Source organism: Monashia sp. NPDC004114, assembly GCF_053603855.1.
Window position 1 is genome coordinate 1 of record NZ_JBSGGK010000025.1, and the last position, 54,579, is coordinate 54,579.

Below are 54,579 nucleotides of genomic sequence, written 5' to 3' on the forward strand. Positions count from 1 at the left end.
AGCGCTCACGCAGCTCGTCCGTGTACTTCCTCGGAACAGGCATGACTCCACCCTTTCGTGGGATCAGACCCTCCACCAGACCCGGGGCGATTCAGCCGCTGCCGGAACAGGGCACCGGCCAGGCCGGTGCCGTCTCGGGTCGGGGCCAGCACGGCGCGGGCGACGGTGTCGGCGTGCTCGTGGTCGAGGTGGCCGGTGGCGTGGACGATCTGGGTGGCGCGTGCCATCGTGGTGACGCCCAGGGTGACCTGCTCGCGCAGGAACCCGGCCCGGGGCGCCGGGGCGATCGCCAGGTCCAGACGCAGCCCGACCTCGGACTCGCCGAGCCCGGTGGCGGCGACGACTTCCATGACGACCGCCTCGTGCACGGTCAGCGGAGTTCGGTCGGGCCAGGTCTGGGCGTGCCGGGCGTCCAGCTCGGCGGTGAATGCGGCGTGCATGCGGGCCAGCGCGTCGAGCTGACGAGCATCGGCCACGGCCTTCGCATGCTCCGTCAGCTCGAACGCGGCGAGCTCACCCGCGACGGCCGCCGCGAACGTCTCCGGCTCGTCGGTGGGCCCGAGGTCGTCCCGGACGTCCAGGTCGCGGCACTCGTCCATCAGCCAAGCCAGCGCCTGGTCGGCCCACGCCGCCGCCGAGCGCCGGCGCGCGTCCGGGGTGGTCAGCCCGGCCCCACGCATGACGAACTCGTGTCCGAACCGGGTCAGCAGGTCGTAGGTGAACGGTGGCATGCGCCCCTCCTTCCGCACCACCATTCGAACACGTGTTCGATCCAGAGGCAACCCACTCACGACAGCTGTGGATGACTTTCCCATCGGTCCACGTCGCGCCTCGGTGATCGGCGCCGGCTGCACGCCAGCGCTGCCCGGGCGATCCTGACCGTCTGTGCTGCAGGGCGTTCCGCGTGTGCCTCACACCACGCGCAGGAGGTTGACGACCTTCGTCACGCCGGGCACGGACCACGCGACATGGCAGGCCTGGTTCGACTCCGCCCAGGACCGCACCGTGCCTGTCAGGGTGATCTCGGTGCCCATAGACCCGACGTCGATGGTGTTGGCGTCGAGGTGGGCGTGACGCGCCAGGGCCTTTCGGACCTGTGTCGCGGCCTCGACGCATCCGGTCGAGCTCAGCTCCTCGGCGACAGGTGCCCCGAGGTCGTCGTAAAGGGTCTGACTCATACGTCCAGGCTCGACGTCGGCCCGGTGTCGTGCCAGGGTCCAAGGTCCCGCTCGTACGGCGGGACCTTCGACCCTGTCGGGCACACCGCAAGCCCGAAATCCTGAAGCATGGTCGACCAGATGCACCAGGGCGCTGCCGGGGAGGAAGCACACCCCGGCACACCCGCACTCACCGAGGTGCTCGACCAGCACGTCTGCTGGGACCTGCTGCGAAAGTGCCCGTTCGGGCGGCTCGCCGTGGTCGTCGACGGCGAGCCGGACATCTTTCCGGTGAACTACGTCGTCGACCACGGGACGATCGTGTTTCGGACCGACAGCGGGAGGAAGCTCTCGGCTGCCGCGGGGCGGCCCGTCGCCTTCGAGGTGGACGGCCACGACCCGGCGTATGCCGTCGTGTGGAGTGTCGTCGTGCGCGGAGTCGGTGCCGAGATCCGTGAGATGGACGAGGTGATCGAGGCGATGGAGCTGCCATTGACGCCGTGGCAGGAAGGCCGCAAAGCGCGCTTCATCAGGATCAGGCCGAGCGCCGTGACCGGCCGACGTATCCACAGCCAAGCCGGTCCGATCCAGTCGTCTCCGTGACGTGCCGGAGCATGTCCTTCGTTTGACAGCGCCGGACGCGCTCGTGCCCGTCAGATCGCGTACCCGATCGCGAGCCCGGCGCCGGCCGCCGCCACAGACCCGACAAGGGTCGCTGCGGCATACCCCAGTCCAGTGTTGCGACCTTCCGCGATCCACAGTCGAACGGTCTCTACGGAGGCCGTGCTGAACGTCGTGTACCCGCCGCAGAACCCGGTGCCGAGAACCGCCAGAACGGTGGCCTCGGTGGACTCCGGCGCTCTCAGCGTGAGCATGCCGGTCAGCAGGCCCAGCAGCAGCGACCCGGTGACGTTGATGAGCATGGTTCCCGACGGGACGCGGAACGGGTTGTGTCGCGCGATGAGGGCGTCGGCGAGGAACCTTGCCACAGCACCGAGTCCGCCGGCGAGGGCGAGCAGGAGCATCACCGGCGGGGCTCCGGTCGGACCCAGGAATGCCGTCCGACGCGACGTGCGACGACATACCCCGTGGCGGCCGCTCCGACGCCGAGGACAACGCTGCCGACCGCGTATGCAAGACCGATGAAATGCGTTGCAGGCGTGAGCCGTTGGACGGTCTCGACAGCGAACGTGCTGTAGGTCGTGAATCCGCCCAGCACGCCGGTTCCGATCGCGAGCCGCGCCCCGCGACGCCAGCCGGAGTCGGGACCGGTACGCGCGAGAGTCTCCAGCAGGAGCCCGAGCAGCAGCGACCCGGAGACGTTGATCGCCAGGGTCACCCATGGGACCCCGTCCGGAGCCGCGGGTGCGGCGTGCTCGAGGACGGCGCGGCACCAGGTGCCGAGCGTCCCGCCGACGAAGATGAGCGCGATCAGGCCCGGGTGTCGGTGCGGGGTCCGATGCCTGGCTGGCGCGTGCGCCTCCACCTGGTCGGGGTCGACACCACCGTCGTTCACTCCCACGGCGCCCGTCCCTCCCAGTCGACCACGCTGACGGGAACGACGAGCACCGGTCGGTGCTGCCGGTGCGACAGCTGCATCGACACGGACCCGTTGACGAAGTCGGCGACCCGGTGGTGACGTCCCACGTGAGTGCCGACGACGAATGCCGCGGCGTCGACCGCGCGTGCCAGGTGAGTCAGGGCGCGGTCGACCCGGCCCGCGAGATACCGGAAGTGCCAGGGGAACTCCTGTCCCGCCATCGACTCGGTGACCATCTGGACCAGCGCAGCCTCCCGTTCGGGCCACAGCTCGTCGTCGATGTCGGGGTCGATGGACAGGTGTCGGACGGTGCCATCCTCGAACTCGACGTCTGGATAGCGCGAGCCGTCGACATAGGCGAAGTAGAGCGCCGGCGCTCCGGTCGCGCGGGCCAGAGTGACGGCCGTCAGCGCGACGATCGGTGGCTGGTCGGGCACGACGCCTACGACGAGCGGGTGACCTGCGAAGTCGGTCAGTCGCGAGGGATGCGGCTGCGGTGGCACGCGCTCGTCGCCCATCGGTGAGTCTCCAGACACTCGGTGATGGGCACGGATGCCCTGCCCATCGTGCGCGACCACCGCTGGCCGCAGATGAACAGGAACCATCAGCCGGTCGGCGGTTCGGACACCACCGGTGTCCTGGCGGGATCCATCGCCGCGCACCACGATACCGGCGGGCCCGACGTAAGGCATTCGCCAGATGCGCGTGACCGTTCTTACGGCGACCGTCGAAGGTGTCACCACACCCCGGAAGCCACGGAGGCATCCATGCGCACGTCCACGCTGAGCCAGCCACACGGCATACGGCTTCTGTCTGCTCGAGGGAGGACTGCCCGCTCGGCCGGTCGAGCGGCAGCGCTCCTGCTCGGCGCCGACGTCGCCGGAGGTCTTCCTCTGGTGCGCCCGACGGCAACCTTCACCCGCGGCTCATGGGGCGGCGAGTACTTCCTCGGCGAGGCGACGGACCTGCCATGAGCCGCGACGCTCGCACAACGCACCACACTGGTCGCGCAGCTGCCACTGGAGCTGCTCTCGTCGTCTTCGGGTTGTCGGCATGCGCCGCGGCTCCCTCCCCGGGTGGATCGTCAGTGGCGCCCTCTTCGTCCAGGCGCACGTCACCGACGAGCCCGACGATGACCGGGTCGGGCTCCGTCGTGGAGCGGCTCGACACCAGCGGCCTCCCAGTCAGACAGGTGAAGCCCCTTGCCGTGGTCAAGACCGGATTCGACTTCGTGACGAGGCTTTCCGTGGCGGGCGACATGGTCTGGGCCTCGGCCGCGGAAGGCCTGGCGGTCATGGACCCGAAGACGAACAGGGCGGTCCGGATCAGCAGCCTGCCCGCCCAGACCAGCTACGGCCACGGACGCGTGCTCGTGACCAACTCGTTCGGCCGGAGTGTCGTTGCTCGCTACGACCCCGCGTCCCACAAGCAGCTCTGGGAGGTCCACGAGGAGGCGCCGTCAGGCGTGGCCATCCAGGGCGACCGTCTCTGGATCTCGAACTACACCAAGGGAACCGTCACGATTGCCGACGCCGCCACGGGCAAGACGGTCGGCACAGTGAAGGTCAGCGCGCCCAGCGGCACCGGTCCGTCCCAGCCGCTGCTCGTCGGGGACAAGGTGTGGGTCCGCGACTACTCGACCCACGAGATCATCGCGATCGACGTCAAGACACGCGCAGTGGGCCCCCGCGTCAAGGTGCCCGCCTCGATGAAGCTGTGTGTCAAGGCGATGGCCGCCTCGGGCTCGGTCCTCTGGGTGCCGGACTGCACGACCCTGCTCGCGCGCATCGACACCAGGACCGGCACGGCCTCGGTCGTGGACCTCGGGGCGGAGCCAGGGATGCCCCTGGTCACCGGCAAGGGGATCTGGGTGCCCCTCAGGAACCGGTTCATCCACTTCTCGGGTGCGGCACGTCCGGACCGCGCCGTAGAGGTGTGGGGCGCCGACTATGTCTTCGAGGCTGCGAGTGGCGGGGGAGCGCTGTGGGCCAACGAGGGTCACGGCACCCTCGCACGGCTTCCATCGCCGGACCAGTGGTGACTGCTGGCCGGGGGGCCCTGAGGGGGTAATGCAGCTCGGTGGGTAGGGGAGGGAGGACACACCCGAGACCGAGGAGTGGTTCCCTTGCAGGAGACGGTCAGCAGGTTCGTGGCCCTGGCCGTGTGGGCCGGGCTGGTGTGGCTCGTGCTCACGTGGTCGCTCGACCCGGAGCAGCTGGTCGCCGGTGGTCTGCTGGCCCTCGGCACCGCGCTCGCGATGACGCGCATCGGGCCGGTTGCCCGGCCGTGGCGCCTGATGCGGCCGCGTGTCCTCCTCGCGGCTGTGCGACTGGCGGGCGGCGTGACCGTCCGGATCGTCCGTGCGAACGTCTCACTCGCCCGGCGGATCTGGAAGCCCAGCCTGCCCCTCAGGTCCGGCATGATCGTCCTGCCAACAAGGCAGCGTGGTGATGCGGGGCTGGCAGGTGTGGGCCTGGTGACCTCGCTCATCGTCGACAACCAGATCGTCGACCTCGACCGCTCGGAGCACGTGCTGCAGTACCACGCCGTGGAAGTCCCCGAAGGGGACGAACAGACCCGCGTCGAGGCCGTCAACGGTCCGGTCGAGCGGTGGATCGACCGCCTGGAGCGCGGATGACTGCCCACATCGCTCTCGGGGTCTGTCTGGGTGAGCTCGTCGTCATCGCCCTGCTGCTCGTCCGTCTGGCGAAAGGCCCGTCGGTCGGAGACCGAATCGTGGCGGTGAACACCATCTCCACCCAAGCCGCGATCGCCGTTCTCTTCTACGCGGCATACGCCGACCGGACCATCTACCTCGACACGGCCATCTGGATGGTCTCGTTCAGCTATCTCGGTGCGCTCGTCTGGTCGAGGTACCTCGAGAGGGGCCTGCTGTGAAGGACATCGTCGTCCTCGCTCTCTGCGTTGTCGGTCTCTTCTTCTCGCTGAGCGGCGCGGTGGGAATCGTGCGGATGCCCGACGTGTACACGCGGCTGCAGTGCTCCACCAAGAACATCACGTTGGGCCTGCTGCCGATGCTGGTCGCGCTGGTCGTCATCGAAGGCGTCGACTCGGCCTACGCCAGCCGGGCCGTCCTCGTCACCGTGCTCGTGCTCGTGCTCAGCCCAGCGGCCAGCCACGCACTGGCGCGGGCGGCCTACAAGACCGGCGTGCCCATGTGGCGCGGCTCGGTCGTCGACGAACTGCGTGCCGGCACCGACGCAGCTGACCACGAGGGTCGACCATGACCGGGTTCTGGGCGCTCGACCTTCTTTGCCTCGCCGCCATCGTCGTGACTGCGGTCCTGGCCGTCTTCCAGCGCAACCTCAACGGCTCGGTCATGGCGCTGTCGGCGATGGGGACCGTGCTGGCGCTGCTCTTCGTGGTGCTCGCCGCGCCCGATGTGGCGCTGGCCGAGATCGTCGTCGGCACGGTCGCGATGCCAGTTCTCTACCTCATCGCGATCGGCAAGCTGCGCACCGTGGTGCGGGACAGTGGCGAGCTCGGTGACCCGCGGCCATCGTCGTCGAACCGGGAGGACCCCCGATGACCGAGCGAGAAGCCCGCGAACAGGCCGCGTCGGAGCCGCACACCCGTGCAGGCTGGCACCGGCCGGTGGTCGGAGGAGTCCTCGTGACGGCGGTTGCCGTGGTTCTCGTCATCGGCATGGTTGGACTACCCCCCGTGAATGCGCCGCTGCCACAGATCGCACGGCACGCCATCGACGTCGCACTCCCGCAGTGGGGACAGGTAGAGGTCGTCAGCGAGATCGTCTACGGGACAAGGGGGTTCGACACGTTCGGAGAGACCTTCCTCCTGCTGGCGGCCGTCGTAGCGGTCACGACCCTGACACGCCCACGTGAGCCGCGCGCGGAATATGTGGGCGAGGCGAGCGCCGGACGGCGCAGCCAGGAGGCACTCGACCCCAACGAGGCGACGGACTCGGCTGAGCAGCAAGCGCGTTCGGCCGAACGGGAGGAGGAGTCCGAGGACTCCAGACCCGCCGCTGAGAACGCCGACACCGAACCGCTCGGGACCCCGGCCCCCGAGCGGGCCGTCGCAATGACCGTGGTCGTGCGCGTGGCCGTCCGGGTGGCAGCGGTCCTGCTGGCGGTGGCCTCGGTGTACATGGCTGCTTGGGGCTACACGCCGGGCGGCGGGTTTCCCGCGGGTGCCGCGGTGATGGGTGTCGTCCTGCTGCTCTATACCGGCCTCGGGCACCGGGCGGTCCGGCGGGTCGTCAGGCCTTCGGTCATCGAGCCGGTCGAGCTCGCCGGGGCGGTCGCGATCGTCGTCATCGGAGTCTTGGGCCTGGTGCGGCAGGGGTCCTTGTTCGCAAACTTCCTCCCGCTTGCCGAACCGATGACGATCCGCGCCGGAGGAACCAACCAGCTGTACTCCGGCGCCGAGCTCGTCGAGGTGGCGACCGGGCTCACCATCGCCGTCTTCGGCCTCCTCGGCATGGGCCGGGACTGGCTCGTCCACGACAGCGACAACGGCGGCGCCTCGTGATCGTGGTCAACTACATCGGAGCAGCACTGCTCTTCTGTCTCGGCCTGTTCGCGGTGGTCACCCGACGGGACCTCGTCAAGATCGTGATGGGCCTGTCGATCATGGAGGCGTCCACCTACCTGCTCATCGTCTCCATGGCATACCGGAAAGGGTCGACGGCCCCGGTACTCGGCAACGGGCCGAACGGGATGACGCCGGAGCAGGTCGCAGCCCACGCGACGTTGGCGGACCCCGTCCTGCAGAACTTCTGCCTCACCGCGATCGTCATCGGCATCGCCGTGACTGCTGTGTTCCTCGCCGTCGCGGTCCGCGTCGCACAGCACCACCGCAGCGTGGACGCCGCCGACATGACCGCATTGCGCGGATGAGTGTCGACTCGCTCCTGCCGCTGCCCGTCGTCCTGCTGATCTGTGGGGCGATCGCCGCACCCCTGCTGTCGCGGGTCCACCGTCGGCTGCCGCTCGTCGTCGGCCTCGTGAGTCTGGCCGGTGCCGCCGCCGTGCTCGGCGTGATCGCGGCAACGGTGTATGCCGGCTCGGGCCAGGTCGTCTCGCACTTCCTCTCGGGGGAGGCACCCGTGAACGGGAACGCCCTCGGCATCTCCCTCGCCGCAGACCCGTTCGGAGTGACCTTCGCGCTGCTCACGGTGGGACTCGGTCTCGTCCTGCTGCTGTCAGCCCTGTCCGAGCTGGGTGACATCGGTCCTCGCGAGCTCGGTGGACTCACCTGCCTTCTGCTGCTGCTCCTCGCTGCCCTCGTCGGCGCCGCGCTCACGGCGGACAGCGTCAACCTCTTTGTGTGGTTCGAGGTCGCGGGCCTTGCGAGCTACGGCCTGACCGGCTTCTTCCTGGAACAGCCGACCGCGGTCGAGGCGGCCTTCAAGGTGGTGGTGCTGACGAGCATCGCCGGCTTCGTGATCTTTGTGGGCGTCGCGATGCTTTACACGACCGACCGCGCTTTGAACCTCGGTCAGCTCCATCGCGACCTGCCACCGGCCCTCCGGACGGTCGAGATCGTGGCCCTGGCCCTCGTGCTGTGCGGATTCGCCACGAAGGCAGGGGTGGTGCCGTTCCACACCTGGCTGCCAGACGCCCACGCCATGGTGCCGGGCGCGGTGTCAGCAGCGTTCTCGGGCCTCATGGTCTGCCTCGGCATCGTCGGGATCGTGCGGATGGCCCTGCTCGTCTTCGGTCCCGGCACGCCGCAGCTGCTCGGCCTGCTCACGGTCCTGGGCCTGACCACGGCGATCCTCGGCGCACTCATGGCGCTGGCACAGGACGACCTCAAGCGCCTCCTCGCGTGGGACACGGCGTCTCAGATGGGAATCCTGGTCGTCGGGTTCGCGAGTGCGACGCCGGAAGGCGTCACGGGCGCCGTCTATCACCTCGTCAACCACGGCCTCTTCAAGGCGCTGCTGTTCCTCTGTGCGGGTGCAGTGCTGCACTCCACGGGCCTGGTGAAACTCTCCGAGCTCGGTGGGCTGGCTCGTCGGCGGCCATTGCTGACAGCGGGGTTCACGGTTGGAGCGCTCGCCATCGCCGGCGTGCCGCCGCTCAACGGCTACGCCTCCCTCGGGCTCATCCACGCTGGACTCGACCACCAACCCGGCGTGCTCGTCCTCGCCCTCGTCGCGCAGGTGCTCACGGTGGCGGCGCTCGGGCGGGCGGCATACCTCGGCTTCTACCGTCGCAGGAGCGAGCCCTACGAGCACCTCGGACGTCAGCACCTCGGCATGAGGGTCAGCCTCATCGCGCTCGCGGTCGGCTGCGCCGCCTTCGGCCTCGTGCCCGGACTCGTCATCAGCCACGTCGCGTCGCCGGCGGCGTCGCTGCTGCTGCATCCCGAGGTGTATGCCGCCGGCGTCCTTTCCGGGTCAGCCGCCGTGCCGAACCTGGCTGCGGCGTTCGACTACGCCGGGACCCGCGACCTGGTCACCGCGGGCGTCGAGCTCGTCCTCGGTGTGGCAGTGGCAGCGGCATACGTCCGGTTCGGGGAGCCCCGGGCAGTCTCGTGGCTGCGCCGGGTCCACACCGGCTCCGTGAACGACTACGCCGCTGCGGCAGCCGCGGGAGTGGTTCTCGTGTCGGCCGTGCTCCTGCTCTGAGCGCGCCGACGAGGCGATGGCCTCTCCGGGCCTGCCGCGCTCCTGTCAGTTCTGGACGGCGGCGAAGGCCAGACAGGCGAGCACGAGAATCACGCTGGTGGCCAAGGCGATCCGGTTCAAGTAGACGTGGCGCACGCGCTCCTCCTCATTGCAGGCGGCAGGTTTCAGACCCAGTCGAAACGTTCGGTGTGGATGCGGTCGGGGGGCACGCCCAGACCGACAAGTGCGCTTTCGACGGCGGCGAGCATCGGGGTCGGGCCGCACGCGAAGAACTGGAATCGCCTGAAACCAGGGGGCAGGTGCCGGGCCAGGATGTCGGCGTCGAGGTATCCTGTCTCGCCCGTCCACTCGGGCGGCGGTTCCTCGAGGATGTGCACCACCGTCAGGTTGAGGCGGAAGGTAAGCGCGTCCACGCGGTCGCGGACGATCACGGTGTCCCAGGTGCGGTTGCCCGCGAACAACAGGACTGGCCGGACGTCGCCGCGGTCCGCCAGCGTCTCGAGCATGCTCAGGGCCGGCGCGATCCCGACCCCACCCGCGACGAGGCAGAAGCCGGCGCCTTCGTACTGGTCGATCGAGAACACGCCATGCGGGCCGTCGATATAGACCGCGGTCCCGGGCGTCACGGTTGCCACGCTCGCCGTGAAGTCGCCGGCGGCCTTGATGGCGACCTCGATGCTGCCCGGCGTCTCGGCGCTCGAGCAGAACGAGAACGGGTGCGACGTCACGGCGAACGGCGACCGGCCGACATTGATCCAGGCGAACTGGCCGGGCTCGAACCGCATCCCATCGTGGCCGTCCGGGCGCAGGGTGAGCACCGTCGTCTGGTCGCGTTCCGGCGTGACCCTGTCCACCGTCCAGGGGCGTCGACGGAGGCGCAGCGGACGAAGCACTCGCACCCACATGAGCAGCCCGACGAATGCCGCTGTCATGACCGCCCACAGCGCCCGCTTCCACACGGTGTCGACGTAGTAGTCGACGAGCAGGATGTGGACAAGAGCGGCCACCACGGCGACCACTGCCAGGACGGTGTGCAGGACCTGCCAGACCTCGTAGGACAGCCGGAGCCGACGGCGCCACACCGAGGTGGCGACGAGCACGACAAGAGCGCCCGCCGCGATGGCACCGACCACCACCAGGGCTGGCGTGTTGCTCGGCGTGAACGGGTTTGCCTGGCTCCAGTCGGCGGAGAGTGCGACATGGACGAGGACGAAGACCAGGCCCGTGTACCCGATCTGACGGTGAAAGTCGATCACCGCATCGGTGCCGAAGGGCTCCGCGACGGACCGGACCCTGGCCACGAGAGCGAACTCGATCCCCATCAGCGCCAGCCCGACGAATCCGAGCGCCACCGAGAAGTCGGTCCAGAAGCCCTGTCCGGGCCGGTCGGTGCTCATGAGCGCGAAGACGAGCGGCGCCACACAGATCCCGATGAACACACCCAGCCAGGCGATCCCACGCACGACCGACGTCATCACGACCTCATCTCTGGTCCGGGGGAGCCTGGGTGCACCCGACCCATTGTGCTTGATTGGGGCCACTCATCTGGGGTACGTGGAGCGCATGATCGTGCATGTCGCCGGCTTCTCGAGGGTGTCGTCCTCGACACCACCTCCCGCCCCACCGCCTCAGACCACGCCGCCGACCTGCCGTTGGGACCCGATACCGAGGCGCGGCGCCCACTCGACGTAGATTCGGGCGTTGACCTCGCTCAGGCTGCTGGCTCAGGCTCCTCGGGGAGGCGGCCTCCCGTGACAAGCTCGTTGGCCAGGTCTCGCACCTTGACGTTCTCGTTCTGAGAGATCCGGCGAAGGTAGTTGAACGCCGAGTCGGCATCCAGGTGGTAGCGCTCCATGAGGATGCCGACCGCCTGTCCGATGCGTTGCCGGGTGAGCATGGCCAGCTCCAGATGCTCGGCCTTGTTGGCCAGCATCACGGTCGCGGAAGCATGGGACGCGAAGATCTCGGCCATGGCCACGGTCTCGGGACGGATGCGTGCCGACCTCGACGCGTAGATGCACAGGGCGCCGATGACGCGACCCTCCCACGTCAGCCGGATCGCCACGGCCACCGTCATGCCCAGCGCTCGGGCGCGTGGGATGAACTCGACCCACCGGTCGAGCGGCGCCTCACGCATGGCCACCATCTCGTAGGTCGAGCGAGACAGCACATCGATGAGCGGACCTTCATTCAAGGTCAGCTGGATCTCGCCAAGGTGACGGGCGAGGTCATCCGAGGCTGCCATGGTGCGTGGCCGGCCTTCGTCGTCGATGAGGGCGATGGCGACGTGCTCGACGCCTGGGATCGCCTCAGCGCACGTAGCGAGGGCTGTCTCGACAGCCCTGATGCTGTCCGGCCCGCCGAACCGGTGCGGCGGCGCAGACGGGGTGATGGTGGGCAAAGGCTCTGTGGTTCGCAGAACGGACGTCACGATGTGTGGCCTCCTCGGCGGGCGAGCGTTACCCAGCGCTTTGAGCTCACTCGTTGGTGGCTACCGGCCGGTGCAGCACCGTCAGACCACTGTGCCCTCACCTGAGGCTACACCCGCGGGGTCACGCCGGGCTTTCGCGCGCTGGGCACATTCGCGCCCGTGGCTAGGCCGTGAGCGTGCCGAACTGTGAGTGCTCCCAGCAGACCTGGTCGAGGACCTGTCGGTCACGTTCGGACATCGACCAGGCACCGTGCAGATACGCGTCGAACTCCATGAACGAGACCTCCCCGCTGTACGCCAGGAAGGCGAGCCAGAGGTCGTGGACGCCTACCGAGCCCTCACTGACCCAGTCGAGCAGGTCGTGGGCCAGCGGTGTGACAGCGGACGCCGGTACGAGCCGTGCCGGCAACGCCGGCGGCTGGTTGACCGAGGGGAGGCCGGCGCGCCGCAGGGCCTGGTGCACCTGGGTCCGGACCTGCAGGTTGCCGAGGCGTTTCTCGGCGGCTCGAGCGCGCTGGATCGCCTCGGCCAGTCGCTGGTTCGCTCGTGTGACGTGCTCGAACCGGCTGACGACCGTGCCGTCCTCGAACTCCGCCAGGCGGTTGCGGCACTCGACTGCACGCTCGCCCGCGGCGGTTGCGGCTGGCCCCAGTGCTCCTGTGTCGCCGGTATGCGACCCCATCGACCCAGTATGGCCCAACTGGCGGCTGCACGCAGCGCGCTGCGTGCCGACAGCACGTCCGCGGGACTAGGCTGAGAAGGTCAGCAAGAGCGGTCCGCGGTGGGGCGTGGTGCACTCCGACAAGGAGCATGATGACGATCCAGGATCCGTCCCGCAGCCGGCGCGATGTGGTGGTTGTCGGCGCGTCCGCAGGGGGTGTGGAAGCCCTGCGCGCGCTCGTCGCCAGCTTGCCGCCGGACCTGCCGGCGACGGTCATCGTGGTCCTCCACGTCCCGTCCTACGGACGCAGCGTGCTGCCACGGATCCTCGAGCGGTCCGGGCCGCTGCCGGCGCGGCACGTCGACGACGCCGCGCAGCTGGTCGAAGGGGAGATTCTCGTGGCCCCTCCCGACAGGCACCTCGTGGTCCTCGACTCCCATGTTCGCGCCACACTGGGCCCCCGCGAGAACGGTCATCGCCCCGCCATCGATGTCCTGTTCCGCTCGGCGGCTCGCGCCCTCGCACATCGGGTGATCGGTATCGAGCTGTCCGGGGTGCTCGACGACGGCGCCGCCGGCATGTGGACCATCAAGAACCGCGGAGGCATCGCGATCGTCCAGGATCCGTCCGACTGCCTCTACCCCGAGATGCCCCAGAGTGTCCTGTCGATCCTCGAGCCCGACCATGTGGTGCGTGCCTCGGAGATCGGCAGGCTGCTCAACGACCTGTGCAGGGAGGACTTCGCGGCGCCGCTGGTCGCGCCTCCGTCGGCCTTGCTCAGAGCCGAGACAGACATGGCCCAGTTGGAGGATGCTGCCATGGATTCTGTGGACCGGCCCGGTACCGCCGCTGGATTCTCGTGCCCCGACTGCGGGGGCACCCTGTTCGAGATCGTCGAGGGCGGGGTCACCCGATATCGCTGTCGCGTGGGCCATGCCTGGACGACCAAGGGTCTGCTCGGCGAGCAGTCGGTCCAGCTGGACACGGCTCTCTGGATCGCCTTGCGCACACTCGAGGAGAAGGCGGCCCTGGCAGCGCAGCTGGCGGAACGAGCGACGGAGCGCGGTAGCGCGCTGACAGCGCGCCGGTTCGAGACGCAAGCATCGGACGCCCTCGACGCAGCCGGCAAGGTCCGGGAGCTGATCGAGTCACGGCCCGACATGACGGTGGAGCTGATCGATGAGTGACACGAACGAGCACACGGAAGAGCTGGCCAGCAGCCCGGACGAGGGCGATGGCGCGGAGACGCTCGAGTCGGCCGGGGCCGACCAGCTGGCGGCCGACGGCGTCGTGTTCGAGCGGTTGCTGGAGTACCTCAGGGACGTCAGGGGTTTCGACTTCACCGGCTACAAACGCCCCAGCCTCTTCAGGCGAGTTCGCCACCGGATGCACGCCGTCGGCTTCGACACGTTCGTTGAGTATCAGGACTACCTCGAGGTCAACCCGGACGAGTTCATCCCGCTGTTCAACACGATCCTCATCAATGTGACGAGCTTCTTCAGGGACCGTGACTCCTGGGAGCACCTGAGCAACCGCATCATCCCGACCATGCTGGAGACGGCCGACCGCGAGATCCGGGTGTGGAGCGCGGGTTGCGCCGGCGGCCAGGAGGCATACAGCCTCGCCATGGTGCTGACCGAGGCGATGGGCCTGGAGCAGTTCCGTGAGCGCGTCAAGATCTATGCCACCGACGTCGACGAGGACGCCCTTGCCTACGCCCGCGCGGCCACGTACACCGAGCGCGAGATGCACAGCGTCCCGGACGAGCTCAGCGAGAAGTACTTCGAGGCGGGTCCCCAAGGGATGGTGTTCCGTCAGGACCTGCGCCGCTCGGTGATCTTCGGGCGCAACGACCTCACGCGCGATGCTCCGATCTCCAGGATCGACCTGCTCACATGCCGGAACACGTTGATGTACTTCAACGCGGAGACGCAGTCCCGCATCCTGTCCCGGCTCGCGTTCGCCCTGAAGCCAGAGGGCACGCTGCTGCTCGGCAAGGCCGAGATGCTGCTCAACCACACCGACACGTTCATCCCGGTCGACCTCAAGCGGCGCCTGTTCCGTCGGGGCGCGGTCCCTGCCGTCGACCCGCAGCTCATCGCCCGCCACGCGGCCCCGGTGATGCGCTTCGCCGTGCCCGATGCCTTGCAGAGCCTGCGCAGCGACGCGTTCGCTGCCGCACCGATGGCGCAGCTGGTCATCGACGGTCACGGCACTCTCGCCATGATCAACGAGTCAGCGAAGGCCCTGACGAAGCTCGCCGACTCGGACATCGGCCGCCGCTTCCTCGATCTCGACCTCTCGTTCCGGCCGGTCGAGCTCCGGTCGACGCTGCAGGAGACCCGCGAGAGCCGTCAGCCGCGCCGCGTGCGTGGGGTTCGCTGGAACAAGGTCGAGGCCGAGCTCTACGTCGACATCGAGCTCGTGCCGCTCGTCGACATCCGCGAGGGGTATGCCGGCACGCTGCTGGCCTTCACGGACGTGACGCGATACCAGCAGGTCCACCACGAGCTCGAACAGACCACGAAGCAGCTGCAGGCAGCCTCGGAGGAGCTCCAGTCGACCAACGAGGAGCTCGAGACGACGAACGAGGAGCTCCAGTCCACCGTCGAGGAGCTCGAGACGACGAACGAGGAGCTCCAGTCGACCAACGAGGAGCTCGAGACCATGAACGAGGAGCTCCAGTCGATGAACGACGAGCTCCAGGGCGCCAACGAGGAGCTGCGTGACCGAAGCGGTGAGCTGAGCCAGCTCAACGACTTCATGGAGTCGATCCTCAGCAGCATGAAGTCGGCAGTCATCGTCCTCGACCGGGAGTTCACGGTTCAGACGTGGAACAAGAACGCCCACGAGCTGTGGGGCGTGCGTGCCGACGAGGCCGTCGGCTCACACCTGCTCAGCCTGGACTTCGGCCTTCCGATGGATGCTCTGAAGCCAGTGCTGCGATCGGTCCTCAACGACTCGGACCAGGCACAGCACCTCGCCATCGACGCGATCAACCGTCGCGGGCGACCGGTGGGCCTCAGCATCACCGTGGCGCCGCTCCTGTCACGCGGCACCTCGACCGGCGTGCTCCTCGTGATGGACGCCGAGCCCAGAGACTGACGCCGCATCCACGGGAGCCGGAGCTAGTCCTCCTCGGCGCCCAGGCTGCGGTCCCGGTGGGCGGCCTCGCGGTCGTCCCGGGCCGCTCGACGGTGCGCCTCAGCCTCCGCGAGCAGCGCTGTGGAGTCGGGCTCGGTCGCCCGGATCGCCTGTGCCTCCTTGGCGGCCGCCGCCCGATCGTGCGCGATGGCCGCCCGGTCGTGTGCGAGGCCCGAGCGTGTGTGAGCGGACTTCGCCCGCCACAGCGAGAGCGCGGCCGAGCGGGTCGCCTCACGGACGTCGTCATCGGTCGATCCTGTGCCGGACAGCAGTCGCTCGAGCCGCTCGGCCAGCTGTCGCGCCCGTTCACCAGCGGCCTCAGCTGCCGCGCGGGCCGCCTGATCCACCCACCCAGTCTAGTGTTCCGTGCTGCCAGACCGGCCGGCTATGGAATGTCGCCCGGGCCTTGCTGGGGCGCCGGCCCCGAGCATCCGGGTCGACCTCAGGGACGCTCCGGTCGGCCTCACGTCCAGGACCACGCCTGAGCGTGGCATGGTGGGCAGGCGCCGCCAGGACCACCCGAGGTCCTGGCCGTTGGACGGGCTGGTGTCCAGCAGGGCAAGCCGCGATGCCGTGAGCGAGAGCAGGCCGACGGTGACGAGCTCGCCGGGGCAGCGATGCCCGCTCTCGGGCCGGCCGCCTCCTTGTGGGACGAGGTGGTCGCTCCACTCGGCCCCTGTGCCGAGGAACCTCGTCGGGTCGAAGGTGTGCGGCTGCGCCCACGAACCGTGGTCGCGGTTGCTCGCCACGACTTCGAGCAGCACCCGGCGTCGCGCCGGGACGGCGACACCGGCATACGTCGTGGGCCGTGACGTCACGGCGGCGAGCATGGGCACGAACGGGGCTAGGCGGCGTACCTCCTGGGCGAACGCCGTGGCGAGCGGCCCGGAGAGGGTGCCGCCGCGCTCGCGGACCTCGTCGCGCAAGCGGTCTCGCCAGTCCGGGTGCTGCAGCAGCTCGACCGCGGCGAACGATGCGAGCCTCGCGACCGCGACAGCCGGTCGCAGGATGTTGAGCAGCTCGACTCCGGCGGTGTGAGCGTCAAGCAGCTGGCCGTGCTCGTCGGTCTGGATGGCGACGCGCTCGAGCACGGAGCTCGGCGGGGGAGTGCGCGTGCCGTCTCGGACCTCGGTGACCAGCCGGGTGGCTCACCTGTCGCACACGATGCGTTGCCGGTATGCCGTGGCGTACGCGAGGCCAGGAGTGCCCAGACCGTCGACGATGCGCGCCATACCGACCGCTCGGCGCAGTTCGGCCGGTGGGCGCTCCTCGATCCCGGCCCAACCGATGACTGCCCTGCCGTATGCCGCCACCGCGGTGTCGTAGACGCAGCCCCGGCCCGAGGCCTGCCAGGTGTCCAGCGCCTGCGCGAGCAGCACGTCGGCTCGCTGGAGCAGCACGTCGACGCGTTGCTGGTCCATGAGCAGGTCCACGAACATCGCCTTGCGATGGCTGTGCGCCGCGCCGTCGAGGCTGTGCACCGCGAGGTCGACGACATCGGGCACGGCGTGCTCCCATCCAGTAGGCGGTTGCGCCTCACCTACCCGATGCCGGTCATCGGAAACCGGGATCCCAGCGTCAGCGACTCGCGCGTTTGTCGGCGGCGTTCGGGGTAGGTGCAGGACTGACCGACTTGTCCCGACCGAGGAGGGACCGTGTCCACACACCACACCGCGACCGCGCCTGACCAGACGGACGGCCCGACGTGATCCAGGCCATCGGCCCGAGCTGGCTCGACCCGGCCACGCTCCTCACGCGCTTCGGAGGCGCGTTCATCTGGGTCAGTGCGGCGTTCGTGTTCATCGAGTGTGGGCTGCTCTTCCCGTTCCTGCCGGGCGACTCCCTCCTGTTCGCCGTCGGCCTGTTCATCGCAGGGAACAAGCTGCACCTGTCGGTGCTCGTCGCGATCGTGCTGCTCTTCGCGGCGGCCATCCTGGGCAACGCCGCGGGGTACGAGATCGGGCGTGCTGCCGGGCCGGCGCTCTACCGCCGGTCGGGGAAGGTCCTCAAGGCCGAGCATCTGGAGCGGTCACACAGCTTCTTCGAGCGGCATGGCAGCAAGGCGCTCGTCCTCGGACGCTTCGTCCCGATCGTCCGTACGTTCGTCACCGTCGTCGCGGGGGTGAGCCGCATGGACCGCCGGCACTTCCTGGCGTGGTCGGCGGTGGGGGCCGCGCTCTGGGTGACGGTCCTGACGTTGCTCGGGTACTTCCTCGGGCAGAGCTTCCCGGTGCTTCAGGACCGCATCGACATCGTCGTCATCGGCCTCGTGGCCCTGTCCCTCGTCCCGGTAGCGGTGGAGTGGTGGCGCCACCGCCGGGCGCGCAGCAGCGGTCACTGAGGCCAGGCCGGCCCAGGTACCGGATCCGGCCCCGGCCCGGGCGGAAGCGGCTCCGGAACCGGGTCGGGCCCCGGCACCGGTATCGGGTCCGGCACCGGATCCGGACCTGGCCCTGGCATCGGGTTCGGCCCTGGCCCCGGCTCTGGTGGCCCGACGGGACGCTCGGGAATCGGCGGGATGGTCTGCCGCGGCGGGGGAGTGCTGGTGTGGACGGGTGTGATGCTCATGAGGTTCGCCTACCCCGTGCGTATGCCGCTCAACACCGTTCGCGGCTCGAGCTGCCGGTTCACCGACCCCTGGAAGAACGCCGGAGTGACCGGGCGAGCAGCACAGCGCCGCCCGCCATCGCGCCCAGAGCCCCGGTCACGCCCAGGGCGCCGTGGTGCTGTGATGCCCACACCTGGGCGGAGCGCGACTCTGCACGGTCGTCGAACCGCCCATCCGTCCCGAAGTCCTGGCCGGAGTCGGCTGGCTCGAAGATGTTCTCGGGCGAGTCCGGGTCGCGTGGCTCGGAAGTCTGCTGCGAGTCATAGCCCGTTCGCGCAAGGTAGCGGTCGAGCAGCCCGGGCGCCACGGCGTTCGCGATCAGGGTCGCAGCCGTGCTGCCGCCCACCCAATACTCCCGTCGACGCGGGTGGTCGGCGGCATACACGACGGCTCGACCCGCGACCTCCGGCTGGTAGATCGGCGGCACTGGCTGCGGACGGCGGGGCAGGCGAGAACGCACCCAGGTGAACTGCGGGGTGTTGACGGCCGGAAGCTGGACCATCGTGACACGCACCGGGCTCCTGTCGTGCAGCAGCTCGCAACGCAGCGCCTCGTGGAAACCCTGGATCGCGTGCTTCGAGCCGCAGTAGGCCGACTGCAGCGGGATCCCCCGGTACGCGAGCGCGGAGCCGACGTGCACGATGGTGCCGCTGCCGCGTTCCTTCATCCGGGGCAGGACGGCCATCGTCGCGAAGACGTACCCGAGGTAGCTGACCTCGGTGACGCGACGGAACTCGTCCGGCTTGATCTCGTCGAAGGGCGCGAAGACCGAGGTGAAGGCGACGTTCACCCACACGTCGATCGGGCCGAGGACGTCCTCGATGTGTGCGACCGCGTCCCGGACCTGTGCCTCGTCTGCGACGTCGGCGGGCACGGCCAGGGCGGTGCCCCCGGCCGCCTCCACCTCGCGCGCGGCCGCGTCCAGTCCGGCCTCTCCGCGGGCGACGAGTGCGACGCGGTCCCCACGGCGACCGAACTCGACCGCGGCCGCGCGGCCGACCCCGCCGGACGCACCCGTGACGGCGACGACAGGTGGACGGCCCTCACCCGACCGGGCACTGACTGTTGGTTGCATGGGCGTACCTCCTTTCCCGATCGGGTACCCGGCTGGCGCTCGGAACAAACGCCGAGGCCGGCCCGGCCCCGCGTGTGCAGACTCGTCATGGCGGGTAGGCACGTGGTGTGAGCCGATCGACCCGCGAGCCAACCGGACATCGCGTCGACCCTTCGGTGCACGTCCTGCGGGAGTACTCCCTCGTCGCAGACGGCCGGCGTGGCGCCGTGATCGGACCGCGCGGCGACATCGCGTGGCTCTGTGTGCCCGACTGGGACTCGGAGCCCGTGTTCTCCACGCTCATCGCGGGGGAGGGGACCTATGCCGTCACCCCGACGGACACCCCGTTCGTCTGGGGCGGCTACTACGACGCGAACACCCTTATCTGGAACGACCGCTGGACCACCACCCACCAGTTCGTCGAATGCCGAGAGGCGCTGGCGTACCCGGGTGACGAGCACCGCACCGTCGTCCTGCGACGCGTACGGGCCATCGATGGGGCAGCCCAGGTCAGCGTCACCCTCGACGCCCGGGCCGGCTTCGGCCAAGCCGTGGCGTCCGACGTCCACGTCGACGACTGCGGCACCTGGACCGCGCGCGTCGGCTCCATCCACATGCGCTGGAGCGGGGCCGGGCAGGGAGTCCGGCGGGACGAGGACGGAGCCCTCCACGCAGTCGTCCACGTGCCCGATGGCGGGCACCACGACCTCGTCCTGGAGCTGTCCGACCAGCCGCTTCCGTCGCGCCTGCCCGATCCTGGCGTGCTGTGGGAGCAGACCGAGAAGGCTTGGGGCGCAGCGGTTCCCGAGATCACCGGCACCATGGCGGACGGCGACGCCAGCCATGCGTATGCCGTGCTGCGCGGTCTCACCACGCCGGGGGCCGGCATGGTGGCAGCCGCGACGATGTCGCTGCCGGAGCGCGCCGAAGCCGGCCGCAACTACGACTACCGCTACGCGTGGATCCGCGACCAGGCGTATGCCGGGGTGGCCGTGGCAACGCTCGGACCGCACCCGCTGCTCGACGACGCGACGCATTTCATCACCGAACGGCTGCTCGGCGACGGCGCGAAGCTGGCCCCTGCCTACACCGTCCGCGGCGGGCCGATCCCAGACGAGCAACGGATCGACCTGCCCGGATACCCCGGCGGCGCTGACATCGTCGGCAACAAGGTGGGCCACCAGCTCCAGCTCGACGCGTTCGGAGAGTCACTGATCCTGCTGGCAGCGGCTGCACAGCATGACCACCTCGAGCGGGACGGATGGGCCGCAGTCGAGATCGCAGTCCGGGCCGTCGCCGATCGCTGGCCCGAGGCGGACGCCGGCATCTGGGAGCTCGACGACCACCGTTGGGCGCATTCGAGACTCAGCTGCGTCGCCGGGCTCCGCGCCGTCGCCCGCCACGGGCCGCGCCAGCAGAGTGCGACCTGGAGCGCGCTCGCGGACCGGATCCTCACGTCCGTGCGGGCAGACTGCACGCACTCCTCGGGGCGCTGGCAACGCGCCCCCGACGACGCCCGCGTCGACGCCGCCCTGCTCCTGCCGGCGGTCCGTGGGGCCGTCCCCTTGTCCGACCCACGCAGCGAGGCGACCCTTACGGCAGTCCTCGACGAGCTCGCCGACGACTACTACCTGTACCGGTTCCGTCAGGACGTCGGGCCCCTTGCAGATGCCGAGGGCGCCTTCCTGCTGTGCGGGTTCATCGCCGCCCTCGCCGAGCACCAGCAGGGCCGGATGGTCGAGGCGGCGCGCTGGTTCGAGCGCAACCGCGCCTCGTGCGGCCCACCCGGCCTGCTGGCCGAGGAGTACGACGTCGTCCAGCGCCAGATCCGAGGCAACCTCCCGCAGGCGTTCGTGCACGCGCTGCTGCTGGAGTCCGCAGTGGTCCTGGCCTCGGACCCACCGGCATAGCCGCCTGATCACTCACCCCAGCAGGCGTATGCCGTCCACGTCACACCGCGCAGCCGGCATAGCCGCCCCGTGGCGGGGTAGGGGGCTGTCGTAGGGCTGAACCCGAATGCACACACAGTAGGCAAAGGAGGCGCCGGTATGGCGACCCTGGTCGGAGACTATGTACTTCAGCGGCTGCGAGAGTGGGGAGTGGAGAAGGTCTTCGCCTACCCCGGCGACGGCATCAACGGGATCCTCGCGGCGTGGGGTCGGGCCGACAACCAGCCGCAGTTCGTCCAGTCGCGGCACGAGGAGATGTCCGCCTTCGAGGCCGTCGGATATGCCAAGTTCAGCGGCACGTTCGGCGTGTGCATGGCGACGTCGGGGCCCGGAGCGATCCACCTGCTCAACGGGCTCTACGACGCCAAGCTCGACCATGTCCCGGTCGTGGCCATCGTCGGTCAGACGAACCGCACCGCGATGGGCGGTGCCTACCAGCAGGAGGTCGACCTCCAGAGCCTCTACAAGGACGTGGCGAGCGAGTACGTCCAGACCGTAATGGTGCCCGAGCAGCTGCCCAACGTCATCGACCGCGCGATCCGCATCGCGCTGGCGGAACGGGCTCCGACCGCCGTCATCATCCCTGCTGACGTGCAGGAGCTCGAGTACACCGCGCCCACCCACGCCTTCAAGATGGTGCCCTCGAGCGTCGGCGTCGAGTGGCCCCGTCCTGCAGCCGACGACGACGCTGTGGCTCGCGCTGCTGAGATCCTCAATGCCGGCAAGCGCGTCGCGATCCTGGCCGGCGCCGGGGCCAGAGGCGCCCGCGACGAGGTCATCGAGGTCGCCGAGATTCTCGGCGCCGGCGTCGCGAAGCCACTGCTCGGCAAGGACGTGCTGCCCGACGACCTGGCGTTCGTGACCGGTTCCATCGGCCTGCTCGGGACGCGACCGAGCTACGAGCTGATGCAGAACTGCGACACGCTACTGACGATCGGCTCCAACTTCCCCTACACCCAGTTCCTTCCGGAGCTCGGCCAGGCGAAGGCCGTCCAGATCGACATCGACGGCAAGTTCATCGGCATGCGCTACCCCTACGACGTCAACCTCGTCGGCGACGCAAAGGCCACCCTAAGGGCACTGATCCCGCGGCTGACGCGGCAGACGGACCGCTCCTGGCGAGAGGACCTCGAGTCCAACGTCCAGCGCTGGTGGGAGACGATGGACCGCGAGGCGGAGGTCGACGCCAACCCAGTCAACCCGCTGAAGCTCTTCACCGAGCTGTCAAAGCGCTTGCCGCACAACGCGATCGTCACGGCCGATGCCGGCTCGTCGGCGAACTGGTATGCCCGGCATCTGCGCTTCGGCGGCGAGGTCCGCGGCTCCCTGTCCGGCACGCTCGCAACGATGGGCGCGGCGGTGCCATACGCGATCGGCGCCAAGTTCGCCTACCCAGACCGGCCGGTCATCGCCTTCGCCGGTGACGGCGCGATGCAGATGAACGGCCTTGCCGAGCTGCTGACCATCAAGAGGTACTGGGAGCAGTGGGCCGACCCACGGCTGGTGGTCGCAGTGCTGCACAACAACGACCTCAACCAGGTCACCTGGGAGATGCGGGCAATGCAGGGAGCGCCGAAGTTCGTCGAGTCCCAGCAGCTTCCGGACATGGACTATGCATACGTCGCTCGCGGCTTCGGCCTCGATGCGATCACGGTCGAGCAGGGCGACGACCTCGCGGCTGCCTGGGAGCAGGCGCTCACCGCTCGCCGACCCACCGTGCTCGACGTGCACACCGACCCCAACGTCCCACCCATCCCGCCGCACGCCAGCTTCGACCAGGTCAAGTCCATGGTCGAGTCCGTGGCCAAGGGTGACGAGAACGCCTGGGACGTCATCCGGGAGGGCGTCAAGACCAAGGTGCAGGAGTTCATCCCGCACCGCGGCAAGTGATCCCGTGCCGGCGCTCACGAAGACGGAGGCGGTGACACGAGCGGTCGATGTCGATGCGCTCGAGCAGGACCTGCGGTCGCGGGTCGACGGGGAGGTGCGGTTCGACGCGGGGACGCGAGCGGCATACTCCACCGACGGCTCGAACTTCCGGCAGGTGCCGATCGCGGTGGTCGTGCCGCGCTCGGTCGAGGCGGCCGTCGAGGCCGTCGCGGTCTGCCACGAGCACGGTGCGCCCATCGTCTCGCGCGGTGGCGGCACGAGCCTCGCGGGCCAGTGCACCAACACCGCTGTCATGATCGACTGGGCCAAGTACTGCAACCGCGTCGAGTCCGTCGACGTCGAGCGACGCGTCTGCACGGTGGAGCCGGGCATCGTCCTCGACGTGCTCAACGGCCAGCTGAAGGAGCACGGCCTTCGGTTCGGGCCCGAGCCGGCCACGCATCCCAACTGCACGCTCGGCGGCATGATCGGCAACAACTCGTGCGGCGCGACGGCACAGCGCACGGGCAAGGTCGTCGACAACGTCGAGCGGCTCGAGGTGCTGCTCGCCGACGGCACCCGGTTCTGGTGCGGGCGCACCAGCGACGAGGAGTACGCCCAGCTCGAGCGTCACGGCGACCGACGGTCTGCCGTCTACCGCAGCCTCCGGCACCTCCACGAGGAGTATGCCGCCGACATCCGCGAGCGCTATCCCGACATCCCCCGCAGGGTGTCCGGCTACAACCTCGACTCGCTCCTGCCCGAGCACGGGTTCGACGTCGCCGGGCTGCTCGTGGGCAGCGAGTCCACCCTCGTCACCGTCCTTCGTGCCGAGCTGCGGCTCGTACCAGTGGTGCCGGAGCGAAGCCTCGTCGTCCTCGGCTTCGACTCGATCGCGGCGGCGGGAGACGCTGTGCCGAGGCTCCTGCCACACGAGCCCATCGCCCTGGAGGGGATCGACGACCGGCTCCTCAACGACGAGCGGATCAAGCACCTCAACGACGCGGCACGGAAGCAGATGCCGGAAGGGACGGCATACCTGCTCGTGCAGTTCGGCGGCAGGACGCGCGAGGAAGCGGACGAGCGGGCTCACGGGATGCTGCGCGACCTCGACTACGCCGAGGACGATCCCACCGTGGCTCTCGTCGACGACCCCGCTGTCGAGGACAACCTGTGGGCCGTGCGCGAGTCCGGTCTCGGTGCGACGGCGCACGTCCCGGGCGAGCCCGACACGTGGGAGGGCTGGGAGGACTCAGCCGTGGCGCCGGAGCGCCTGGGGGACTACCTGCGCGACCTCGAGGCGCTGTACGAGAGCTTCGGCTACGCCGACAATACGGGACCAAGCCTTTACGGCCACTTCGGGCAGGGTTGCGTGCACACGCGAATCCCGTTCGGGCTCAAGGACGCCCGGGGAGTCGAGAAGTATCGCAGGTTCATGGAGTCGGCAGCCGACCTGGTCGTGAGATACGGCGGGTCTTTCTCCGGGGAGCACGGCGATGGTCAGTCGCGCGGTGAGCTGCTGCCCAGGATGTTCGGTCCGCGGGTGATGGATGCCTTCGCCGAGCTGAAGCGGATCTTCGACCCGGGCGACCTGATGAACCCGGGCAAAGTGGTGCACCCGGCTCGGCTGGACGAGCACCTTCGCCTGGGCGGCACGTGGGCACCCCACCTCGAGGGCCGGCCGGCGTTCACGTACCCCGACGACGGGGACAGCTTCGTGGCCGCGGCGAGCCGATGCGTCGGTGTCGGGTTGTGTCGTGCGCCGGAGCCGAAGGAGGGCGCCGTGATGTGCCCGTCCTACCGCGCGACCCGCGACGAGGAGCACTCGACCCGCGGCCGGGCTCGCCTGCTCTTCGAGATGGCCGGCGGTCATCAGGACTCGCCGATCAAGGACGGCTGGCGTTCGACAGCTGTCCGCGACGCCCTGGACCTGTGCCTGTCGTGCAAGGGCTGCGCCACCGACTGTCCGGTCGATGTCGACATGGCGACCTACAAGGCCGAGTTCCTGCACCACCACTACCGGCACCGCCTGCGCCCGAGAGCGCACTACGTCCTCGGCTGGCTTCCTCTTGTCGCGGCCGGTATCGGTCGGACCGGTCTCAGCCGAGCTGTCAACGCCGCCGCACGCCGACCCTTCCTGCGGCGCGCGGCGGCCTGGACCGCAGGCGTGGAGGACCGGCAGGTGCCGGCCTTCGCGCCGACGTCTCTTCAGCGCTGGTGGCGCGAAGACGGCGCTTCCGGGGCCGGCGGGCGGTCCGGGGGAGCGCGTGGCGACCTTCTCCTGTGGCCGGACACGTTCACCAACGCCTTCCATCCGCACGTCGGACAGGCCGCGGTCGAGGTGCTGCGCGCCGCCGGCTGGAGCGTCCGTATGCCGAGCGAGATGGTGTGCTGCGGCCTGACCTGGACGTCGACCGGGCAGCTCGACGTCGCGCGTCGCGTCCTGCGGCGCACGATGCGCCACGTCGCGGACCACGTGCGCGCTGGTGGGCTCGTCGTCGGGCTGGAGCCGAGCTGCACGGCGATGCTCCGGTCAGACGCGCCCCGCCTTCTCCCGGACGACGAGGACGTGCGCCGGCTCGCGGCGCAGACGGTCAGCCTCGCGGAGCTGCTTCACGACCACTCGCCCGGGTGGTCTCCACCGCGAGTCGGTGCCGACGGCCCGGATCATGCCCTGGTCCAGGTCCACTGTCACCAGCACGCGGACACCGGCTGGGACGCAGACAAGGCTGTGCTCGAAGCCGCCGGCGTTGCCGCCTCGAGCATCGGCGGGTGCTGCGGGCTCGCTGGCAACTTCGGGTTCGAGCGTGGCCATCTCGAGGTGAGCCGCACGTGCGCTGAGGACAAGCTGCTCCCGGCGGTCAGGGCTGCCGACCCGCGGACGGCTGTGCTTGCGGACGGCTTCAGCTGTCGCACCCAGCTGCACGAGCTGGGGCCCAGGGGAGTGGAGGGCCGGCACCTGGCCGAGCTTCTCGCGGACGCTCTCCAGGCGACGACCTGATCGACCTGCGCAACCCCACCCCAGCTGGTCGAGTGAGCGCGTCGTCACACGTGTCACACGCGCATGCGCGACAAACGGGACGACGTGCTCACTCGACGGGGGTGCCAGACCGTCAGGCGACCCGGTACTTCACGACGTCGGGCTCGCGAAGGGTCAAGCCGTTGCCGGGCGCCGAGCCGTCGGGGTGGATCGTCCCGCCCCGGGGGTCCAGTGCACCGTCGAAGAAGGCGCTCTCGATGCGAACGTGGTCGTGGAACCACTCCAGGTGTCTGAGGTTCGGGGTGGCCGCAGCGACATGGGCGTGCAGGTGCGGGGCGCAGTGGCCGGACACCTCGAGGCCGTGCGCCGCCGCGACGGCCGCTGCACGCCGGAACTCCGTGATTCCCCCGCAGCGGGATGCGTCGACCTGGAGGCAGTCGACGGCTTCGGCCTCGACCATCCGGGCGAAGTAGGTCAGGTCGTAGCCGTACTCGCCTGCGGTCACGTCCGCGTCGACCAGGCCGCGCACGGTCCGCAGACCCGCGAGGTCGTCCGACGACACCGGCTCCTCGAACCAGGTGATCCCAAGGTCGCGGGCTCGGTCCATGAGCCGCACCGCCTGCTTTGCGGAATAGGCGCCGTTGGCGTCGACGAACAGCTCGGCGTCGTCGCCGATGGTCTGACGTGCCAAGGACATCCGGGCCAGATCCCGCCGCTCCTCGGAGCCCCAGGACTCGCCGATCTTGATCTTGGCTCGCGGTATGCCCTGGAGCACCCAGCCCTGGAGCTGCTCGCGGAGCTTCTTGTCGGGGTACGTCGTGAACCCGCCGCTGCCGTAGACGGGCACGTCGTCCCGGACGGCTCCGAGGAGCGTATGCAGCGGCACGTCGAGAAGCCGTGCCTTGAGGTCCCACAGAGCGGTGTCGACCGCGGAGATCGCGTATCCGACCGCTCCCACGCGCGGGGCGTTGCGGGCCGCGGCCACCATTGCCTGAAAGCACGCGCCGACCGCCTGCGGGTCCCTTCCTACGATGATGCCCGCGAGAAGATCACGGACGACGCGGGCGCATGCTGCAGGGCCATAGGTCCAGCCAGTCCCCACGGTGCTGCCGGACCTCGCACGGACGACGACGATGGTCGTCGCGTCCCACGCCAAGGTGCCGTCCCCCTCGGGCCCGTCCGTGGGAACCGTATAGGCCCGAGCGGCGATCTCATCGACGAGCGCGTCGCCCGCGCGCCGCCCAGCCTCCCGCGTGCCTAACTGGCTCATGGGATCCCCTTACCCGGACGGCGGGCGCGAGTGAGCAGGAGACCTCCTCGCGCCCCGGGCGCGAAGCCCTCGAGAACGCTCCCATCGGACGGCACCGCCGCCCCTGCCTTTTGAAGGGCAACGGTGTCGCCAGTCCGTGAATACCCTCACGCAGGGGGCTCACACGAGGTCCTGCGGCGAGTCGCGGGATCAGGAACTTGACCGAGCGCCGTTTGAGGTCTCCTGCGAAGGGTATAGATCTGCTGACGGCAGGGCGTGAGGGGCAACATCATTGCTCGACCGTCTCCCGGCTCCCCCTAGATGGCCGGGATCGGCGTCGCGTCCGCACCCCGCCCGTGCATCCCGCGGACGCGACGCATCCCCTTGCGACGCCCACCGCTGCGCGCAACGACCCTTCTGGCGACGTGCGCGCTAGCAGGGTCGGCGACGGTGCGGCTCATATCCTGCGGATACCCCGCGGAGCGCCGGTCAAACAGCCTGCACGCACCGGCTGTCCCTACCGGCCTCGCAGCCGGATCGTTCCCGATCGGTGCCGGGTACGTCCACCGCGATCGGGACTATCTTGAGAGATGTCCGACGCAGGAGGTGGGTGCGTCATGACCAACAACCCGGGCGGGGCCGGACCCATGACAGGGGACCTTCGCGCACTCGCGGAGTCGTTCGCCGACATCGGCGCTCAAGTGGGCGCCCGTGACGCTGGTCCGACGCTTCAGGCCGTCGTCGACACGGCAGTCGAACGGGTCAGCGGTACCAGATGGGCCAGCATCACCAGCCTGCACAAGAACACGTTCTCGACGGTCGTGTCCACCGGCGAGACGGCCCGGCTCGCCGACGCGATCCAGTACGCCGTGGGGTCTGGTCCCTGCGTGGATGCCATCGTGGACGACGCCATCTATCGGCCTCATGATCTGCGCCAGGACGTGCGCTGGCCGGAGTACGGACGTCGAGTCTCGGCCGAGCTGGGGATTCGGAGCATGGTCTCCTACCGCTTGTCCGTCGAGGTGGACGACTCGATCGACGGCCTGAACCTGTACTCCGACGAGGTCGACGCCTTCAGCGACGAGGCGGTCATGGTGGGTCTCATGGTCGCCACGCACGGCGCGGTGACGGCCGCGCTCGTGGCGAACCGGCACAAGATCGACAACCTCGAGCAAGCGCTACGAAGCAGCCGTGAGATCGGGATGGCCATGGGGGTCCTCATGGCGAACACCGGGTGAGCCGCGAGCAGGCCTTCGACCTGCTTCGCCTGGCCAGCCAGAACAGCAACCGAAAGCTTCGTGACGTCGCCGGCGAGGTCGCGGACACTGGCGTGCTGCCGTCCCTCCGGCCGCGACCCGGCCATGGCGCCTAGCTCGCCGTCGTGACGGGTGTGAGGCCCTCGTCGAGCGTGAGGCGGTCTGCGAGCCGCCGTGTGATGTCACGGAGCTTTCGAGACACCTGCATCTGGGTCATGCCGCGCACCTCACCGATCTCACGTTGGGTGCGGCACTCGACGAACCTCATGAGCAGCAGGTCGCGGTCGAGCTGGTCGAGCTCTCCCAGAGCCAGCGACAGACAGACCCGGTCGTCTGCACTCTCGAGGGCCTCGTCCGGACACGCGAGCACCTCCGAGAGGGCGGGCTTGTCGTCGTCGGTGGGAGAGCAGTCGAGGGACAGCGGTCGGTAGTTGCTCATCGCCGTGGTGGCCTCCCTCACCTCGTCCCGGGTGGTGTCGACCGCTTCGGCGAGCTCGGCGTCATCAGGGGTGTGGCCGAGCTCCTGCTCGATGCGCTCCCGCTCGGCGGAGAGGTTCGCGCGGAGCTCCTGCACTCGCCGCGGTGGGCGCACCATCCACCCACGGTCGCGGAAGTGTCGCTTCAGCTCGCCAGAGACTGTGGGCACGGCGTATGCCGCGAACGACGGTCCGTTGCCCGGGCGGTAACGGCGGATGGCCTTGACCAGGGCCAGCCGCGCGACCTGCACCAGGTCGTCGTGGTCGATCCCGCGGCCGGCGTAGCGGCCGGCCATGGTCTCGCACAGGTCGAGGTACAGCAGGGTGATGCGCTCAAAGGTCCGGCTGGCCGATCGCTCGTCGGTCGCGTGGACCAGCTCGTCGAAGAGGCGCTCGGTGCGGGAGTCGCGGTGCGTGAAACGGGGATGGTGGTCGAGTGGCTGCGCCATGACTGTCTCCGGTCGGTTCGGATGACGGAGTCGGCGCGAGGTTGTACCGCTCTGACATCTCGACCATCCCATCCTTTGGGGACCGGCGCAACGCCCGCTGGGCCGAGCGACGCCACACGGCATACGAAAAGCGTTGCTACTCAAGGACGTTGGGGCCATGACCCGCTTTACGGTCGAAATCATCGCGTGGCGTAAACTGGTCATACCGGGCATGCGACGTTCTCAAGGCGACACCTATGCCGTCGGATCTGGGTATGGCGTCCTCTGTCAGACACGTTTCGAGGAGGCGTCAGATGCCAGGCAAAAACCCAGGTCCCTCGGTCAAGGACAAGCACCTCTACGAGTCCCTTCGGGACGAGGGGGCGAGCAAGGAGAAGGCGGCGCGCATCTCCAACGCCGCGTCGAACACGTCGCGCTCGAGTGTGGGCCGCAAGGGTGGCAAGGCGAGCGACTACGACGAGATGACCAAGGACCAGCTGCTCAAGCGGGCTCGGGAGATCGGCATCAGCGGACGCTCGAAGATGAGCAAGTCTCAGCTCATCTCAGCCTTGCGCAACCACTGATCTCAGACACCGAACACCTATCGCAACGAGGTGCTCACAGCCCCGCAACACGGATGTCATGTCGGCCACGGACGATGGCAACGTCCAGCACCTGTGCGGAAGGCAGTACGTAGCGACATGACGCAACGCGGAATCGCCTTGGTGGCCCACGACAACAAGAAGCCCGACCTGCTGGCCTGGGCAGCGTTCAACAGCGACACGCTCGCAGCGCACCGGCTGTACGCGACCGGGACGACGGGCACGCTCCTTCAGTTCGAGCTCGGTCTTCCCGTGACCAGGCTCCTGAGCGGACCCGTCGGGGGCGACCAGCAGATCGGAGCGCGCATCGCCGAGGGCACCGTCGACCTGCTGATCTTCTTCTGGGACCCGCTCGAGCCCCAGCCGCACGACCCGGATGTCAAGGCACTCCTGCGCGTGGCGGCGGTGTGGAACACCCCGGTGGCGTGCAACGTGGCCAGCGCGGACCTGATGATCTCCTCGCCCCTGCTCTTCGGTGACTACACCGTGACCCGTCCTGACTTCGGCGACCGTCCGACTGACCGCTTCGCGCGCGGAGCGAGCACCTGATCTCGTGCGCCGCACGTATCACGGGCTGAGCCGGGCCGACCCTCCTAGACCCCCGGCACGCTGTGGCGGTGGCTGTGCTCCGGGCCGAGGTCGTGGATCTCGTGGTCCGCGTGGGACAGTGCCTCGGCGAGCAACGTCCGAACGTGGGTGTCGGCCGCGGTGTAGTACACGAACGTGCCCTCACGCCGCGCATGCACCAACCCGGCCAGGCGCAGCTTGGCCAGGTGCTGGCTGACCGACGTCGCCGAGACCCCGGCCAGGTCGGCGAGGGAGGACACAGATGACTCGCCTTGGAGCAGTGCCCACAGGAGCTTGACGCGGGTCGGGTCGGCCAGCATCCGGAAGGAGTCCGCCGCGAGCTGGGCCTGGTGGTCCTGCGGCATCGTGAGGCTCGGGATGGCGTCATGCACTCCACAACCCTACTGCCTGACTACCTTCACATATGCGCAGGTAGCATGATCACATGCCCGGACTCGACCCGCACGACCACCGCCGCGCACATGGCCACGAACACAGCGGTTCTCACGACGGCCACCTGCACGACCGGACCACGTGGGGGAGGGTCAGGCATGCGGTGAGCCAGATCCTCGGCCTGCACTCGCACGACGTGGCCGAACAGGTCGACGAGATGCTCGAGGCGAATGCCGCTGGACGGCGCGCCCTCTGGCTGAGCCTCGCCGCGCTGGGAGTCACCGCGACGCTCCAGGCAGCCGTCGTCAGCGTGTCCGGGTCCGTCGCGCTGCTCGGCGACACGTTGCACAACTTCGCGGATGCGCTCACGGCGGTGCCGCTGCTCGTGGCCTTCTCGCTGGCGCGACGGGCGGCGTCCCGGCGCTTCACCTACGGCTACGGCCGGGCCGAGGACCTCGCCGGTCTGTTCGTCGTCGCGATGATCGCGCTGTCCGGGCTGCTGGCTGCCTGGGAGTCGGCCCGGCGGCTCGTGGACCCGCAGCGGGTCAGCAACCTCTGGCTCGTGGCGGCCGCGGCGCTCATCGGGTTCGCGGGCAACGAGCTGGTGGCGCGATACCGCATCCGAGTCGGGCGACGGATCGGGTCCGCAGCCCTCGTGGCAGACGGTCTGCATGCCCGGACCGACGGCTTCACCAGCCTGGCAGTTCTCGCCGGCGCCGGTGGCGTTGCTCTCGGCTGGGACGCCGCCGACCCGGTCGTCGGCCTGGTCATCACGCTCGCCATCCTGGGCGTCCTGCGGTCCGCAGCGGTGCAGGTCGGCGCACGCCTCATGGATGCCGTCGAGCCGGAGCTGGTGACCACAGCCGTGACAGCGGTGGCGGCCGTGCCCGGGGTGGTGGACGTGCGTGATCTTCGGATGCGCTGGATCGGCCACACGCTGCGGGCCGAGGTCGATGTGACGGTCTCGCGCGACCTCACGCTGGTGCGGGCTCATCAGGTCGCGCATGCCGTCGAGGCGGCCCTGCGCGCAGCCGTGCGTCGGCTGGACGCCGCCCTGGTGCATACGAGCCCGGCCGGGGCACACGGGACGCCCGTAGGAGTCGCCTCGACCGCACTCGCGCCGTAGCGCCGCCTGGCCGCAGGCCGGTTGCACTCGGGTGTCATGCTGGGGGAGTGCGACCGACCCTCGTGTCCATCCTGGTGCTCCTGCTGCTGCTCGGGGCGTGCAGCCTGTGGGTTCTCGAGGACGCCAGGACGCGCGAGGACCGGGGGCACCCCGTCGTTGCCAGCGTCGGGGGCTACACGATCGACCGACCCGAGATCTGGGCGGCCCTGAGCCTGCTCGTCTGCGTCCTAGCCGTCCCGATGTATCTCGTCGCGCGTCGCGCGAACGGCTGAAGGCGGATCGCCCGAGAGCGAAAACCCCAGAGAGCGAGGGCCGCTCGCGCCGCCGCGATCAGGCGATCTGCCGATCAAGCGACCAGCGCGGGCGGCTCGGGCTCGAAGGTCCGGATCTCGTCGTCGCCGGGCTGGATGATCCCGACCGACGACTCCGGCACCTCTCGCCACGCGCCCGGCAGATCGAGCAACGGCTCCGACACGACGAGGCGCGTCTCCGGGCCGAGGCGGTTGAGCTGCTCGACCTCTGGGTGCAGCAGCCGCAGCTGTGTGACATCAGTCGAGTGGTACAGCGTGCGTGTCTTGCGCTCGCTCGAGTAGCGGAACGCCCAGACGGACTCGCCGTTGCTCGTCGCCATGGTCGCCTGCACCGGGTTGGGGACGCCGCGGCGGGAGGCGAGGTCCTCGACGAACCCCACAGCCCGGGCGACGCCACGGATGGGATCGTCCTCCAGCCCGAAGGTCAGGGCGAGGAAGAACAGCATCTCCGAGTCGGTCGATCCCTCGATGTGCGGGTAGAGCGCCGGGTCCACCGCGAACGCCAGGTCGCGCTTGAGGTCGTGGAACCCGCGGATCAGCCCGTTGTGCATCCACAGCCAGTTGCCGTGGCGGAACGGGTGGCAGTTGCTGCGCTGCACCGGTGTCCCCGTCGAAGCGCGGACGTGCGCGAAGAGCAGCCGGGTCTCCACCTGGCTGGTCAGCTCGCGCAGGTTCTGGTCGTTCCACGCCGGGTCGACGCTCTTGAACACCGCCGGCCGCGGGCCGAGGCCATACCAGCCGATCCCGAAGCCGTCCCCGTTGGTCGTCGTCGCGCCCATGCGCGAACGCAGGCTCTGCTCGATGAGCGAGTGCTCGGGCTTGAAGAGAAGGTCCTCGGCAAGCAGCGGATCCCCTGAGTACACCATCCAGCGGCACATGCTTCCACGGAAGCAGGCCACGGCGCGCGAGGCAAGGCCTCTGGGGAGGCCGATCGTGCAGGAGCCGCCGCGCCGGTCTCAGAGCCGGATCAACATCGAGGCCTTGGCGGCCCTGAGCATCGCAGCGAGCCGCCGCTTGGCCCGGGTCCGCTGGCTGATCGTGTGAACCTTCGGCGTCTGGCCGACCTCAGCGGTCAGTGCCCAGTAGGGCGACTTCTTCACCGTCTTGGCATCCGGCTTGTTGTACGGCTTCACGAGCGTCAGGTGCGGACGCTCCCAGGCGATGTTGCGACGCACGACCTTGGCCGGGACGCCCGCAGCGACGACGTTGTTGGGCAGGGCGCGCGTGACGATCGACCGCATACCGACGACTGAGCCGTCTCCGATGGACGCGCCGGCGAGGATGCACGACTCGAGGCCGAGCCACACGTGGTTGCCGATCGTGATGGACCGCGACCGGTTGACCCGCTTGCCGGTGCGCACGTCGAAGATCGGGTGGCCGTCGTCGGCACGGATCTGGACGTCCGAGGCGATCATCACGTCATCGCCGATGCGGATGGTCGTGCCCTCGGCCGCAGACATCGCCACCTTGGTCGTCGTGGAGACGTTGCTGCCGAACAGGACCTTGGACTTCTCACCGACCCTGATGGCGGCGCGGAGCGCCGGCACTCCCTGGCTAGGACCGATCTCGACCAGACCGTCGTTGCAGTCGAAGTCGATGATGAGGTGCTCGATCCGCTGTGGGCTCGAGATCCGCAGCGTGTTGTTGACGCCGACGAACTTGACGCGGACGTCCGACTTCACCTGTCCGTCGAACTCGATGCGGTTCCCGCGATCGTCCTCGTACGCCTCGAGGGTCCTGAGCAAGATCATGGCCGGGAGCATAGTGGGTACCTGGGAGCAGGTTTAAAGCAACTGCAACGTATGCCGCGAGCCGGGCCCCGCGGCATACCCCGATGGTCAGTCGGGGGGCGTCATGCGCGCCCGAGCCTCAGCGCGCGTGGCCGGCGGGCGAGGACCGCTCGCAGAACGCACGAGGTCCTCGGCGGTCGGCCCCGTCTGCGGTCGGCCGTACGCGTCGTAGGGGCTCGGGTCCTCATACGGGTCGTGATCGACGTGTCCCTCGTCGGCACGGGCACGCTCGGTCTCCGGGGCTGCCTTGGCCGCTCCGACAGTCAGGGCCGCGATGGCTGTGGTCATCGGGACCGCGAGAACCAGGCCGATCGCACTCGCCAGCGTGCGGACGATCTCCTCAGAGAGCGACTCGGTCTGGATCAGGTCGAGAACGGGACGCTCATAGATGAACAGGAGCAGCAGCACCGGCAGAGCAGCGCCGGCGTACGCGAAGACGATGGTGTAGATGGTCGAGGCGATGTGGTCGCGGCCGATCCGCATCCCGGACCGGAAGAGCTCACGACGACCCATGGACGGCGCCGCGGACCGCAGCTCCCACACCGCCGAGGACTGGGTGATGGTCACGTCGTTGAGCACACCCAGGCCCGCGACGATGATCGCGGAGGTGAGCAGCTCCTGAGGGCTGAGGTTCTGGGCGAAGGACACCAGCGTCGCGCCCTCGTCGCTCGCCACGCCGCTGAGCCGGGCCAGGTCCACCGCCAGCACTCCCAGTCCGGCGGTGATCGCCACGCCGAACAGGGTCCCCGCCAGTGCGGTGCTGGTCCGGATGGACAGGCCATGGGCCAGGTAGAGGACGACGAACATGATCAGGGCCGACCCGACGACGGCCACAAGCAGGCCGGACTCGCCGGCAAGCAACGCCGGGAGCATGAACTTGACGACGACGAGGCCGCCGAACGCGAGACCGACGAGGGCCAGGATGCCGCGCCAGCGCGCAACGAGTGCCACCACGAGCACGAAGAGCACGAACATCAGCGACAGCGGCGCCCCTCGCTGCACCTGCAGGAAGGAGTACGCCTCGGGCTGGCTGTCCTGGGCCGGGATCCGCAAGAGCATGACCGTGTCGCCCTCGCGAAGCCCCGACACCGAGATCGCGGGCGGCACGGACACCGACACTGTCGGGTGGACGTCACCCGAGGTCGCCGTGGGCTGCTCCAGCTGGACGGTGATCGCGCCGCACTTGGTGTCCGCTTCGACGACATCGCCGCCCTGCCCGGCGGCAGGCGTCGCGCCCGTCTGTGCGTCCTTGCCGGTGCACACCGGCAGCACCTTGAGCACCTCGGCCGTCGGGAACGTCGCCCCAGGCGCTGCGAAGTCACTGGTCTTGATCGTGGTCGCCTTGCTGGCGTCCGGCCACAGCCTGACCACGCCGAAGATCGTGACCGCAAGAGCCACGCCGAGGAACAGCGTCAGGGCCACCCGGGCGACGACGCCGACGCTCACCGTGCTCTCGGCCTCGTGAGCGCCATGGGCATGACTGTGGTGCGGTCCGCCGGGCATGGAGCAGAGTGTGCCACGGGCGAATTGCGACAGTGTGACTTCGTGTCCGGATGGATGCGGTCCGCTTTGGGCCGAGGGCCCCCATGGCAGTTAGGCTTGCCGCCGTGGAGGTGGACAAGGTGCCGGAAAGGGTGCCCGACAAGGTGCCGGACGAGCGTGAACACGTGGTGTCCGAGCGCCTGCTGACCATCCCCAACGTGCTGTCCGTCCTGCGTCTGCTCGGGGTCCCCGTCTTCCTCTGGGCGATCCTCAGCGAGCGCGACGGGCTGGCCCTGCTCGTGCTCGCGCTGTCGGGCGTCACCGACTATCTCGACGGCAAGATCGCCCGCCGGTTCAACATGGAGAGCCGCCTCGGGCAGTTCCTCGACCCGATAGCGGACCGCCTCTACATCCTGACGACCCTCATCGGGCTGCTCTGGCGCGACATCATCCCGCTCTGGTTCGTCATCGCGCTCGTGGCCCGCGAGGTCGTCATGGGCCTGATGCTGCTCTACCTGCGCAGCCGCGGCCAGCTCGGCCTACCGGTCCACTACGTCGGCAAAGCCGCGACCTTCAACCTGCTCTACGCCTTTCCCCTGCTGCTCCTGGCCCAGCGGGACGACTGGATCGGCGACCTTGCGCGTCCGATCGGCTGGGGCTTCGCGTGGTGGGGCCTGGCCCTCTACTGGCTCGCCGCGGTGCTGTATGCCGTCCACGCCAGGATCGTGCTGGCCGGCCGCAAGCAGGTGGTGACACCGTGACGCAGCAGGGGCGTCGCCCGGACGAGTCGATGACGCTGCTCACCTCCATGCTCGAGCGCCCGCTCGACCCGGGCTACCAGGACGCCGCCGACCGGCGCGAGGCTGCCGGCCTCCCCAGGGCGACCTCGACTCGCACGGTCCTCGTCGTCCTGCTCGCGATCCTCACTGGATTCCTCTTCGCCGTCGCGGCGCAGTCGCTGCGTCCGAAGCCGACTGCTGCGGCCGCGCTCAAGCAGCAGCTCGTATCGCGCATCGAGGCCTTCCAGAAGCACTCGAGCGACCAAGAGGCCCGGATCGCGGCAGTCAGCAAGCAGGTCAGCGACTACGAGGCGCTCGCGCTGACGCAGTCCGGTAGTGCCGACCTCAGTGGCACGATCAAGCAGCTCGAGGTGGACGCCGCGGCCGTTCCGCTGACCGGCCCGGGGCTCACGCTGACCATCGACGACGCGCCGTCGACCGAGGTCGACGGCAACGCCGGGTCTCGGCCGAGCAGCGACTTCCAGGAGGGGCAGGTCACCTCAGGCGACCTGCAGATCATCGTCAACGGGCTCTGGGGTGCCGGGGCCGAGGCGATCTCGATCAACGGCCACCGGCTCAGCTCGACGGCGGCGATCCGGTTCGCCGGTCGCGCGATCATCGTCGACTTCCGCCCGCTGTCCCGTCCCTATGTGATCACCGCGCTCGGTGACGCCAACGCGATGCAGCAGCTCTTCGAGCCGTCGTTCGCCGGGGTGTACCTCTCCGAGCTGACCCACCAGTACAAGATCCGCTCCTCGCTGGCGGCCGCCGACTCGCTCACCGTCCCGGGTGACTCGGCCGCCCGCCTCGAGGTCGCCAAGCCCCTGCACGACACCGTAGGCTCACAGCCGCCGAGCGTCCCGAGCGTCTCCGGCTCATCGACCGGTCCGACCAGCACGACCGGCCAGAGCAGCAAACGTCAGCCGGCGGGATCCACCACCCCCAAGGCAACCCCTAGTGAGGAGAGCACGTCGTGATCCCAGTCTTCGGTCTGCTGGCGGGACTCGCGATCGGCATCTTCCTCAACCCGGCCGTGCCCGTGTGGCTCCAGCCGTACCTACCGATCGCCGTGATCGCGGCGCTCGACGCTGTCTTCGGGGCCCTGCGCGCGGTGCTCGACGGGATCTTCAACGACAAGGTCTTCGTGGTGTCGTTCCTGTCGAACGTCGTCGTCGCCGCCTTCATCGTCTTCCTCGGCGACCAGCTCGGCGTCGGTGCTCAGCTGTCGACCGGCGTCGTGGTTGTCCTCGGCGTCCGCATCTTCTCGAACGTGGCCTCGATCCGCCGGCACCTCTTCAAGGCCTGACCGTGGCACGGAGAGCGAGGAAGCGAGCCACCCGGCCCCCTGGCAGGCCGGGCAGCAGCACGACCCCACCGACTGGTTCGGTCCAGCCCGACGTCGGCTCCGACCACGACGAGGACTACTGGAACCCCGAGGAGCCCGTCGAGCAGCAGGCCGAGGGAGTAGCCGAACAAGGGGCGCAGGCGCCGGCGAACCCGCCGACCCACGCCGTTCCGCCAGTTGCCGAGGCTGAGCCCGAGCCCGCGGAGCAGCCTGAGGACCAGCCCGGGGACGAGCCCAAGGACCAGCAGGCGGTCGCCGCTGATGCGGCCTCGGACGAGCTCGACGAGTCTGCTGGCGGTGATCACCAGGCGGACGGCCCTGAGCCAGTCGCACACGAACCTGAACTGGTCGCGGCCGAGCCCGAAACCGTCGCGGACGAGCCCGAACCCGTGTCGGAGGAGCCTGACGTGTCGTCGGGCGACGAGCCGCTTGGGGACGGACCCCCCGAGACCCCGGCGACGCCGCTGCGAGACGAGACTCCGGTCCTGGCGCCGGAGACGGCTGAGGCCCAGAAGATGGCTGACGCGGAGACGGCTGAGCCGGAGGCGACGGCTGAGCCCGACGAGACGGCTGAGCCGGAGGCGACGCCTGAGCCGGAGGCGACGGCTGAGCCCGCTGCGACGGCTGAGCCCGCTGCGCCGGCCGAGCCCGCTGCGCCGGCCGAGCCCGCTGCGACGGCTGAGGCCGAGGAGACGGCCGAGCCCGAGGAGACGGCCGAGCCCGCTGCGACCGGTGTCGCCGTCCTCGTCGCGACCGGCCCGGCCACAGCGGCCTCTCGTCCGACGGTTCCGGCCTCGACCGGGACCGACTTCGACGAGTTCGCCGCGGCAGCGGGCGAGCGGGAAACAGGCGAACGGCATTCCGTGGAGGGCAAGGCTGCCTGGGGGCGCCTGCTGAAGATCTCCAAGCCGCGTGCAACCCGCGGCAACCTGCTCGTAGCGCTCCTCGCGGTGCTGCTGGGGGCGGGTATCGCGGCGCAGGTGCAGCTGACGAACCAGCGCGGGCTCGACGAGCTCAGCCAGACGGACCTGGTCCGCGTCCTCGACGACGTGTCGTTGCGTGCCTCACGCCTGGACTCGCAGGTGCGCGAGCTCGAGGCCACCCGTGACCGGCTCAAGAGCGGCACGGGCACGACCGCCGAAGCGCTCCAGCAGGCTCAGAAGCGAGTCGACACGCTCGGGATCCTTGCTGGGACGATCCCGGCCAAGGGCCCGGGCATCACCTTGCGGATCAGCGATCCGGACAGCCAGGTCACCGCGCCGATCGTGCTCGACATCATCCAGGAGCTTCGGGACGCGGGCGCCGAGGCGATCGACGTGGGCGGGGTGCGCGTCGTGGCGTCGTCGTTCGTGGGCGATCGCGACGGCGAGATCGTCGTGGACAGCAAGACGGTCAGCCGACCGCTCGTCATCACCGTGATCGGGGACTCCAAGACCCTTTCGTCGGCGATGACGATCCCCGGCGGCATCGTGGAGACGGTGCGTCAGAAGGGGGCCAACGCCTCGATCGCAGAGTCCAACCTCGTCGAGATCACCTCGACTCACACGCCGACAGAGCTGAAGAACGCGAAGCCGGTGGAGTGACGATGCTGACCCCACGCGTGCGGCTTGCGGACTTCGACACCAGTCGAGGCGTGGGCGGCCTGGTCGTGGCATCCTCTCCCTTGCCGGTCCGGTCGCCGCGAGGGCTGTCGACACCGGCTGTCGGGCCCGGCCCCGACCTCTTCCTCACATCTTGACCCACCAAGGCCGGATCCCGGCCGTACCAAGGAGCGACATGAGCGACCTCGAGTACCCGTCCGACCTGCGTTACACGACCGACCACGAGTGGGTGCGCGTCGGCGACGACGGCGTGGTCCGGATCGGGATCACCGCCTTTGCGCAGGACGCTCTCGGCGATGTCGTCTACGTGTCGCTCCCCGCGGTCGGAGACACGGTCGCCGTCGGCGACGCCTGCGGCGAGGTGGAGTCGACGAAGTCGGTCAGCGACGTCTACGCCCCGCTCGCCGGCGAGGTGACCGCGACCAACGCGGCGCTCGACGGCTCGCCCGAGCTGATCAACTCGGACCCCTACGGCGAGGGCTGGATGTTCGAGCTCCGTCTGGCGGACGCCTCGTCCGTCGACGGGCTCATGGACGCCACGGCATACACGGCGACCCTGTCCTGACCGCGCGGAGCCGCGGGGGCGCTGCCCGCTGCCGGCGACGCCTGGTCAACTACAGTGGTGTGCGAAACCAGGCCCGGATGCCGGTGCCCGCGACCAACGAGCCCAGATGACAGAGGAGGACCGCATGTCGAGCGACCTGCCCGACCCCGACGACATGAATGTCGAACCCCGCACCATGCGGTTCCAAGGCGTTCCCGCAGAGACCGAGCACGTCGAGTCGCTCGACCCCAGAGGCCTGACGGCCGAGGACCAGGCGACGATCGAGGCGCTGCGCCCCGGCACCGCCCTGCTCGTCGTGCTGCGTGGCCCCAACACGGGTGCCCGGTTCCTGCTCGACGACCAGGAGGTGGCCGCCGGCCGTCACCCTGACTCCGACATCTTCCTCGACGACGTGACGGTCTCACGCAAGCACGCGGTGTTCGTCATGCAGGGCACCGGATATGTCGTGCGCGACTCCGGCTCGCTCAACGGCACGTATGTCAACCGGGAGCGGATCGAGGAGGCCCCGCTGCATACGGGCGACGAGGTCCAGATCGGCAAGTTCCGGCTCGTCTACTACGCCGCCTGACGTCCGGACGTCGCGACCCGGATGACCACTCGCGCGACGGCCGGTGACGGGCCGGGTGCGGTCGAGCGCCGCCTGACGATCGGCAAGGTCCTCGCCGCTCTCGAGGCCGACTTCCCGGACGTCACGGCGTCGAAGATCCGCTTCCTCGAGTCCGAAGGGCTTGTTCACCCGCATCGCACCGATGCCGGCTACCGCACGTATGCCGCCGAGGACGTCGAGCGTCTTCGCTACATCCTTGCGGCACAGCGGGATCGGTACTGGCCGCTCAAGGTGATCAAGGAGGCGCTCGACGCGCTCGACCGCGGCCTCGCAGACTCGGGCAACGGCGGCGGCCTGCCCAAAGCGCCGCCCATGGTGGTCGACCGCGACCTCCCCAGTGGCGCCGACCTGCTCGAGCGCCGCCGCGTGGCGCTGACCGGACCGGAGCTGCGGCAGGCGACCGGGATCGACCGGGCCACGTTCAACGCCCTCGAGACTTTCGGCCTGCTGCAGGCCGATGCGACGGGTCACTATGGCGACGAGTCTCTTGCTGTGGCTGCGGCCGCCCGCACTCTCGGCCAGTACGGTCTCGAGCCCCGGCACCTGCGTCCGTTCAAGACCGCCGCGGACCGCGAGATCGGCCTCGTCGAGCAGGTCCTGGCCACGCGTCGTGGCGGCGGCACGCGCGACGAGCGAGCTGCCGAGATCGTGTCGGCCTGCGTCGCGCTGCACGTCGCGCTCGTCAAGGCGGGGCTCGCCCGTTGAGGGCGTCCCGTCGCCCAAGGACGCGGGGTACGGTGGAGGCGTGAGAGAGGTCGATGTCCTTGGCGTCCGGGTCGAGATGCCGACCAACCAGCCGATCGTGCTGCTGCGCGAGCGCGACGGTGGTCGCTATCTCCCGATCTGGATCGGCGCCGCTGAGGCGGCTGCGATCACCTATGCCCAGCAGGGGGTCGTGCCCCCGCGCCCGCTGACGCACGACCTCATGCGCGACATCCTCGCGGCGCTCGGTCACGAGCTGACCGAGGTGCGGATCGTGGCGCTCAAAGACTCCGTCTTCCACGCGGCCCTCATCATCGACGGCACGTCCGAGATCAGCTCGCGCGCCAGCGATGCGATTGCGCTCGCCCTGCGAACCGGCTCCAAGGTGCTGGTCGAGCCCTCGATCCTCGACGAGGCCGCGATCGTCGTCTCCTCGGAGGAGGACGACGAGGTCGAGCGCTTCAAGGAGTTCCTCGACCACGTCTCCGCTGAGGACTTCGAGGGGCCGGCGAGCACTGACCCTGACCGTGAGGAGTGAGCCGGCGAAGGCCGGGTCGGACGGCACGGATAGGCTCACCTTCAAGGTGAACCTGAATGTTGGCGGTGCGACAGCGACACGCCAGGCACGTCAGGTCGACGGTGATTGACGGCCCAACGGTCGCGGCCTACCGTCAAAGAGAACGACGCGACTGTAGTTATCTGGATGTCGTCTGCGCCCAGACGCCGAAGCAGCCGCGCGCCACGCACAACCCCGCAGCCAAGCACGAGGAGGACGGCATGGCCGCCATCGAGGACGCGCCCGAGGTCAGTCGGTCGATTCCGATCGGGTCGCAAGGCCTGCTGTTCACCGACGACCTTCCCGAGCTCGCCGAGGACATCGGGTACCGCGGCCCGACCGCGTGCAAGGCGGCCGGGATCACCTACCGTCAGCTCGACTACTGGGCCCGCACCGGCCTCGTCGAGCCCTCGGTCCGCAGCGCCACCGGCTCGGGGACCCAGCGGCTCTACGGCTTCCGCGACATCCTCGTGCTCAAGGTCGTCAAGCGGCTCCTCGATACCGGCGTGTCGCTGCAGCAGATCCGGATCGCGATCGGGCACCTGCGGGAGCGGGGTGTCGAGGACCTTGCCCAGATCACCCTGATGAGCGACGGCGCCTCGGTCTACGAGTGCACCTCCGCCGACGAGGTGATCGACCTGGTCCAGGGCGGCCAGGGCGTGTTCGGCATCGCCGTGGGCCGCGTATGGCGCGAGGTCGAGGGTGAGCTGGCGCAGCTGCCGAGCGAGCGTGCGGAGGACGAGCCGGCCGACCACCACCCCGGTGACGAGCTCGGCGCGCGCCGCCAGGCACGTCGCATGGCCTGAGCGAGCCCTACCGCTCGCCGGCGATTCCAGCCAGAGGCGTCTCGGCTGGTAGATTCGTAAGGCCGATCGACCCTGCGTGGGAGAGTCCTCGGGGTGCAGCCGCCGCCGCACCTGCGAGGCGCCGAAGGGGCAACATCCCCGGAACCTCTCAGGCGCCAGGACCACGCGGGCGAGGCACATCTGGAGACGATGCACCACTGGGGGTCACGTCGACAGACGGGGAGCGTGTGTCGTCCGCTCAAACCCGCAGGAGCCCCAATGTCGCTCGACCAGCTCGCCGCCCCCCACTCCCTCTCCGAGGGCCCGAACGGCACGGCCTCGATGGCCGACTTCGTCGGCCGCCACGTCGGCCCCGAGGGTGACGACATCACCCACATGCTCGAGGTCGTGGGACAGCCCAGCCTCGACGCGATGGCCGATCGCGCCATCCCGGGCGCGATCCGCTCGGAGTCGCCCCTGCGCATCGAGGCGGCGGCCAGCGAGAGCGCCGTCATCGACGAGCTGCGCGGCTACGCGTCGCGCAACACCGTGCTCACCTCGCTCATCGGCCTGGGCTACTACGGCACGGTGACACCGCCGGTCGTGCGTCGTAACGTCCTCGAGAGCCCCGCCTGGTACACCGCATACACGCCGTACCAGCCCGAGATCTCCCAGGGTCGGCTCGAGGCACTGCTCAACTTCCAGACGGTCGTCACGGACCTGACCGGCCTCGACGTGGCCGGCTCGTCGCTGCTCGACGAGTCGACCGCTGCTGCCGAGGCGATGTCGCTCATGCGCCGGGTCAGCAAGGCCGCCGCTGACGGCGTGGTCCTCGTCGATCGCCAGGTCTTCCCGCAGACGATCGCGGTGATGCAGACGCGTGCCGAGGCGATCGGCCTGCCCCTGCTCGTCACCGACCTCGGCGGCGTCTCGGACCCGGAGTCCCTGGCGGTCGCAGCCGAGGGCAAGGCCGTTGTCGGCGTCATGGTGCAGTACCCGGACGCCTCCGGTCACCTGCACGACTGGGCAGGCCTCGCCGCGGCGGCACACGACGCCGGCGCCCTCGTGACGGCATGCGCCGACCTGCTGGCACTGACGCTGGTCGCCGCGCCCGGGGAGTGGGGCGCCGACATCTCGGTCGGCAGCGCGCAGCGGTTCGGGGTGCCGATGGGCTTCGGCGGCCCGCACGCGGGCTACATGTCGGTCCATCGCGGCCTCGAGCGGCAGCTGCCCGGCCGCCTCGTCGGGGTCTCCGTCGACGCCGACGGCCACCCGGCATACCGCCTGGCGCTGCAGACGCGCGAGCAGCACATCCGCCGCGAGAAGGCGACCTCCAACATCTGCACCGCCCAGGTGCTCCTCGCCGTCATGGCGAGCATGTATGCCGTGTGGCACGGGCCGGCCGGCCTGGCGCGGATCGCGCGGCGGGTGGCCTCGCTCACTGCCGGGATGCGCTCGGCGCTGCTCGAGGGAGGCGTGGACGTCGAGACCACCGCCTACTTCGACACCATCACGGTGTCCGTGCCCGGTCGTGCCGACACCGTCGTCTCCGGCTTCGCAGATCGCGGCATGAACATCCGCCGTGTCGACGCCGACCGCGTCTCCCTCAGCCTCGACGAGACGTCCACTGCCGCAACGGTTCTCGCAGTCCTCGCGGCCTTCGGCATCGCCGTCGCCGACGACGCGAAGGCCAGCTGGGGCGCCGACGAGGCGAGCGGCATACCCGCCGAGCTGGCGCGGACGACCGACTACCTCACCCACCCCGTCTTCCACTCGCACCACTCCGAGACGGCCATGCTGCGTTACCTGCGCAAGCTCGCCGACCGTGACTTCGCGCTCGACCGCGGGATGATCCCGCTCGGGTCGTGCACGATGAAGCTCAACGCCACGACCGAGATGGAAGCGGTCACGTGGCCCGAGTTCGCGAACCTCCACCCGTTCGCGCCCGCAGACCAGACCGAGGGCATTCGCGCCCTCATCGACGACCTGGCCGGCTGGCTCTGCGAGATCACCGGCTACGACGCCGTCTCGCTCCAGCCCAACGCCGGCTCGCAGGGCGAGTTCGCCGGGCTGCTCGCGATCCACGCCTACCACCAGGCGCGCGGTGAAGGTCACCGCCGCGTGTGCCTGATCCCGGCCAGCGCCCACGGCACGAACGCAGCCTCGGCCGTCATGGCCGGCCTCAAGGTCGTCGTCGTCAGGACGGCCGAGGGAGGAACCGTCGACCTGGACGACCTGCGGGCCAAGGTCGAGGCGCACCGCGACGACCTCGCCGCGATCATGGTCACCTACCCCTCGACCCACGGTGTCTACGAGGACACCGTCAGCGAGCTGTGCGAGCTCGTGCACGACGCCGGTGGCCAGGTCTATGTCGATGGCGCCAACCTCAACGCCCTCGTCGGGCTCGCCCAGCCCGGCAAGTTCGGCGCCGACGTCTCGCACCTCAACCTGCACAAGACCTTCTGCATCCCGCACGGCGGCGGCGGCCCCGGCGTCGGCCCGGTCGCGGTCCGCGCGCACCTGGCCCCGCATCTGCCGAACCACCCGCTCGCCCCCGAGGCAGGCCCGGAGAACGGCGTGGGCCCGGTGTCCGCAGCACCCTTCGGGTCGGCGAGCATCCTGCCGATCTCGTGGGCCTACGTGCGGCTCATGGGCGGTGACGGCCTGCGTCACGCGACCCAGATGGCGGTCCTCGGGGCCAACTACATTGCGGCACGCCTGCGCGACCACTACCCGGTGCTCTACTCCGGACACGACGGGCTCGTGGCCCACGAGTGCATCCTGGACCTGCGCCAGATCACGGCCGAGACGGGCGTCACCGTCGACGACGTCGCCAAGCGCCTCATCGACTACGGCTTCCACGCGCCGACCATGAGCTTCCCGGTCGCCGGCACGCTCATGGTCGAGCCCACCGAGTCCGAGAACCTCTACGAGCTCGACCGGTTCTGCGACGCCATGATCGCGATCCGAGAGGAGATCGAGTCGATCGGGCGAGGTGAGGTCGCCGTGGCCGACAGCATGCTGCGGCACGCGCCGCACACCTCGCTCGGTATGGCGGGGGAGTGGGACCACCCGTACGACCGCAAAGCCGCGGCCTTCCCCGTCGGTGTGCACGCTGCAGACAAGTACTGGCCACCGGTGAGCCGGATCGACGGAGCCTACGGCGACCGCAACCTCGTGTGCTCGTGCCCGCCCCCCGAGGCGTTCGAGGGCTGAAACCACCGACGCGAATCTCTCGCGGCGCGTGCCCGAGTGTGGTTGTCTCGTGCCGTGGGAGCCGACGTCGAACAGGCCAGGTACACACGCGAGCAGCGGCAGCAGTACCGCGAGAAGGTGCGTCGAGATCTCGACGTGTTCGAGCGGATGCTCGGGCACAGCCAGTTCGAGTTCGACCGGCCGATGACCGGTCTCGAGATCGAGCTCAACCTCGTGTCCGAGGATCTCGGTCCGAAGCTCGACAACAAGTCCGTGCTCGAGCAGATCGCGGACCCCGACTACCAGACCGAGCTCGCGCGCTACAACATCGAGCTCAACGTGCACCCGCGGCCGCTGCCGGGTGACGCCGCGCTCGAGCTGGAGGCGGACCTGCGCGAGTCGCTCAACCGCGCCTCGGACAAGGCAAGCGAGCTGCACACCGGGATCGTCGCCATCGGGATCCTGCCGACCGTCATGCCAGAGCACTTCGAGGGCGACTGGATCAGCGAGAACATCCGGTATGCCGCGCTGAACAACGCCGTGCTCGACGCGCGCGGTGAGGACGTCTGGCTGGAGCTCGAGGGGCCCACGGGGGAGCGGATCGCTCGCTACTCCGACAGCCTGGCGCCCGAGTCTGCCTGCACGTCCATCCAGCTGCACCTGCAGGTCCAGCCCGAGAGGTTCGCCGACCACTGGAATGCCGCCCAGGTGCTGGCCGGCCCGCAGCTCGCGCTCGGTGCCAACTCGCCCTTCTTCCTGGGCCAGCGGCTCTGGGCCGAGACCCGGATCCCGCTGTTCACCCAGGCGACCGACACGCGCTCCGTCGAGCTGAAGAACCAGGGGGTCCGCCCGCGGGTGTGGTTCGGAGAGCGCTGGATCACCTCGATCTTCGACCTGTTCGAGGAGAACGTCCGCTACTTCCCGGCGCTGCTGCCGGAGATCTCCGACGAGGAGCCGGAGACCGTCTTCGAGCGTGGCGAGGTGCCCGCCCTGAAGGAGCTGCGCCTGCACAACGGCACGGTCTACCGCTGGAACCGCCCGATCTACGACATCGTCAGCGGCCTGCCGCACCTGCGTGTCGAGAACCGGGTCCTGCCCGCCGGGCCCAGCATCGCCGACGTGCTCGCCAACGCCGCCTTCTACTACGGCACCCTCCGGGTCCTGGCGGAGGAGGACCGGCCGGTCTGGACTCGGATGAGCTTCTCCGCGGCGGAGTCGAACTTCGAGGAGGGCGCCCGCCTCGGCATCGACAGCCGCACGTACTGGCCCGGCTTCGGCGAGGTTCCCTCGACCGAGCTGGTCCTGCGACGACTGCTGCCGATGGCGCATGAAGGTCTCGACCGATGGGGCGTGTCGGCCGCCGTGCGCGACCGGTACCTGTCGATCATCGAGCAGCGCTGCATCCGTGGCGTCAACGGGGCGTCCTGGCAGACCGACTGCGTGAGCCGGCTGGAGGCACAGGGCCTGACCCGGGACAAGGCGCTGCGCGAGATGCTCGCGCGCTACATCGAGGGCATGATGGCGAACGAGCCGGTGCACTCCTGGGAGCTGCCGAGCGCCTGACCGGTGATCGGTACGTGGGGCAGCCCCGTCACTCCTCGGTGAGCAGCCGCCACGGCGAGAGGTTGTACATCCCGATGCAGCGGGTCGCCCGGTGGTGCGTCAGGACACTCATCGACCCGGCGTCGAGGACGAGCTGCTGGCCGAACCGCGGGTCGAGGCCGAGGTACGTCGCCGTGAGCACCCGCAGCGCATGGCCGTGGCCGAAGAGTGCGACATCGCCGTTACTGAGGTCGGGCCAGACCTTGTCGATGACCTGCTGCGCTCGCGCAGACACGTCCTCGAGGGTCTCGCCGGGGGTCTCGCCCGGCTTGACCCCGTCGACGAAGACCTCCCACGGGTGGCCCACCTCGGCGCTGATCTGCTTGGTGGTCACACCCTCGTAGGCGCCGTAGTCCCACTCGCGCAGGAGCGGCTCGACCTCGAAGTCTCCGAGCCCGGCGAGCTCTGCGGTGCGCTTGGCCCGCTGCAGCGGCGAGACGAGCACCCGCTCGAAGGAGTGCCGGCGCAGCACGTCGGCCAGCTCTCGTGCGGCGGCCTCGCCCTCGGGGAGCAGCGGCAGGTCGGTTCGCCCGGTGTGCTGGCCGGTCAGTGACCACTCGGTCTCCCCGTGTCGGAACAGGTAGATGCTGCCGGGGACGACGCGGTCGGGAGCGGCCATGCGGCCAAATGTAGCCCTGCGGCAGACTCTGCTCGTGGACCTTCCATTCGTGCTGCTCAACGTCTTCGCCATCGAGGGAGACCCGTTCTCGGGCAACCAGCTCGCCGTGTTCCCCGAGGCAGCCGGCCTCGATGACGTGACGATGCAGGCCTGGGCACGCCAGTTCAACCTCAGCGAGACGACCTTCGTCACCGGTGAGTCGCCGGGCGACCCGGCCTTCGCTGACGTGCGGATCTTCACGGCGTCGTACGAGATGCCGTTCGCCGGACACCCGACCCTGGGCACCGCACACGTCGTCGCAGCCCGCGCGGCCGCCCGCGCCGGTGCGCCCGTCGACGCCGTCAGGCTGCGTATGCCGGCCGGTGCCATCCCGGTGTCGCGGATCGACGGCGGATGGTCGCTGCAGGCAAACCCGCCCACGCACCGCGACCCTGATGTAACGCCCGCGCAGCTGGCGGCGGCGCTCGGCACGGCCGTCGAAGAGGTCGTCGAGGGCTCGGCTCAGTGGGTCGACTGCGGCGTCGAGTCGCTCGTGGTGCGGCTCCACGACGTGGCGGCGTTGCGCACCATGAGTCCTGTCGTGGCCTTGCTCCACGAGCACCTGGACGGCGGCGACCGTCCGCCGCACGTCTATGCCTGGGTTCGGACCGGCCAGGGGGCGGTCGAGGCGCGGATGTTCGCGGCAAGCGGGTCGATGCTCGAGGAGGACCCGGCAACAGGCTCGGCCTGTGCGAACCTCGGTGGCTGGTTCGTCGGGCGTGGCGAGCGGGACCTGCAGCTCACCGTCGCCCAGGGTGCGCAGACCGGCCGCCCGTCGCGGCTGCGCCTCGGTCTCGGACCGGCGGGTGAGATCACGGTCGGCGGCCTGGTCACCGAGGTCGGATCCGGGGTCGTCTCCGCCACTGGTGCCTCGCAGGTGGCACGATCCTGACATGCCCACCTACATCGGCTTTCTTCGCGCGGTGAACCTTGGCAACACTCGCAAGGTGAGCATGCAGAGACTGCGGGAGCTGCTGAGCGACAACGGTTTCGAGGACGTGGAGACTCACATACAGAGCGGCAACGTCAAGGTTCGCACGGGGACGCGCAGCGTCGCCAAGGTCGAGAAGGACCTGCGCGCACTGATCAGCGACGCGTTCGGCTTCGACGTCCCTGTCGTCGTCCGCACACCGGCGCAGCTCAAGAGGCTCGCCGCAGAGGCCGACGAGCTCGCCTCACCGATCGCTCCCGACGCCCGCCGCTATGTGACCTTCATGACCGGCGACCTGAAACCCGAGGGCGTGGAGGCCCTGCACGCCTGGGACGTGCCCACCGAGGCGGCCCGCGTCATCGACCACGACGTGGTGCTGTTCCTCGCCGACGGGGTCCAGGGCTCGCGCCTCTCCAACGACCGGATCGAGAGACTCACCGGTGCGGTCGGCACCGCAAGGAACATCACGGTCGTGCGGGCTCTGGCCGAGAAATGGTGCGGCTGAGCGACCCGACGGACCGCCGCGAGCCGCCTCGAGCCGCTCGGCCGGGCCACCACAGCGCCCAAGCCCGCCGGTCGGCATACCTCGTGGCGGTCGGCCGGCGCACGCCATCGGGTCCTAGAGACGCGACCGCCGGACGAGCTCGAAGCAGACGACCGCCGCGGCCGCTGAGACGTTGAGCGACTCCACGCCGGACGCCATCGGGATCGACACCCAGGTGTCGACGACGGCGGCCACCTCGGGAGCGAGCCCAGCGGTCTCGCTGCCGAGCACGAAGGCGACCGGCTCGCGCAGGTGCGCCTGGAACAGGTCGTCGTCACCGTCCGCGTCCAGGCCCACGACGTGGAATCCGTTGGCCTTCAGGGACGACACGGCTTCGTATGCCGTCGCGACCTTGAGGATGGGGGCGCGGAAGGCGACCCCGGCCGAAGCCTTGACCACGAGCGGGTCGAGGGAGGCGACGCCCTTGCGTGGGACGACGACGCCGTCGACGCCGGCGGCGGTCGCCGAGCGCAGGATCATCCCGACGTTCGCCGGGGTCGTCACCCCGTCGAGCACGAGGACGGTACGCAGGTCGGTCCGGTCGGAGCCGTCCAGGGCCGCGGCGAGCGGCCGCATCCTGGGCGCGACGACGTCGGCGAAGACCCCCTGGTCCTGGCGGCCGTTGCCCGCCAGCTTCTTGACGCGCTCCGCACTGGCTCGCTGCACCGCGACGCCACGGCGCCGCGCGGCCTGCTCGATCTCACGAATGCCGCCGCCTCGGGCGCTGTCTGCGATGACGACCTTGTCGACGAGCAGGTCGCCGTCGAGAAGCACCTCGTGGACGGGATTCCGGCCGTAGACCGTGATGAAGCGGTCCTTCGGGGAGATGTCTGTCGTCACGCGCTCAGGATGTCATGGCCGGCTCTCCTGGCCGGGATCGATCGCTGCGTTGGGCGCGACGGAGCAATCGATCACCGGGCCTGCGGGCACGTACTTCACCAGGGCGCAGTTGCGCTTGAGGAGCTCCTCGCGCAGGTGGCGGCCCGAGCGGCGGTCGATCACGGTGCGCCAGATCTCGTTGCGCCTGAACACGTCGACGCCGTTCGACATGAACACTTCGTCCTTGGCGAAGACCTTGTAGGAGAAGGGGGCTGCGTGACTGGTTCGCCAGCTGGCAGATGCCACCGCCGACCCCGGTGCGGGCCTCCCCGTTGGACAGCCGCATTCCTTCGACGTAGCCCTTGCGTGGGGTGCAGTTTCCGACCACCCGGTTGAAGGAGAAGGACTCACCGGGCCGTACGAGGATGCCGTCCACCCTCGCCGCGGCCAGCCTCAGGTTGACGACCTTCCCCCGCTGCAGGTGCATCTCGTCCTCCGAGAGCTCGCGCATGAGCAGGGACGAGTGAGTCTTGACCCGCTGTGCCAGGGGCTCTCGGTCACGGGCGCCGGCCCAGGCTGCGGTCGAGCGCAACCAGGCCAGTCGCCGGCGTGCCCGGTGGGCGCGCACGGCGAGCGGGTAGAGCGCGGGGATCCGTTCAGTGAGGCGCGGGCGTGCGATGACCCGCTGCGGTGGCACGAAGCCCGGCGGTGGCGCGACCAGCTCCATGAACGTACCTCCCCTGTGGCTGGACGATCTGCGGGTCAGTGTGACGGATCGAGCCCGGGCAGCTTGCGCGGCGCGCCGAACCGCGGGAATGGGGGAGGGGAGGTCCTTGTTAGGTACAATTGAAATATCAACCATTAGGAGCTGGGACACATGCAGTTCGGGATCTTCACCGTTGGCGACGTCACCACGGACCCCACGACCGGCCGGACGCCGACCGAGCACGAGCGGATCAAGGCCACGGTCGAGATCGCCAAGAAGGCCGAGGAGGTCGGTCTTGACGTCTTCGCGACCGGACAGCACCACAACCCGCCGTTCATCCCGTCCGCGCCGACGACCACCCTTGCATACATCGCCGCGCAGACCGAGCGGATCCTCCTGTCGACCTCGACCACGCTCATCACCACGACCGACCCGGTACGTATCGCGGAGGACTACGCGACCCTGCAGCATCTGAGCGAGGGCCGGATGGACCTCATGATGGGCCGCGGCAACACCGGTCCCGTCTACCCGTGGTTCGGCAAGGACATCCGCGATGGGATCCCGCTCGCGATCGAGAACTACGCGCTGCTGCATCGCCTGTGGCGCGAGGACGTCGTCAGCTGGCAGGGGAAGTACCGCACCCCGCTGCAAGGGTTCACCTCCACGCCCCGCCCGCTGGACGGCATACCCCCGTTCGTGTGGCACGGCTCGATCCGCAGCCCCGAGATCGCCGAGCAGGCCGCTTACTACGGTGACGGCTTCTTCTCGAACCACATCTTCTGGCCGGCCGAGCACACCGCCCAGATGGTCGCGCTCTACCGCCGCCGCTTCGAGCACTACGGCCACGGCAGCGCCGACCAGGCCATCGTCGGGCTCGGGGGACAGGTCTTCATGCGCAAGAGCTCCCAGGACGCCGTCCGCGAGTTCCGTCCGTACTTCGACAACGCGCCGGTCTACGGGCACGGGCCCTCCCTCGAGGAGTTCACCGCGCAGACGCCGCTGACGGTGGGCAGCCCCCAGCAGGTCATCGAGCGCACCCTCGGCTTCCGTGACTACGTCGGGGACTACCAGCGCCAGCTGTGGCTCCTCGACCACGCGGGCCTTCCGCTGAAGACCGTGCTCGAGCAGCTCGACATCCTCGGCGAGGAGGTCGTCCCGGTGCTGCGCAAGGAGTTCGCCGCGCTCAAGCCGGCGCACGTCCCGGACGCGCCCACGCACGCCGGCCTCGTCGCCGCTGCCGGCGGCGGCCGCGACGCGACCGTCACCGCGGTCGACGACGTCACCGGTGCGTCCCCCGACGCCACCACCACCGCTTCGACCCTTCCGGAGGTGCACTGATGAACCCGATCCACATCGCGGTGATCACGGCCGGCCTCACGCAGCCGTCATCGACTCGCATGCTCGCCGACCGGCTCACCGAGGCGGCCGTACGTGCCCTCTCGCCGCGAGAGGTCGTCGTCGAGGTCGTCGAGGTGCGCGACATCGCGCACGACCTGACCAACAACGTCCTCACCGGCTTCGCGTCGCCTGACCTTCAGGTCCGGCTGGACGCGATCTCGGAGGCGGACGCGGTGGTCGTCGCCACGCCGGTGTATGCCGCGTCGTACAGCGGGCTGTTCAAGATGCTCATCGACGTCCTGCCGAAGGACGCCCTGCGCAACACCCCGGTGCTGCTCGGGGCGACGGGTGGCACCGCGCGCCACTCGCTGGCCATCGACCACGCACTGCGTCCGCTGTTCGCGCACCTCGGCGCGCTGGTCGCTCCGACCGCGGTCTTCGCGGCATCGGAGGACTGGGGGAGCGTCGACGCCGGCCGACTCGACGACCGCATCGACCGGGCGGGTTCCGCGTTCGCCGACCTCGTCGCGGGCCGACCGGCCCGGACCCGCGTCGACCCGTTCGAGCAGGTCACCCCCTTCGAGTCGATGCTGTCCGACCTGGCTCGCTGAGCAGGCCCGACCGAGCCATCTGAGCCTCGGGCGGGCAGACTCGTCGTCATGACGGATCCGCCCGCCCGGCCGGCGCTCGCCAGGAGACTGACCCTTCCCGACGCCGTCCTCATCGGCGTCGGCTCGATGGTCGGTGCCGGGCTGTTCAGCGCGTTCGCCCCGGCGGCCCGCTCGGCCGGCTCTTTGCTGCTGCTCGCCCTCGGAGTGGCTGCTGTCGTCGCATTCTGCAACGCCGCGTCGTCAGCGCAGCTCGCCGCGCAGTACCCGACCTCCGGCGGGACCTACGTCTACGGCCGGGAGCGTCTCGGTCCCTGGTGGGGCTTCCTGGCCGGGTGGGGGTTCGTCGTCGGCAAGACCGCTAGCTGCGCGGCCATGGCCCTCGTCTTCGCGGCATACGTCGTCCCCGAGCCGTGGCAGAAGCCCATGGGCGTCGCGGCCGTGGTGGCGCTCGCAGCCGTCAACTACCGCGGCATCAGTCGGACCGCCCGCCTGACCCGGGTCATCGTGACCGTCGTGCTGCTGCTCCTCGCGGTGGCGCTCGTCGCCATCGCTGTCCGCACCACCGGGCCGGGCGGGCCGGCCGTGGCGACCGGCGGGCTGCCGACGGGAGCCGGTGGGGTGCTCCAGGGCGCCGCCATCCTGTTCTTCGCGTTCGCCGGCTATGCGCGCATCGCCACGCTGGGCGAGGAGGTGGTCGAGCCCGAGCGGACCATCCCGCGAGCGATCCTTGGCGCCTTCGCCGTCGTCGTCCCCCTGTATGCCGTGACGGCGATCGTGCTCGTGCAGTCACTCGGCGTGGACGGGCTCGCCGGCAGCTCGGCACCGCTGCGCGACGCTGCCGCCACCGTCCCTGGGGACCCGGCATGGCTGTCCGTCGTCGTCGGGGTCGCCGCCGCCGCAGCGACGCTCGGCGCGCTGCTCGCCCTCATCGCTGGCGTCGGACGCACCAGCCTCGCGATGGCGCGAGAGGGCGACCTGCCGCGCCGCCTCGCTGCCGTCCATCCCACCTATGCGGTTCCCCACGTCGCCGAGGTCGCGGTGGCGGTCGTCGTGTGCCTGCTCGTCGTGCTCGTGGACCTCCGTGGCGTGATCGGGTTCTCGTCGTTCGGGGTGCTGACGTACTACGCAGTCGCGAACGCCTCCGCCCTGACCCAGGACTCGGCCCACCGCCGCTACCCGCGCTTCGTGTCGGCCCTCGGGCTGCTCGGATGCGCGACGCTCGCGCTCGCGGTGCCGGCCGGGTCCCTCGTCGCCGGTGCCGTCGTGCTGGCGATCGGCATGCTGGGACGCCTCGCCCGGCAGTCCGCCGGACGCCGAGGTCACGCGCGCTGAGCGGGCGCCCAGGTCTCGGCGTCGTGCGGGGAGGTGTCCCCTCGACGAGGGAGCGCACGTCGAGTGAGCACCTCCACGCGTGACTCAGGCGATGTCGAGCCGGTCGACGACCATGTCCGCGATCGCCAACGACGCCGTGGCGGCGGGTGAGGGCGCGTTACGGATGCAGAAGACCGGGCCGACCTGGGAGAAGCGGAAGTCCTCGACCAGTGAG

The 54,579-nt window shown here is 69.6% G+C and carries 60 protein-coding genes, 1 pseudogene and 2 riboswitches (1 of these 63 only partly in view); of the genes and pseudogenes, 38 read left to right on the forward strand and 23 right to left on the reverse strand.

Annotated features, from left to right (window positions below; genetic code table 11):
• Positions 1–5: 5 nt before the first annotated feature.
• Both ACWEOW_RS22625 and ACWEOW_RS22630 read right to left on the reverse strand, forming a co-directional pair.
• A complete protein-coding gene (locus ACWEOW_RS22625; RefSeq protein ID WP_452271505.1) occupies positions 6–731 on the reverse strand; it encodes a hypothetical protein in 726 nt (241 codons plus the stop codon).
• A 180-nt stretch (positions 732–911) separates the two neighbouring features.
• Positions 912–1,178, reverse strand: coding sequence for a BON domain-containing protein (locus ACWEOW_RS22630; RefSeq protein ID WP_452271506.1), 267 nt, complete (start codon positions 1,176–1,178; stop codon positions 912–914).
• A 108-nt stretch (positions 1,179–1,286) separates the two neighbouring features.
• Between ACWEOW_RS22630 and ACWEOW_RS22635 the strand changes: the two genes are divergently transcribed.
• On the forward strand, positions 1,287–1,760 hold the full coding sequence (locus ACWEOW_RS22635) for a pyridoxamine 5'-phosphate oxidase family protein (RefSeq protein WP_452271507.1): 474 nt from the start codon (positions 1,287–1,289) through the stop codon (positions 1,758–1,760).
• Between the two features lie 50 nt (positions 1,761–1,810).
• Here ACWEOW_RS22635 and ACWEOW_RS22640 read toward each other — a convergent pair whose 3' ends face one another.
• Genes ACWEOW_RS22640 through ACWEOW_RS22650 form a run of 3 tightly spaced genes read right to left on the reverse strand, consistent with a single transcriptional unit; the run spans position 1,811 to position 3,215 of the window.
• Positions 1,811–2,182, reverse strand: coding sequence for a fluoride efflux transporter FluC (locus tag ACWEOW_RS22640; protein WP_452271575.1), 372 nt, complete (start codon positions 2,180–2,182; stop codon positions 1,811–1,813).
• A complete protein-coding gene (locus ACWEOW_RS22645) occupies positions 2,182–2,679 on the reverse strand; it encodes a fluoride efflux transporter FluC (protein WP_452271508.1) in 498 nt (165 codons plus the stop codon). Before ACWEOW_RS22645 ends, ACWEOW_RS22640 begins: the two co-directional genes overlap by 1 nt.
• Entirely contained in the window at positions 2,670–3,215 is a 546-nt protein-coding gene (locus ACWEOW_RS22650; RefSeq protein ID WP_452271509.1) for a universal stress protein, read from the reverse strand. The genes ACWEOW_RS22645 and ACWEOW_RS22650 overlap by 10 nt, the downstream gene beginning before the upstream one ends.
• 70 nt (positions 3,216–3,285) lie before the next feature.
• Positions 3,286–3,362, reverse strand: a riboswitch (Fluoride riboswitch).
• A 102-nt stretch (positions 3,363–3,464) separates the two neighbouring features.
• On the opposite strand from ACWEOW_RS22650, the gene ACWEOW_RS22655 reads away from it, so the two are divergent.
• From ACWEOW_RS22655 to ACWEOW_RS22695, 9 genes are all read left to right on the forward strand, one after another.
• Entirely contained in the window at positions 3,465–3,671 is a 207-nt protein-coding gene (locus ACWEOW_RS22655) for a hypothetical protein (RefSeq protein WP_452271510.1), read from the forward strand.
• Between the two features lie 158 nt (positions 3,672–3,829).
• Positions 3,830–4,738, forward strand: coding sequence for a YncE family protein (locus ACWEOW_RS22660; RefSeq protein WP_452271511.1), 909 nt, complete (start codon positions 3,830–3,832; stop codon positions 4,736–4,738).
• 84 nt (positions 4,739–4,822) lie between these two features.
• Positions 4,823–5,335 carry a Na+/H+ antiporter subunit E gene (locus ACWEOW_RS22665; protein WP_452271512.1) on the forward strand — a complete coding sequence of 171 codons (513 nt, stop codon included), beginning with the start codon at positions 4,823–4,825 and terminating at the stop codon, positions 5,333–5,335.
• Positions 5,332–5,595: a monovalent cation/H+ antiporter complex subunit F gene (locus ACWEOW_RS22670; RefSeq protein WP_452271513.1), complete on the forward strand. Its 264-nt coding sequence runs from the start codon at positions 5,332–5,334 to the stop codon at positions 5,593–5,595. Before ACWEOW_RS22665 ends, ACWEOW_RS22670 begins: the two co-directional genes overlap by 4 nt.
• The gene (gene mnhG / locus ACWEOW_RS22675) at positions 5,592–5,945 is read left to right on the forward strand and encodes a monovalent cation/H(+) antiporter subunit G (protein WP_452271514.1); all 354 of its coding nucleotides are present in this window, start codon (positions 5,592–5,594) and stop codon (positions 5,943–5,945) included. The genes ACWEOW_RS22670 and mnhG overlap by 4 nt, the downstream gene beginning before the upstream one ends.
• Entirely contained in the window at positions 5,942–6,247 is a 306-nt protein-coding gene (locus tag ACWEOW_RS22680) for a Na(+)/H(+) antiporter subunit B (protein WP_452271515.1), read from the forward strand. Before mnhG ends, ACWEOW_RS22680 begins: the two co-directional genes overlap by 4 nt.
• Complete coding sequence (locus ACWEOW_RS22685; protein WP_452271516.1) at positions 6,244–7,209, forward strand: MnhB domain-containing protein; 966 nt, start codon at positions 6,244–6,246, stop codon at positions 7,207–7,209. The genes ACWEOW_RS22680 and ACWEOW_RS22685 overlap by 4 nt, the downstream gene beginning before the upstream one ends.
• A gap of 2 nt (positions 7,210–7,211) precedes the next feature.
• The gene (locus tag ACWEOW_RS22690) at positions 7,212–7,577 is read left to right on the forward strand and encodes a sodium:proton antiporter (RefSeq protein ID WP_452271517.1); all 366 of its coding nucleotides are present in this window, start codon (positions 7,212–7,214) and stop codon (positions 7,575–7,577) included.
• Positions 7,574–9,313 (forward strand): complex I subunit 5 family protein, encoded by a 1,740-nt coding sequence (locus tag ACWEOW_RS22695; protein WP_452271518.1) that lies wholly within the window; start codon positions 7,574–7,576, stop codon positions 9,311–9,313. Before ACWEOW_RS22690 ends, ACWEOW_RS22695 begins: the two co-directional genes overlap by 4 nt.
• Before the next feature lie 164 nt (positions 9,314–9,477).
• On the opposite strand, the gene ACWEOW_RS22700 is transcribed toward ACWEOW_RS22695, so the two are convergent.
• The 3 genes from ACWEOW_RS22700 to ACWEOW_RS22710 all read right to left on the reverse strand — a co-directional run bounded on the left by ACWEOW_RS22700 (position 9,478) and on the right by ACWEOW_RS22710 (position 12,426).
• On the reverse strand, positions 9,478–10,788 hold the full coding sequence (locus tag ACWEOW_RS22700; RefSeq protein ID WP_452271519.1) for a ferredoxin reductase family protein: 1,311 nt from the start codon (positions 10,786–10,788) through the stop codon (positions 9,478–9,480).
• 236 nt (positions 10,789–11,024) lie between these two features.
• Complete coding sequence (locus ACWEOW_RS22705; protein WP_452271520.1) at positions 11,025–11,744, reverse strand: ANTAR domain-containing protein; 720 nt, start codon at positions 11,742–11,744, stop codon at positions 11,025–11,027.
• A gap of 163 nt (positions 11,745–11,907) precedes the next feature.
• Positions 11,908–12,426 (reverse strand): hypothetical protein, encoded by a 519-nt coding sequence (locus ACWEOW_RS22710; RefSeq protein WP_452271521.1) that lies wholly within the window; start codon positions 12,424–12,426, stop codon positions 11,908–11,910.
• A gap of 131 nt (positions 12,427–12,557) precedes the next feature.
• Between ACWEOW_RS22710 and ACWEOW_RS22715 the strand changes: the two genes are divergently transcribed.
• Together ACWEOW_RS22715 and ACWEOW_RS22720 are read left to right on the forward strand one after the other, a co-directional pair.
• Positions 12,558–13,592 (forward strand): chemotaxis protein CheB, encoded by a 1,035-nt coding sequence (locus tag ACWEOW_RS22715; RefSeq protein WP_452271522.1) that lies wholly within the window; start codon positions 12,558–12,560, stop codon positions 13,590–13,592.
• A complete protein-coding gene (locus ACWEOW_RS22720) occupies positions 13,585–15,510 on the forward strand; it encodes a CheR family methyltransferase (protein ID WP_452271523.1) in 1,926 nt (641 codons plus the stop codon). The genes ACWEOW_RS22715 and ACWEOW_RS22720 overlap by 8 nt, the downstream gene beginning before the upstream one ends.
• Positions 15,511–15,533: 23 nt before the next feature.
• Here ACWEOW_RS22720 and ACWEOW_RS22725 read toward each other — a convergent pair whose 3' ends face one another.
• Genes ACWEOW_RS22725 through ACWEOW_RS22735 form a run of 3 tightly spaced genes read right to left on the reverse strand, consistent with a single transcriptional unit; the run spans position 15,534 to position 17,054 of the window.
• Complete coding sequence (locus tag ACWEOW_RS22725) at positions 15,534–15,896, reverse strand: hypothetical protein (RefSeq protein WP_452271524.1); 363 nt, start codon at positions 15,894–15,896, stop codon at positions 15,534–15,536.
• 9 nt (positions 15,897–15,905) lie between these two features.
• Positions 15,906–16,640, reverse strand: a complete 735-nt coding sequence (locus ACWEOW_RS22730) for a cytochrome P450 (RefSeq protein ID WP_452271525.1) — start codon at positions 16,638–16,640, stop codon at positions 15,906–15,908.
• 57 nt (positions 16,641–16,697) lie between these two features.
• Complete coding sequence (locus tag ACWEOW_RS22735) at positions 16,698–17,054, reverse strand: hypothetical protein (protein WP_452271526.1); 357 nt, start codon at positions 17,052–17,054, stop codon at positions 16,698–16,700.
• Positions 17,055–17,254: 200 nt separating this feature from the next.
• Here ACWEOW_RS22735 and ACWEOW_RS22740 point away from each other — a divergent pair, with 200 nt between their 5' ends.
• Complete coding sequence (locus tag ACWEOW_RS22740; protein WP_452271527.1) at positions 17,255–17,890, forward strand: DedA family protein; 636 nt, start codon at positions 17,255–17,257, stop codon at positions 17,888–17,890.
• 286 nt (positions 17,891–18,176) lie between these two features.
• Here the strand turns inward: ACWEOW_RS22740 and ACWEOW_RS22745 are convergent, their stop codons facing one another.
• Complete coding sequence (locus ACWEOW_RS22745) at positions 18,177–19,232, reverse strand: SDR family oxidoreductase (protein WP_452271528.1); 1,056 nt, start codon at positions 19,230–19,232, stop codon at positions 18,177–18,179.
• 107 nt (positions 19,233–19,339) lie between these two features.
• On the opposite strand from ACWEOW_RS22745, the gene ACWEOW_RS22750 reads away from it, so the two are divergent.
• From ACWEOW_RS22750 to ACWEOW_RS22760, 3 genes are all read left to right on the forward strand, one after another.
• Positions 19,340–21,121 carry a glycoside hydrolase family 15 protein gene (locus ACWEOW_RS22750; RefSeq protein WP_452271529.1) on the forward strand — a complete coding sequence of 594 codons (1,782 nt, stop codon included), beginning with the start codon at positions 19,340–19,342 and terminating at the stop codon, positions 21,119–21,121.
• Positions 21,122–21,259: 138 nt separating this feature from the next.
• Positions 21,260–23,050: a thiamine pyrophosphate-requiring protein gene (locus ACWEOW_RS22755; protein ID WP_452271530.1), complete on the forward strand. Its 1,791-nt coding sequence runs from the start codon at positions 21,260–21,262 to the stop codon at positions 23,048–23,050.
• A gap of 4 nt (positions 23,051–23,054) precedes the next feature.
• On the forward strand, positions 23,055–26,030 hold the full coding sequence (locus ACWEOW_RS22760; protein WP_452271531.1) for an FAD-binding and (Fe-S)-binding domain-containing protein: 2,976 nt from the start codon (positions 23,055–23,057) through the stop codon (positions 26,028–26,030).
• 112 nt (positions 26,031–26,142) lie between these two features.
• Here the strand turns inward: ACWEOW_RS22760 and ACWEOW_RS22765 are convergent, their stop codons facing one another.
• Positions 26,143–27,279, reverse strand: a complete 1,137-nt coding sequence (locus tag ACWEOW_RS22765) for an enolase C-terminal domain-like protein (protein ID WP_452271532.1) — start codon at positions 27,277–27,279, stop codon at positions 26,143–26,145.
• Positions 27,280–27,875: 596 nt separating this feature from the next.
• Here ACWEOW_RS22765 and ACWEOW_RS22770 point away from each other — a divergent pair.
• Both ACWEOW_RS22770 and ACWEOW_RS22775 read left to right on the forward strand, forming a co-directional pair.
• The gene (locus tag ACWEOW_RS22770) at positions 27,876–28,496 is read left to right on the forward strand and encodes an ANTAR domain-containing protein (RefSeq protein WP_452271533.1); all 621 of its coding nucleotides are present in this window, start codon (positions 27,876–27,878) and stop codon (positions 28,494–28,496) included.
• Positions 28,493–28,630 carry an ANTAR domain-containing protein gene (locus ACWEOW_RS22775; RefSeq protein ID WP_452271534.1) on the forward strand — a complete coding sequence of 46 codons (138 nt, stop codon included), beginning with the start codon at positions 28,493–28,495 and terminating at the stop codon, positions 28,628–28,630. The genes ACWEOW_RS22770 and ACWEOW_RS22775 overlap by 4 nt, the downstream gene beginning before the upstream one ends.
• On the opposite strand, the gene ACWEOW_RS22780 is transcribed toward ACWEOW_RS22775, so the two are convergent.
• On the reverse strand, positions 28,627–29,439 hold the full coding sequence (locus ACWEOW_RS22780; protein ID WP_452271535.1) for a sigma-70 family RNA polymerase sigma factor: 813 nt from the start codon (positions 29,437–29,439) through the stop codon (positions 28,627–28,629). The genes ACWEOW_RS22775 and ACWEOW_RS22780 overlap by 4 nt on opposite strands.
• A gap of 293 nt (positions 29,440–29,732) precedes the next feature.
• Here ACWEOW_RS22780 and ACWEOW_RS22785 point away from each other — a divergent pair, with 293 nt between their 5' ends.
• Both ACWEOW_RS22785 and ACWEOW_RS22790 read left to right on the forward strand, forming a co-directional pair.
• Positions 29,733–30,002, forward strand: coding sequence for a DUF7218 family protein (locus tag ACWEOW_RS22785; RefSeq protein WP_452271536.1), 270 nt, complete (start codon positions 29,733–29,735; stop codon positions 30,000–30,002).
• Positions 30,003–30,119: 117 nt separating this feature from the next.
• Positions 30,120–30,569 carry a methylglyoxal synthase gene (locus ACWEOW_RS22790; protein ID WP_452271537.1) on the forward strand — a complete coding sequence of 150 codons (450 nt, stop codon included), beginning with the start codon at positions 30,120–30,122 and terminating at the stop codon, positions 30,567–30,569.
• A gap of 44 nt (positions 30,570–30,613) precedes the next feature.
• On the opposite strand, the gene ACWEOW_RS22795 is transcribed toward ACWEOW_RS22790, so the two are convergent.
• The gene (locus ACWEOW_RS22795; RefSeq protein ID WP_452271538.1) at positions 30,614–30,979 is read right to left on the reverse strand and encodes an ArsR/SmtB family transcription factor; all 366 of its coding nucleotides are present in this window, start codon (positions 30,977–30,979) and stop codon (positions 30,614–30,616) included.
• 53 nt (positions 30,980–31,032) lie between these two features.
• On the opposite strand from ACWEOW_RS22795, the gene ACWEOW_RS22800 reads away from it, so the two are divergent.
• Both ACWEOW_RS22800 and ACWEOW_RS22805 read left to right on the forward strand, forming a co-directional pair.
• Positions 31,033–32,106, forward strand: coding sequence for a cation diffusion facilitator family transporter (locus ACWEOW_RS22800; protein ID WP_452271539.1), 1,074 nt, complete (start codon positions 31,033–31,035; stop codon positions 32,104–32,106).
• A 47-nt stretch (positions 32,107–32,153) separates the two neighbouring features.
• Positions 32,154–32,378, forward strand: coding sequence for a hypothetical protein (locus ACWEOW_RS22805; protein ID WP_452271540.1), 225 nt, complete (start codon positions 32,154–32,156; stop codon positions 32,376–32,378).
• 74 nt (positions 32,379–32,452) lie between these two features.
• Here the strand turns inward: ACWEOW_RS22805 and ACWEOW_RS22810 are convergent, their stop codons facing one another.
• The 3 genes from ACWEOW_RS22810 to ACWEOW_RS22820 all read right to left on the reverse strand — a co-directional run bounded on the left by ACWEOW_RS22810 (position 32,453) and on the right by ACWEOW_RS22820 (position 35,710).
• Positions 32,453–33,295 (reverse strand): class II glutamine amidotransferase, encoded by an 843-nt coding sequence (locus tag ACWEOW_RS22810; protein ID WP_452271541.1) that lies wholly within the window; start codon positions 33,293–33,295, stop codon positions 32,453–32,455.
• A gap of 78 nt (positions 33,296–33,373) precedes the next feature.
• Positions 33,374–34,168, reverse strand: a complete 795-nt coding sequence (locus ACWEOW_RS22815) for an acyltransferase (protein ID WP_452271542.1) — start codon at positions 34,166–34,168, stop codon at positions 33,374–33,376.
• 87 nt (positions 34,169–34,255) lie between these two features.
• The gene (locus tag ACWEOW_RS22820; protein ID WP_452271543.1) at positions 34,256–35,710 is read right to left on the reverse strand and encodes a YibE/F family protein; all 1,455 of its coding nucleotides are present in this window, start codon (positions 35,708–35,710) and stop codon (positions 34,256–34,258) included.
• Positions 35,711–35,820: 110 nt separating this feature from the next.
• Between ACWEOW_RS22820 and ACWEOW_RS22825 the strand changes: the two genes are divergently transcribed.
• From ACWEOW_RS22825 to ACWEOW_RS22875, 11 genes are all read left to right on the forward strand, one after another.
• Positions 35,821–36,450 carry a CDP-alcohol phosphatidyltransferase family protein gene (locus ACWEOW_RS22825; protein ID WP_452271576.1) on the forward strand — a complete coding sequence of 210 codons (630 nt, stop codon included), beginning with the start codon at positions 35,821–35,823 and terminating at the stop codon, positions 36,448–36,450.
• Positions 36,447–37,445: a DUF881 domain-containing protein gene (locus tag ACWEOW_RS22830; protein WP_452271544.1), complete on the forward strand. Its 999-nt coding sequence runs from the start codon at positions 36,447–36,449 to the stop codon at positions 37,443–37,445. Before ACWEOW_RS22825 ends, ACWEOW_RS22830 begins: the two co-directional genes overlap by 4 nt.
• The gene (locus ACWEOW_RS22835; RefSeq protein WP_452271545.1) at positions 37,442–37,774 is read left to right on the forward strand and encodes a small basic family protein; all 333 of its coding nucleotides are present in this window, start codon (positions 37,442–37,444) and stop codon (positions 37,772–37,774) included. Before ACWEOW_RS22830 ends, ACWEOW_RS22835 begins: the two co-directional genes overlap by 4 nt.
• A gap of 2 nt (positions 37,775–37,776) precedes the next feature.
• A complete protein-coding gene (locus ACWEOW_RS22840; protein ID WP_452271546.1) occupies positions 37,777–39,396 on the forward strand; it encodes a DUF881 domain-containing protein in 1,620 nt (539 codons plus the stop codon).
• Between the two features lie 193 nt (positions 39,397–39,589).
• Positions 39,590–39,979: a glycine cleavage system protein GcvH gene (gene gcvH, locus ACWEOW_RS22845; RefSeq protein WP_452271547.1), complete on the forward strand. Its 390-nt coding sequence runs from the start codon at positions 39,590–39,592 to the stop codon at positions 39,977–39,979.
• Positions 39,980–40,085: 106 nt separating this feature from the next.
• The gene (locus ACWEOW_RS22850; protein ID WP_452271548.1) at positions 40,086–40,547 is read left to right on the forward strand and encodes an FHA domain-containing protein; all 462 of its coding nucleotides are present in this window, start codon (positions 40,086–40,088) and stop codon (positions 40,545–40,547) included.
• 21 nt (positions 40,548–40,568) lie between these two features.
• Positions 40,569–41,291 carry a transcriptional regulator FtsR gene (ftsR, locus tag ACWEOW_RS22855; protein WP_452271549.1) on the forward strand — a complete coding sequence of 241 codons (723 nt, stop codon included), beginning with the start codon at positions 40,569–40,571 and terminating at the stop codon, positions 41,289–41,291.
• Between the two features lie 40 nt (positions 41,292–41,331).
• Positions 41,332–41,826, forward strand: a complete 495-nt coding sequence (locus ACWEOW_RS22860) for a bifunctional nuclease family protein (protein WP_452271550.1) — start codon at positions 41,332–41,334, stop codon at positions 41,824–41,826.
• Positions 41,827–42,065: 239 nt separating this feature from the next.
• A complete protein-coding gene (locus ACWEOW_RS22865) occupies positions 42,066–42,650 on the forward strand; it encodes a MerR family transcriptional regulator (protein WP_452271551.1) in 585 nt (194 codons plus the stop codon).
• A gap of 67 nt (positions 42,651–42,717) precedes the next feature.
• A riboswitch (glycine riboswitch) is annotated at positions 42,718–42,824 on the forward strand.
• Between the two features lie 84 nt (positions 42,825–42,908).
• Positions 42,909–45,845, forward strand: coding sequence for an aminomethyl-transferring glycine dehydrogenase (gene gcvP, locus ACWEOW_RS22870; protein WP_452271552.1), 2,937 nt, complete (start codon positions 42,909–42,911; stop codon positions 45,843–45,845).
• A 54-nt stretch (positions 45,846–45,899) separates the two neighbouring features.
• A complete protein-coding gene (locus tag ACWEOW_RS22875; protein ID WP_452271553.1) occupies positions 45,900–47,387 on the forward strand; it encodes a glutamate--cysteine ligase in 1,488 nt (495 codons plus the stop codon).
• A 28-nt stretch (positions 47,388–47,415) separates the two neighbouring features.
• Here the strand turns inward: ACWEOW_RS22875 and ACWEOW_RS22880 are convergent, their stop codons facing one another.
• The gene (locus ACWEOW_RS22880) at positions 47,416–48,045 is read right to left on the reverse strand and encodes a histidine phosphatase family protein (RefSeq protein ID WP_452271554.1); all 630 of its coding nucleotides are present in this window, start codon (positions 48,043–48,045) and stop codon (positions 47,416–47,418) included.
• Positions 48,046–48,079: 34 nt separating this feature from the next.
• Here ACWEOW_RS22880 and ACWEOW_RS22885 point away from each other — a divergent pair, with 34 nt between their 5' ends.
• Both ACWEOW_RS22885 and ACWEOW_RS22890 read left to right on the forward strand, forming a co-directional pair.
• Positions 48,080–48,976, forward strand: coding sequence for a PhzF family phenazine biosynthesis protein (locus ACWEOW_RS22885; protein ID WP_452271555.1), 897 nt, complete (start codon positions 48,080–48,082; stop codon positions 48,974–48,976).
• A 1-nt stretch (position 48,977) separates the two neighbouring features.
• Entirely contained in the window at positions 48,978–49,520 is a 543-nt protein-coding gene (locus ACWEOW_RS22890; protein ID WP_452271556.1) for a DUF1697 domain-containing protein, read from the forward strand.
• Positions 49,521–49,634: 114 nt separating this feature from the next.
• Here the strand turns inward: ACWEOW_RS22890 and ACWEOW_RS22895 are convergent, their stop codons facing one another.
• The 3 genes and pseudogenes from ACWEOW_RS22895 to ACWEOW_RS22905 form a co-directional block, all read right to left on the reverse strand.
• Positions 49,635–50,399 (reverse strand): TrmH family RNA methyltransferase, encoded by a 765-nt coding sequence (locus ACWEOW_RS22895; RefSeq protein ID WP_452271557.1) that lies wholly within the window; start codon positions 50,397–50,399, stop codon positions 49,635–49,637.
• Between the two features lie 12 nt (positions 50,400–50,411).
• Entirely contained in the window at positions 50,412–50,609 is a 198-nt protein-coding gene (locus ACWEOW_RS22900; protein WP_452271577.1) for a hypothetical protein, read from the reverse strand.
• Positions 50,610–50,640: 31 nt separating this feature from the next.
• Positions 50,641–51,240, reverse strand: a pseudogene (locus ACWEOW_RS22905) (VanW family protein); the annotation flags it as partial.
• Between the two features lie 15 nt (positions 51,241–51,255).
• Here ACWEOW_RS22905 and ACWEOW_RS22910 point away from each other — a divergent pair.
• The 3 genes from ACWEOW_RS22910 to ACWEOW_RS22920 are packed head-to-tail and all read left to right on the forward strand — an operon-like array spanning position 51,256 to position 54,365.
• Positions 51,256–52,422 carry an LLM class flavin-dependent oxidoreductase gene (locus ACWEOW_RS22910; protein ID WP_452271558.1) on the forward strand — a complete coding sequence of 389 codons (1,167 nt, stop codon included), beginning with the start codon at positions 51,256–51,258 and terminating at the stop codon, positions 52,420–52,422.
• Positions 52,422–53,033, forward strand: a complete 612-nt coding sequence (locus ACWEOW_RS22915) for a CE1759 family FMN reductase (protein ID WP_452271559.1) — start codon at positions 52,422–52,424, stop codon at positions 53,031–53,033. Before ACWEOW_RS22910 ends, ACWEOW_RS22915 begins: the two co-directional genes overlap by 1 nt.
• A gap of 48 nt (positions 53,034–53,081) precedes the next feature.
• Positions 53,082–54,365, forward strand: a complete 1,284-nt coding sequence (locus ACWEOW_RS22920; RefSeq protein ID WP_452271560.1) for an APC family permease — start codon at positions 53,082–53,084, stop codon at positions 54,363–54,365.
• 84 nt (positions 54,366–54,449) lie between these two features.
• Here ACWEOW_RS22920 and lhgO read toward each other — a convergent pair whose 3' ends face one another.
• On the reverse strand, positions 54,450–54,579 hold the 3' portion of the coding sequence (gene lhgO, locus ACWEOW_RS22925; protein ID WP_452271561.1) for an L-2-hydroxyglutarate oxidase. It continues 1,073 nt past the right edge of the window; 130 of the gene's 1,203 nt are visible here — the last part of the coding sequence; the start codon falls outside the window, past its right edge; it ends in the stop codon at positions 54,450–54,452.

Bases quoted from the DNA above. Each gene is read 5' to 3' on its own strand.
- ACWEOW_RS22655 (WP_452271510.1), top strand. From the start codon at position 3,465: ATGCGCACGTCCACGCTGAGCCAGCCACACGGCATACGGCTTCTGTCT.
- ACWEOW_RS22915 (WP_452271559.1), top strand. From the start codon at position 52,422: ATGAACCCGATCCACATCGCGGTGATCACGGCCGGCCTCACGCAGCCG.
- ftsR (WP_452271549.1), top strand. From the start codon at position 40,569: ATGACCACTCGCGCGACGGCCGGTGACGGGCCGGGTGCGGTCGAGCGC.
- ACWEOW_RS22660 (WP_452271511.1), top strand. From the start codon at position 3,830: ATGACCGGGTCGGGCTCCGTCGTGGAGCGGCTCGACACCAGCGGCCTC.
- ACWEOW_RS22770 (WP_452271533.1), top strand. From the start codon at position 27,876: ATGACCAACAACCCGGGCGGGGCCGGACCCATGACAGGGGACCTTCGC.
- ACWEOW_RS22685 (WP_452271516.1), top strand. From the start codon at position 6,244: ATGACCGAGCGAGAAGCCCGCGAACAGGCCGCGTCGGAGCCGCACACC.
- gcvP (WP_452271552.1), top strand. From the start codon at position 42,909: ATGTCGCTCGACCAGCTCGCCGCCCCCCACTCCCTCTCCGAGGGCCCG.
- ACWEOW_RS22780 (WP_452271535.1), bottom strand. From the start codon at position 29,439: ATGGCGCAGCCACTCGACCACCATCCCCGTTTCACGCACCGCGACTCC.
- ACWEOW_RS22640 (WP_452271575.1), bottom strand. From the start codon at position 2,182: ATGCTCCTGCTCGCCCTCGCCGGCGGACTCGGTGCTGTGGCAAGGTTC.
- ACWEOW_RS22700 (WP_452271519.1), bottom strand. From the start codon at position 10,788: ATGACGTCGGTCGTGCGTGGGATCGCCTGGCTGGGTGTGTTCATCGGG.
- ACWEOW_RS22890 (WP_452271556.1), top strand. From the start codon at position 48,978: ATGCCCACCTACATCGGCTTTCTTCGCGCGGTGAACCTTGGCAACACT.
- ACWEOW_RS22785 (WP_452271536.1), top strand. From the start codon at position 29,733: ATGCCAGGCAAAAACCCAGGTCCCTCGGTCAAGGACAAGCACCTCTAC.
- gcvH (WP_452271547.1), top strand. From the start codon at position 39,590: ATGAGCGACCTCGAGTACCCGTCCGACCTGCGTTACACGACCGACCAC.
- ACWEOW_RS22850 (WP_452271548.1), top strand. From the start codon at position 40,086: ATGACAGAGGAGGACCGCATGTCGAGCGACCTGCCCGACCCCGACGAC.
- ACWEOW_RS22900 (WP_452271577.1), bottom strand. From the start codon at position 50,609: ATGTCGAACGGCGTCGACGTGTTCAGGCGCAACGAGATCTGGCGCACC.
- ACWEOW_RS22720 (WP_452271523.1), top strand. From the start codon at position 13,585: ATGAGTGACACGAACGAGCACACGGAAGAGCTGGCCAGCAGCCCGGAC.
- ACWEOW_RS22880 (WP_452271554.1), bottom strand. From the start codon at position 48,045: ATGGCCGCTCCCGACCGCGTCGTCCCCGGCAGCATCTACCTGTTCCGA.
- ACWEOW_RS22810 (WP_452271541.1), bottom strand. From the start codon at position 33,295: ATGTGCCGCTGGATGGTGTACTCAGGGGATCCGCTGCTTGCCGAGGAC.
- ACWEOW_RS22910 (WP_452271558.1), top strand. From the start codon at position 51,256: ATGCAGTTCGGGATCTTCACCGTTGGCGACGTCACCACGGACCCCACG.
- ACWEOW_RS22695 (WP_452271518.1), top strand. From the start codon at position 7,574: ATGAGTGTCGACTCGCTCCTGCCGCTGCCCGTCGTCCTGCTGATCTGT.
- ACWEOW_RS22755 (WP_452271530.1), top strand. From the start codon at position 21,260: ATGGCGACCCTGGTCGGAGACTATGTACTTCAGCGGCTGCGAGAGTGG.
- ACWEOW_RS22800 (WP_452271539.1), top strand. From the start codon at position 31,033: ATGCCCGGACTCGACCCGCACGACCACCGCCGCGCACATGGCCACGAA.
- ACWEOW_RS22680 (WP_452271515.1), top strand. From the start codon at position 5,942: ATGACCGGGTTCTGGGCGCTCGACCTTCTTTGCCTCGCCGCCATCGTC.
- ACWEOW_RS22865 (WP_452271551.1), top strand. From the start codon at position 42,066: ATGGCCGCCATCGAGGACGCGCCCGAGGTCAGTCGGTCGATTCCGATC.
- ACWEOW_RS22715 (WP_452271522.1), top strand. From the start codon at position 12,558: ATGACGATCCAGGATCCGTCCCGCAGCCGGCGCGATGTGGTGGTTGTC.
- ACWEOW_RS22630 (WP_452271506.1), bottom strand. From the start codon at position 1,178: ATGAGTCAGACCCTTTACGACGACCTCGGGGCACCTGTCGCCGAGGAG.
- ACWEOW_RS22650 (WP_452271509.1), bottom strand. From the start codon at position 3,215: ATGGGCGACGAGCGCGTGCCACCGCAGCCGCATCCCTCGCGACTGACC.
- ACWEOW_RS22635 (WP_452271507.1), top strand. From the start codon at position 1,287: ATGGTCGACCAGATGCACCAGGGCGCTGCCGGGGAGGAAGCACACCCC.
- ACWEOW_RS22745 (WP_452271528.1), bottom strand. From the start codon at position 19,232: ATGCAACCAACAGTCAGTGCCCGGTCGGGTGAGGGCCGTCCACCTGTC.
- ACWEOW_RS22625 (WP_452271505.1), bottom strand. From the start codon at position 731: ATGCCACCGTTCACCTACGACCTGCTGACCCGGTTCGGACACGAGTTC.
- ACWEOW_RS22710 (WP_452271521.1), bottom strand. From the start codon at position 12,426: ATGGGGTCGCATACCGGCGACACAGGAGCACTGGGGCCAGCCGCAACC.
- ACWEOW_RS22820 (WP_452271543.1), bottom strand. From the start codon at position 35,710: ATGCCCGGCGGACCGCACCACAGTCATGCCCATGGCGCTCACGAGGCC.
- ACWEOW_RS22670 (WP_452271513.1), top strand. From the start codon at position 5,332: ATGACTGCCCACATCGCTCTCGGGGTCTGTCTGGGTGAGCTCGTCGTC.
- ACWEOW_RS22765 (WP_452271532.1), bottom strand. From the start codon at position 27,279: ATGAGCCAGTTAGGCACGCGGGAGGCTGGGCGGCGCGCGGGCGACGCG.
- ACWEOW_RS22815 (WP_452271542.1), bottom strand. From the start codon at position 34,168: ATGATCTTGCTCAGGACCCTCGAGGCGTACGAGGACGATCGCGGGAAC.
- ACWEOW_RS22920 (WP_452271560.1), top strand. From the start codon at position 53,082: ATGACGGATCCGCCCGCCCGGCCGGCGCTCGCCAGGAGACTGACCCTT.
- ACWEOW_RS22790 (WP_452271537.1), top strand. From the start codon at position 30,120: ATGACGCAACGCGGAATCGCCTTGGTGGCCCACGACAACAAGAAGCCC.